This window comes from Halorubrum sp. Atlit-26R (genome assembly GCF_003666015.1).
Classification (GTDB): Archaea; Halobacteriota; Halobacteria; order Halobacteriales; family Haloferacaceae; genus Halorubrum.
Window position 1 is genome coordinate 1 of record NZ_QPLT01000007.1, and the last position, 54399, is coordinate 54399.

Below are 54399 nucleotides of genomic sequence, written 5' to 3' on the forward strand. Positions count from 1 at the left end.
GGCCCCGCTGTCCACCCTCGCGCGTGGTACCGCGAGTTCCGCGAACTCGTGGTGACCGCCGCAGTCTACAACCTCGAACAGGCTCTCAAACAGTGATCCCCACGCCGTCATCGGATTCAACAAAGCACTCTGAAAGGAGTAAATTCGATTCAGTACAGAGGGATGGAGTATCCGGAAAGCTACCTCGTTTCTGGAGTGGGAGCGACGATCTTCGGATTATTTGTGGCGCTGGTCATGCGGGGAGCATCAGGTGTTGAGCCGATACCAGAGGGTGCCGTTTGGGGCGTAGCAGCACTTTCTATCGCTGCTAGAATACTCACACTAGTCTGGGGCCTGTTCATTAGAAGAGCTAGTTTGAAGGTACACACTCCGAACAAGACGTATCGCTTCTTCTCGACAGATAGCAGCTTGAAGGAGATCGGCCACGCGGTGCGCGGCCACGAGATGAAAAATTGAGAGGAGTTGCTGACTGGACCAAGTGACCAGCCTAACCAGAGTTTCGAACGCAGCCTACCAGCAGCAACGTCACTCGGCTGGACCACGATCGCGGAGTTCCTCCAACAGCTCGGGCCAGTCGAGGTCGAGCGCGAATAAGTCGGGTTCGAGGTCCCATCTCCACGGCGCCGCGTCGTCCGGATCCGGTTCCGCGGTCGCGGGTTCGAGGTTTTCGACGGTCCCGCTGAACAGCTGGTTCGTCGGCTTGTCGGCATCAGCGGGCCAGTCGGCGAAGAAACCGACCTCCTTCTTCGAGTGTTTGAAGTACGCAGTCGTGAACAGCCGTTTCAGTTCCGGGTGGCAGTCCTTCCCCGTGTGGAATACGGTTCCGAAGACGTCGACGTTGATCTTCGCCATCCGCTTGGCGAGCGGAGAGAACTGCGCGGCGACCTCGTAGGAGTTCGTCCGCGCGTCGAAGTGCGTCGATCCTTCGTCGATGAACACGAACTTCGGCCGGTCGCGATACTCGATGCACGTCACGGCGAGGTCATGCGCGCTCGTGACCACGACATCTGTTCGAGGCCAGGTGCGCGAGTTCGAGATTACGAGGAGATCGTCGACGGTCGCCGAGCGGAGTTCCGCCAGCAGCGCCATCAGGTTCGTTTTCCCCGTGTTCGGGTTTCCGGCGCCGCCGATGAACGCGGTCGCGTCGTTGTTCGTCATCACGTCGTCGAGCCGGAGCGGGAGCCGAAGCGCGGAGCCGTCGAGGTCCTGCTCGGTCACGCCGACGAGGTGCGAGAGCATCAGGGAGTTGCCCGAGCGAATCGCTTCGGACGCCTTCCGCGACTGCTGGGCCCGGTCGACGAGGTCGAGCAGCTGGGAGTCCTGGACAAGCTCCGGGTCGAGGTTGTTGAGGAACACCGACGCCGACACGTCGTCCGGGTCGATCGCTCCCGCTCGGGGGTCGAGATCCCGATGCGTGTCGATGCGCCCGGAGAGCTGCTCCGCGAGCTTCGCCGCGGTCAGCATCCCTTCGTCGGAGTTACCCATCGGCACGCACCTCGGCGGTTTCCGCGTGTCCGTTTCGTTCGGCGTCCGGGTCCTCCGGCGTCGAGAAGTCGAACCCCGACTTGTGGTCCATCTCGTCGATCGCGTCGTCGTCGACGAGGTCGGAGAGGTCTGAGTTCGAGGCGTCGTCAAGCCCGAAGTCTTTCAGCTCCTGGTCGACGGCGCGCTCGATCCCTTCGCCGGAGTCGGGCAGGGACCCGTCCTCGAACAGCTCGACGATACGCTCGACCGTGTTCCGGGTCGCGCGCCGGACCACGATGAACGCGGAGCTTTCGAGGATGAAGCCTCGCTGCGCGTCGTCTTGGAGCTGGCCGCGGCACTCGTGTACGGCGCGGAGCGCGCGGGTCAACTCCCGATCGTCGAGCGTGCCGCGCCAGGTACCGACGACGGTCATGTCTTCGAGGTCGACCTGTTTCCCGACGTAGAGGTTCGGCGACAGTTGCGTGAGGTCGTACGTCGAGTTCACGAACTCATCATCATCGAGGATTTCGAGTTCGCGGAAGTCTTCGAGCGGGAGCCGGTAGATTCCGCCGTCGAGTACGCGAGCGTCGAGGTCGATCAGGTAGACCCACGCCGGGTTGTAGAGCCACGAGACGACCTTGTTACCGACGAGGAACCCGAGCGGCGAAAGGCCGACCGCGGCGACTCCGAACACGTACCAGAAGCGCGGTACTTCGAGGTCGAATCCGACGATCGCGAACAGGCCGATGAGCGCGATCACACCGACGACCAGCTCAGGCGCGTGTCCGTGGAGCCAGTCGAGTACCTTCACGTGACGAGGCGGGTCGGGTCGGGGTTCTGGTGCGTCTCTCATGCTAACCTCTCGGGTTCCTCGCTGCGTCCGTAGACGACCTTTGCCACGAGGAAGATGGTCACAACGGCGACACCGGCGCCCCCGCCGAGGCCGGCCGCCTGCGCGTCGCTGGCGGTGAACGGGCCGGTGACGATGGTCGAGGCCGTTTCGAGCGGGACGCCGTAGAGCGTGGAGCCGTCGTCGATCGTCACTCCGGCACGGCCGTTCGAGGGTTGAACGGGCATCCGAATCTCGGTCTTCCCGTCGACGATGAACGAGTCCCGGCGCAACTCGCGCGACTCAGTTAGCGCGACGGCCTCGGTGACCGTCACCCGGTCGCGGGTGTCGGAGTCGAGCAGTAGGACGGCTTCGCCGTCGACGTACTCGGCAGAGCAGAGCCGGAGCGTCGGTGTTATCTCCTCGGCGCAGGTGTTGACCTGTTCGCCAGCAGTCGTGTTTTCAGCGGTCGCGTTCGGGGAATCCTGTGCGGCGACGGCGCCGGTCAGCGAGGCCACTAACACGACCGTAATAAGGAAAAATCGGGGGAGCATGGTGGTGGTCAGTTGCTCAGGACGCCGAGCGCGACGAGCGCAGCGGCGACGACAGCGACGATCTCTCCGGGGATGCCGAACATGTCGAACTGCCCGAGGTCGATACCACCACCGGACTGCGAGTTCTCGTACTTCTCGATCAGCTCTTGGTTCTGCTGTTCGAGGTCGTCCCACTCCTCCTGCGTGATGTAGTTCGAGTCGTTCTGTGGATCGGAGCTGGTGAAACTCGTCGTCGTCACCTCTTCGCCGGACTGCTTGTTCACGAGCTTTTCGACAGTGAACGAGCCGTCCAGTTGAAGCGTCTCGTACTGCGTCTCCGTCGCAGTGGAGACGAAGCGCGCAGAGTCGACAGAGGTGATGGTGGTTTCGAGGTCGCCCGATGCGTCGTACGTCCACGTGCCATCGCCGTTATCCGTCCAGTCAGCGGCCGGGACAGAGACGGTTTCAGAGTCGACAGTCGTGACCTCGATCGCAGTGCCCTCGTAGGGCTCCGAGGTGATGGTGATGTTCCCGCCGTCGACACTGGTGCTTATCGCGGACCAGTCACCTTCGACGAGACTCATGTCGGCAGTGAAGTACACGTCGCCGGTGAACGTCGAGGGGTCGTACGTCGTGCCAGCTTCAAGTGGGCCGTCCGACGAGTCGGTAAGCGCGAACGTGCCGGGCAGGGTTGCGCCGGTATCGCTGATGGTGATCGTCGCCTCGCGTTCGGCGTCGACGGGAACGTTCAGCGCGATGAGGTCGGCAATCGCCTGCGATGTGCCTTCCCCATCAGCCATCATGGCAGCGCGTTCGCGAGGCGTCACGAGATCGTCGATCTCGATGTCGCCGCTTTGAACGTCGCCGTAGACGTTCGTTACCCACGTCGAGATGCCGTCACGGACGTTTTGGAACGTGGTATCCATTTGAGACCAGATACCATTCCAGTCGGTGTAGCGCATGTAGTCGGTGTCCGTACCGGTATTGGTGATCCAGAAGTCCGAAGGCGCCGGATCGAAGTTACTGTCCCAGCGGGTGGGATTCCAGTAGCGAGGGTAGCTGCCGTCAGTACCACCGACATCGATGATAGTGAAGGACTGGCCGTCAGGGAGAGTGTAGCCGGTGTAGTCCTGCGTGCCGGGACTGTACTCAGTATTTCCGGATTGCTCGCTTTGGTTAGGAAGGAGGTAGTTGGAGTTAACGTCAGCGTGGGATTCAAGGGTGGAAACCATCTTCTCGAACTCCCGAGCAGCCTCATTCCACGTCTTGAGCAGGTTTTTGCGGACAGTAGTCTCGTAGGCGTCGATCGCGGCAGTAGAGGCGTCGAGAACAGCGGACTCAGTAGAGCCAGCATTCAATTCCTCGATCGCTGCGATCTTCGCTTCGGTGTACGCGGTATGTTCAACGCCATCGAGGATGTTGCCATTGTCGACAATGGTACTCGCGTTCGTGGACTTACGGGACCGAACAGTCTCGTCAATGTCCTGCCTAAGAGCGTCAGCAGTCAGGCCCTCAGCAGGACCGTCGGAGCCGATGACCTCGAACTCGCGGAGCGCCCAGCCGACGCCGACAGCGCCAGCAGCGAGGCCGACACCGACGAGCGGTGCGATAGCTTGAGCGTCCTGTGCGAACCCGTCGTCGACGGAGAGGCCGACCGTGGCGGCGCCAGCAGCTCCGAGACCTTTCACGAAGGTGCGGCGGCCCAGACGAGCAGGGCGGTCGGTATCAGAACCGTCAGCGCCCACAGCAGGCCCATCAGGAGGGCGATTCGAAGCGGTACAGCTAGCCGGGTCGTCATGGTTGGAACTCATAAGTTGAGATCGAGGGTGGTTACCGAACAGCGACGCCCCAGGCGACGACCGTCGCGAAGAACGCGAGGATCGGACCGAGGTTGCTGCTCGTGTTGATGATGTCAGCGATCTGTGGAACGTACTGGTAGCCGATGATGACGAGCGGCCCAGCTGCGATCGCTATCTGTTCCCAGCGTTCGTAGCTCTCGAACTGCTTCGTTTCGCTGCTCGCGAAGGCGATCGCGTACGCACCGAGCGCGATGAACGTCGCGTGTTCAGAGGTCAGCGTGTAGTCGAGCCACGTCAGCATGACCTCGGAGATCCCGCCGAACTGGTAGAGCCCAGCGAGTACGAACACGACCGACAGCAGCGCGGGAAGCGTCCGCAGGTGGGTGTAGTCCGAGAGCGTGTCGGACATCGTCCGCGAGTACGACGACGCCATCAGGAACCACCCGGGAACGCGCAGTTAGTCGGATGGTAGTCGTGCGTCGAGCCGTCGTCGCGTTCCAGCGTCACCTCGTCGGTGGCCATCGCGACCCAGATCTGTTCGCCCACCTCGATGTGGTCCTGCGCAGCTGCGCGCTTGACCTCGTCCTTCGCGAAGTAGCGAACGACTCCGTGATTCTCGTCCTTGATCTTGAGCCGGTACCAGGGGCCGTACTCTCCTTCTCCTTCGGTCAGATCGAGTACGAGCCCTTCCAGCACGTCACCCGGACCGAGTTCCACCGTGGGAACATCGGACTCGGGCGACTCTCCTTCGAACCGTTCGTAACCGTCAGGCGGCGTCGGGTTTTCAGTCGACATCTCCAACTGTTAGTGGTCATAGAAATCATGTATAGTATCAGGCAAGGCTCGGTGAAAGTAGTCGGACAGCAGCCGCTTTACTGAATCCCCCTACTGATAGATGTCAAAACCTTCCTGAATACAGAACGTAGATTTAGAAAAGTGATGTTCAGAGTACCTTTAAGATGAGTTCTATCTAGTTTTGACTAACATCTTTACATACCCAATGAAAATAGTCAGATCGGACTGCGAATATCAAGCAATACCTAATAGAACTTCCATACGAGCTTCTATCTCGGCCATTTTACTAGCGGAGAGTTCACCCATTTTCCAAACACTAGGATCCTCGCTTTCATCCATAATCCTTCCGGGAACTGAAACCGCACTAAGTAATCCAAGTTTTGCTATAGAGTCGTCATCAACTCCCTCACTGGATGAAGAAATTTCCACATCAGCAAATTCCTCCGATGATTCTTGACTTGTGCTTAACGGGGCTACAATTGTCGTATCGTACTTATGGTTTCGAGAATCATTTTGAACGACAACAGCAGGATGTGGATTCTCAAATTCCTCTTCAGGGACGTCTTCGGGGTCTGGAAAAGTAACCCAAACTACGTCCCCTCTAGATATTGTTGGCATGAATCCTATCTATCAGCTTCATCAGCTCTCGCTGCTAGTTTTTTCGTGATTGACGCAGCAGATGCTTTTGTCCAAGGTTCTACGTCTTGATCATGGGTGCCTGAGTTTTCTCCTGTTGGACCATCATCTTGATTCTCCATCGAGTACTCTGTATAGAGATTTCTCCTTACAGCTTGTTCTCTTAGACTATTGATTTCGTCGTCAATGTCCCCCCTGAGAGTTTGAAGATCACCATCTATTGCGTTCAGCAGCTTATCATCATTCTCACCTGGGGAGAGATGAACTGTGTTCTTTGAAATCAGCAGGGCCGCGTATTTCCAGACATCAGTGTAGAAAAAGCTGGCAATTTTTTGAATAAATTGCTCTTGAGACGCCGATAGGTCTTCTTTGTCAGAAGCTTCAGCGATAATTCGTTTAAGAAGCTTCGAGTAATCACTGTACGAGTTGAACACCTCAGCTAATGCATCAACTTTGAGAAGTTCCCGATGTAGTTTAGTCAGTTCTCGACTCAAAGATTTAGAGTAGTCTTCAGCCTCAGTGTGCCACTCATCATCACTCTTGATATTGTCAAGAATAACCTGTACCTGGACACTCTGTTTATACAAACTTCCATAGGAAGGAGGCGCATGATCTTCATAGAACTCAATCAGATATTCTTTGGTAGGGGTCTGAAGTATTCTATCGAAGTGAGTACAGTCCCTAGTGAAATAATATGCGTACTCCTCAGGGCTGTAAAACTCATCACCTGGATCAGGGAGACGAGATTCTTCAGATGCTTTAACCTCCGTTTCTGGGGTAGGTTCAATCCGCGCAGTACTGGTATCAAATACAGGGGCCGGTCCGTATTTGTACCAACCATAGGTAACAGGGACGTCTAAATCCTGAATCGCAAAATGGGCCAACTTGTTGACCTTGATCGGGTCAATAGAATCGGAAGAGTATCCCTCCCAATCCATGGCAATTTGAATTCCCTCCTCTATATCTTCGAGAAGGTCATTCTCATCCCCTGGAGTGAGCATAGTTACTGCCAAATAATCTGTTCCCTTGATATAAAATCTTTCCGTGCTATGTGGAAGGCAGTTTCCTGTCTATCAGGCATCTCGTTTATCATCAACGGGCTCCTGACGGTATCTGAGGGCCTCAACAGAGCCTCAGCAGCCGGCTCATCGTTCACTCGGATAGATCATACAAGGTCGTCGTTCATTTCGATCCATTACCGGATTAGAAACGTGGTAGTCCTCAACGATCAAGAGCCGTTCGACGACTTTAGGATCAGAAATCCCATCATCAACAAACCCGTTCGCAATGGTCCTCGGATTGTGACTCGCGACCTCGGTACGAGCGTCGCGGAACACCTCACCTTGAGCGAGATCGTGCCGGAGCCGAGTATTCTGGATAACATTTTTTATCGGCAATTCTAGGGATACCATGTCAACTCCGCCACCACCCGGTTCATGTTCATTCCCGTCGCGGTCGACAATCGCTTTCAGCTCGTAGCCAAACGCAGGTTCTGTCGAGCGGCGATCGAACGCCTCGGAGTCGGGTTCCATCTCGCCATCTAGTATCTGACCAACGAACTCCCTGTACGACGGGTTGATGTTCAGATGTGCCAGTATCGAGGGAAGAGATACGTCCCTACCGTGAACGTTGAGATAGTCGTGAACGCGCTCGCGTATCAGGGTCTTTCGCGGGGATTCTCCGTAGGACCACGCGCTGTCGGCGCTGGGCCACCGCTCAGCGAGAGAGCGGTCCTGTTCCGATTCCGGCGCCGGAGCAGCTGCGTCAGCAGCCCAACGAAGATCGTCGTTGAGCGCGGATTCTGTCTCAGGCGGTCCGTCAAGCTGGTCCTGGTCGACAGTCCACGGTGAACCACAACAAGAGCAGACGACATCGGCGCCGCGGCCGTCGTCCCACCGGATGCGCTCGCCGTGCGCGTCAACCTGTCCGGACTCCTCGTTTTCCGCGCGCTGTTCGCACCGATCGGCGCGGATGGCCTGATTGACGGTCTGCGAGCGGGTGGTCCGCTGGCGGGCGGCCGACCAGTAGACCGCGCCCCACGCGATGTACTCGATTGGCTTGTCTAGCAGGTCCTCGGTGTAGCCGCCCATGTACGCGGCGAGGTAGGAACCGAGGTTACCGACGTCTGCGTTCATCGAGATACAGCCGTCATCTTCCTGAAGGTAGTCGTCGATCGCGTCGTAGTCGTGAGCTGACCAGCCGGCGGGCTCGCAGACCTCTAGATGCTTGTCGATCACCCGTTCGAACTCGGAAGCGACCGGGCGGAGATCTCCGAACCCGGCTCCGTCGAAGTAGACGCCGACGTGAATATGAGTGTAGCAGGCATTGAGGCCGGCGTCTTTGTCGGGGTCCGCAGCGGTGCCCATTCCGTGCGGTTCCGCTTGGAGCCAGTAGCCCCACTGTTCCGAATCGAGATCGAGGTGATACTCCATCACGTTGCGGAGCGTATCGCGAACGCCGCCATAGCTGAACGCGTCGTGTATCGCGTCCATCTGTTCGACGGGCGGGAGGCGGTCGCCGTCGGGTACCGACGAGGCGGTCAGCGTGAGCATCACGGTCACCGGGGCGTCCCAAGCGGGAGCGGCTTCGCCGCCGGAAGGACGCTTTCCGCCAGACATCTGTCGCTGGAGCGCGCGAGCCCGAGCGTACTGCTTTTTGCTGTACTCTTTCCCCCACGCGTCGGCAAGCGGTACGTCGAACTCATCGCCCGATTCCCGATCTTCGAACCGGGCCATCATGCCGCTGTACTCGTGGTGAGCGCGCAGGAAGGCGTGAATCGCGTCGAGCCACGTTCCGGCGGAGCGGGAGCGGAGCGAATCGACGGCGAAGGAATCTTCGAGCGGGTGATCGGGGTCGACGAACTCCTTTTCCCAGTCGGCTTCCGTGACGATGCGGCGAAGCTTCCGCCCGTGCGCCTCCGAGAGAGGGAGGTCGGCGAGTTGCGGATACTCGGTCGCGAACTCACTCACCCGTTCGACGATCGGATCGGCGTCATCCTCTAATCCGGTGAGAGAAGCCGTTACAGAGTTAGTCTCCTTGGAAGGCCAAGACGCGGCCGGTTCGTCGGGCGCGCTCATCGCTCACCTCCAGATACGCGCGCGACCGCGACGGCACCGCCACTCGTTTGGCGACCTTCGGTCGCCTGTGCGCGGTCGGCGGCGCTCGGACCGGGTCCGCCGGTCCTCGCGCACCACAAGGTCGCCGACCGCTTGGAGAGACTGACAGGGCTCGCCCCGAGGGAGCGAGCGAGATCGTGCCGGAGCCGTGGGGAGGTGGACCGGCGCGCAGCTGGCCGGCTCACTTCTCGTCGGGATTCGAGAGCTCGCTGGGACGCGCGGGACAGTCCAGGGCGTGGCCGTACTCGACGCCGCTCGACGAGTTACGAGTACACCGCTGGTTACAGAGCCCGCACCAGAACTCGCCCGGACCGTCAGCAGAGAGGGTAGTCCCGGTTGAGCCGTCGGAAAGGCTCACAGAGACCACCCCGTAGAGACGCTAAGACCTGTCAGTAGAGGCTGGAAAAAGTATAAGTGGGTAGTGGGCCGGCACGAATTTGAATCGTGGTTACGGCCACCCGAAGGCCGAAGGATACCAAGCTACCCCACCGGCCCGCAATCGATTGAAGGCCGCTCGTTCTTTTAATCCTTCCGAAAGGGGGGCGATCGGAGAAGTACAGTCAGCATGCAGATCGATGATGTCCGGGAGGATGGACGGCAGCGACGGGTACCGCCGGAGGTCTCTCGTTCATTTAAAAGTGGCAGGGAAGCAGATCGACGGTGGATACCGACAAAGCCCCTGCCGCTTGCTTATAAATGGTTGATCTCGGATCCCCGGTGGACACCGCCAAAGCCCCAGCCGCTCGCTTATAAATGGTTGATCTCGGATCCTCGGTGGACACCACCAAAGCCAGCTGCTCGGTTATAAATAGTTGATCTCAGATCCTCGGCGGACACCACCAAAGCCCCAGCCGCGAGGCCGACGTACGCTCGCTGCGTTCCTCAGTCGGTCGCTAGCGCTCCCTCCTTGCGGTACTTGTGTCGCCTACGTCGGCCTCGCGGCTGCCCCTTTGAGTGCTACCCGACCGTAGGAAGACGGTCCTGCTCGCTCACTGCGTTCGCTGCGCGGGCTGCGACTTCCGCGCTCCCGCTCGCTTCGCTCACGGGAACGCGACCGCACGCAGCCTCACGCCTCCCCAGCCTCGCGGCTCCCTCCGCTTCGCTCCGGTCGCCGCGTCCCTCGCGCGTGCGACTCGCGCCCTGTCGGGCGCTCGTCGGCACGCGCCACCGCACCGCGTCGTTATTTATAAATTGTCGCCGTCGTCTCCGTCGTCCGAACCCTCAACCTCGAAGTAGCGGTCGCGGTGCTTTCGGCAGCCGGGGTTGAACGCGGCGCCGCACGCGGGGCAGGTGTCGTCACTGTCGAGGTACGTCCGCGCGGTGAGCGTCGTCCGGCAGGCGCCGCACAGCACCGCCGGCTCGTCGAACCGGTCGCGGGGCCACGGGACCGCCTCGTGGTCCGCGGCCGCGTCGTGGCAGGCGTCGCACGGGTAGTAGGTCTCACAGCAGCCGAACCGAAGCGCGACCACGTCGACCGGGTCGTCCCAGTGGGCGCACCGCGTCTCGGAGTCGACGTCGATTCCGCGCAGGGAGACCTCGAATCGGGGGTCCGTGTCGGGCGCGGTCGTGGTTTCGCGCTCAGTAGCTGGCGTAGCCATCGGTATCGAGCCAGTTGTGGACCACGGTGACGGTGTGGTCGGCGTGGAGGAGCTCGGGACCGACCCGCAGCCGGCGCTCGGCGCGCTCGGCGACCGATTCCGCCTCCGCGGGCGCGAAGTCGTGGTGGTCCGAGAGGACGAACACGGGATCCTCGGGGGGCTCCGCGTCGACGAGCGGGTCGCCCTCCTCGTGGAGCTGGACCAGCGTCCCGTCCGGCCCGCGGCCGTCCTCGCCGACGAGGCGGTCGAGCGTCGCGTCGAGTCCCATCCGGCGGAGTTCGACGCCCGGGGATACGTCCGCGGGCATGTGTCCGATCGCGTCGTCCCGCGCGGCGAGCGCGTCGCGGATCCGCGCGGCGACGTTGCGCTCGTCGGGGTGGAGGTGTCGAAGCGTGTCCGCGTCGAAGGTGACGGTGAACTCGTCGGCGACGACGAGGTGGACCCGGACCGACTCCCGGATCCCGTGCGAGAGGAAGACGCCGGCGCTCACGCACCGACAGAGCAGGTCGAGCCGCCCGGCCCCGGGGATGTCCGACAGCGAGATGGCGTCGGGGTCGGTCGGGACGTCGCGACCGATGACGACGAACTGGCGCATACCGGAGGGTCGCCCGCGACCCTGATAAGCCGTCCGACCCAACGAGGGGTATGAGCCTCACCGGCCTGTGTCAGATCTGTGAGGCGGCCACGGCGAGCCACACCTGCGACCGCTGCGGGCGCGCCGTCTGCGACGACCACTGGGACGAAGCGGCGCACGCCTGTACGGCCTGCGTCGCCGGGCGCGGATAGCGCGGTCGGCTCCGACGCTCGCCGAACCGCCTCGCAGTCCGGGACTATCGGTGCCGGTTCAGCCGCTTCTTAAGACGCTTCGCCGCGTCGCCCGCCGCGCCGAAGTACGTCGCCTCGTCGCCGGGGCGGCTCGACTCCTCGCCGGCGAAGATGATCCCGCGCGAGGAGTTGACGAGCCCCACGTCGACCGGGAGGTCGGGTCGCTCGGCGAGCCCGTGTTCGACCGCGGCCTCGGCGTCGCCGCCCTGCGCGCCGACGCCGGGGACGAGGAACGGGATCTCGGGGACGATCTCGCGGACCGCCTCCAGCTCCTCGGGCGCTGTCGCCCCGACGACCAGACCGACGTTGTCGTTCGCGTTCCACACGTCGGCGAGCGCGGCGACGCGCTCGTAGAGGGGCTCGCCGGAGGCGAGTTCGAGGTCCTGGAGGTCGGCGCCGCCCGGGTTCGACGTGCGACAGAGCGCGAACACGCCCTTGTCCGCGCGGTCGAGGAACGGCTGGAGCGAGTCGCGCCCGAGGTACGGGTTCACCGTGATCGCGTCGACGTGGTCGAGCACGTCGGCGTACCGCCGCGCCGTGTTGCCGATGTCGGCGCGCTTCGCGTCGAGGAGGACGGGGACGCCCTTGCCCTCCGCGTACGCCGCGGTCTCGCGCAGCGCGCGCCAGCCGTCCGGGTCCTCGTAGAAGGCCGCGTTCGGCTTGTAGCAGGCGGCGTGCTCGTGGGTCGCGTCGATGATCCGTCGGTTGAACGCCCACCGGGGGAGGTCGGCGTCGGCCACGTGCTCGGGGAGCCGGCTCGGGTCGGGGTCGAGCCCGACCGACACGACGCTGTCGACCGCGTCGATCCGGTCCGCAAGCGTCTCGAAGAAGCCCATGGGCGCCCTGTGTCGGCGGGCGCACTAACCGTTGCGCTCCGCGACCGCGCTCCCGGATCGCGACGGTCGTGCGGGCCGGCGACGCGGGCGTACCGGCAATATGATCCGGCGTATGTGCCGACCCCGGGGTCGCGTAATAACAGCTTACACCAACCGGCCTCCCGTTCGGTACCACACGCATGGCAGCCAGCACCGGCGACGGTCTCGGAGCGGGTCTCTCCGGGAACATCCTGAAATACTACGTCTACAAGGCGACGAAATCGGTCGAGTTCTATCGGCCGATCATGTACCTCTTCTTTCTGGCGCAGGGGCTCTCCTTCACGCAGATCGCCGTCTTAGAGGCGCTGTACAACCTGACGACCGTGTTCGGCGAGATACCGACCGGCTACGTCGGCGACCGCGTCGGGCGGCGCAACAGCCTCCTCATCGGGACCGCGCTCATCTCCGTGACGCTCCTCGGTATCGGGCTGTCGGGCTCGTTCCTCCCGCTGGCCGGCCTCTACGTCTGCTGGTCGCTGGGCTACAACTTCCGCTCCGGGAGCGAGGACGCGTGGCTCTACGACACCCTCACCGACGACCTCTCCGAGGACGAGTTCGCTCGCGTTCGGGGACGCGGGGAGTCGGCGGCGCTCGCGGTCGGCGCCGTCGCGGCGGTCCTCGGTGGGTACCTCGGCAGCGTCGACCTCTCGTATCCGTGGTTCGTCGCGGCGGGCGTGACGAGTCTCGGGGTCCCGGTGCTGCTCACGCTCGACGAGTCCGAGACGTACAAGGAGACCGACACGGAGGACCTGACCCTCCGCCGAACCGCCGGTATCGTGAAAGCGGTCATCTCGCGCCGTCGGATGCGCTCGTTCCTGTTGTACTACTACGTCCTGTACGCCGCCGTCACCTACCTCGTGTTCGTCTTCCTCCAGCCGATATTCGAGACCGTCGTTCTCGACCTCGGGATCTCGCAATCGCAGGTCGAACCCCTCCTCGGGTGGTTCTACGCGGCGTACAGCCTCGTCGGCGCGGTGCTCACCTACTACACGGGAGCGATACGGGAGCGGATCGGGCTGCGGACGTGGTTCCTCGTCCTCCCGTTCGCCGTCGGCGGCGCGCTGATCGGGATGTACTTCGTCCCGGTGCTCGCGCTCCCGACGTTCCTCCTGATTCGTGGGGTGTCGGACGTCACGCGGTCGTTCGCCGGGCAGTACGTCAACGACCGCGTGGAGACGCTCGGTCGTGCCACCGTCCTGAGCGCGATGGCGATGGTGAGCGGGCTCGCCGTCGTCCCGTTCCAACTCGGGAGCGGCGTCGTGTCCGACGCCGTCTCCCCGCTGTTCGCGCTCGGCGTCGGCGGCGTCGTCCTCGTCGTCGGGGCGGCGGCGATCCTGCTCTGGCGGGTTCCGATCGGCGACGAAGCGACCGAAGACTCCCGTGACGAACGGCCGGACGGCTGAAACGCTCCTGCGGAGCGGCCGCGCTCGCTAACAGGAGCAGTAGTACTCGCGGTCGACGAACTCCGTCTCGAACAGTTTCGCGGCCGGTCCCGGGTCTGAAGGGCGGTACACGCCGGTCGTCAGGTCGCCCTCGCGCTCGAAGGCGCCGGAAACGAGGCGCCGCCAGTCGGCGGCCGACAGCTGGTCCCAGAACGCGTCGTCGCCGGCGAGCAGCGAGAGGTAGTCGCGGAGGTACACCCACCGCGTCGGCTCGATCCCGCCGGACTCGTAGGTCGCGTCCGTCGCCGCGGCGTACGCCGCCATCGGAAGGTTCGCGCCCGCGGCGACGGGCATCGAGATCCACTTCCACGGCCGGGTGTTGACGTCGAGCAGCAGGAACTCCTCGCGGTCGGCGTCGTAGACGAACTCTGACTCGCTGATCCCGTGGTACCCGGCGTCGTCGAGGACGGCGAGCGCGCGCTCCTCGATGGCCGGCTCGTCCGCCGTCTCGACGAGGCAGGAGGTGCCGAAGTTCCGGGGGTACCGCACCGCGGCGTTGCCGACGACCGCGAGCGCGTCGTCGGTCCCGGACGGCGGGACGTAGGAGGCGAGCGAGTGGTCTTTCCCGGTCGCGATGTCGACGCGCTTCTGGGCCATCACCGCGATCCCCTCCTCGCTCGCGGCCGCGACGACGTCCGCGAGCTCCTCGCGGTCCGCGACCTCGATCACGTTGGTGCCGAACGCCTCCTCGAAGTCGCGCTTGAGCTCGGGCTTCACCACCAGCGGGAAGCCGAGCGCGTCGGCCGCCTCATCGACCGACGCGTCGGGCTCGCGCGTCGCCGCCGCCGCGGTCTCCGCTAACCGGTACGTCTCCGGGTAGGGGACGCCGAGCCGCTCGCAGGTCGCGTACAGCTCCGACTTGTTCAACACGTCGTCGAGCGTGTCGCTGCCGGCGAACGGGAGCTGGACGCCGTCGGGGTCGGCCTCGGCGTACGACAGCGCCCACTCGTCCATACAGCCGAACGCGACCGCCTCGGTGCCCGCGGCGTCGACGATCGCCTCCACGTCCTCGCGGAACCCGTCGAGGTCGTCGAGCGGGTACGTCACCGCCCCGGCGAAGTCGACCGCGTCCGAGGGCGGGGCGACCCCGTCGTGGGTGACCGTCTCGGCGCCGCCGTCGCCGGGCGTCGGTGACGAACCGTCGCCACCGGCCCGATCGAGCGCGATCACGGGCACGCCGTGGGCGTCGAGCGCGCGGGCGACGCCGAGCCCGGTGATGTGCGCGTTGCTGACGAGCGCCGGCGGGCGGTCGAACTCGGCGTCCGCGAGCGCGTCGATCAGTCCCTCCGTGGACCGAAAGGTGTCTGCCATATCCCGTCTCGTCGGTCGACGCACAAAAGCGTCCCACGTACCGGCCCGGCGTGCCCGTATCGGGGACGAGGGCGAGCGGTCGGGACCCTGCGTGCCGCGACCGTCGGCACCCTCCACGCCGCGACCGCCGGCGGCGACGCGAGCGGCTTTTCAGGCCGCGTCGCCTCCGGATCGGTATGACCGGAACAGAGGACGACGACGCCGAGAACGCCGACGGTGAGGCCGACGGGCCGGAGCCGACCGACGAACTCCCCCGCCGGGTCCGGCGCGCGTTCGCGGACCACGGCTCCTTCGAGCGCGAGGGTGACGGCTGGGTCTCCGAGACGACAGCGTTCGACGGGCGCGTTCGCGTCGAGCAGGCGGAAGAGGGGCGAATCGGGTTCGCGGTCGTCGTCCGCGTGCCGACGCTCTCGGCGGTCACCGCCGACGAGGTAGCCGACGTGGTCGAGGACGGCTGGGCCGACACGTTCGAGCGCCGCGCGGTCGACGTCGGCGGCGTCACCCGGAAGGACCGGGAGTTCGACCCCGCCGTCGAGCGCGGGGGCGACGAGATCACGGTCACGTACGAACTCACGGACGTCAACGAGCGCCGCGCGGTCGACGACGCGGGCGCGCTGATCGACTTCGTCGAGGGGACGTACGTCCAGGGGGTCATCCCCGGCTACGAGTACACGGAACCCGTCTCGAACCTGCTCTCGGCCGCGCGCCAGCAGGGCGGCGGCGGGCCGGTCTGAGGCCGATAGGGGGAAGTGTCGGCGGCCCGTACGGCGACCATGCTCGCGCTGTTCGGGTTCGGTAGCCTCCTCGCCTTGATGGCGTTCCACACGTTCCTCGCCGGGGTCGCGACCCGGTTCTTCCGGATTCAGCTCTCGACGTCGTGGGGGTCGGTCGTGTACACCCTCGTGTTGACTCCCCTGCTGTTGCTCGTCTCGACGATCGTCTTCACGGGCGCGCTCGGCGTGGGAACCGGGATCGACGTCGGGAGCTCGACCATCCTGCTGGCGCTGCTCGTCGCGCTCCCGCTGGTGCTCGGCGTCGCGATCGACTACCTCTACGTCCCGTCGCCCGATGAGTACGAGCTGCCGGACACGCGCTGAGAACTCCGGATACCCGCTGAAACCCTCGAACGAGACGGCGTCAGCGGTCGACCAAGTCGGCGACTATCTCCTCGACCCGGGCGACCACGTCCTCCGGCGCGCGCGTGGCGTCGACGCGGTGGAATCGGCCCGGGTCGGCGTCGATCAGGCGCTCGTAGTTGTCGCGCACGGCGGCGAGGTAGCCGTCGCGCTCGAACTTGTCGGTCCGGCCGGCGCGCTCGGCCGCGGTCTTCGGGTCTAAATCGAGGTAGATCGTCGCGTCCGGCGGCCGCGAGAAGGCGGCGTGGATCCCGCGGACGTACTCCAGCGGGCGCTCGATCCCGGCGTCGGCGCGCGCGAGCGTCGCCCCCTGGTAGGCGAACCGCGAGTCCGAGTAGCGGTCGGAGATCACCAGGTCGCCGTCCGCGAGCGCCGGCCGCACCGTCTCCGAGAGGTGGTTCGCGTGGTCGGCGGTGTACAAGAACAGCTCCGCGAGCGGGTCGGCGTCCGGGTCGCCCATCGAGCGTCCCACCGCCTCCCCGTACCAGCTGTCGGTGGGTTCGCGGGTGAACGTCGCGTCGGGGTACACGTCCTGGAGCGCCTCCCAGACCGTCGTCTTGCCGCTGCCGTCGAGCCCCTCCAGCGTGATCAGCATGGTGGCGTTCCGCCGCGGCGAGGAATAAACGGCGCGGGTCCGGTCCGGGCGTCCGGGCCTCCCTCGGTCCGAGCGCGGGCCCGCCCGACGGCCCTTTTTAGTGACCCCTCCTCGAACGGGGGTCATGGCCGATAATCCGCCAGCCGCTCGCGGGCCCGGAGGGAACGGATGGTAGCGGTCGCCGTCTCGCTCTCGCGGGTGGCGGCCGCCCTCGCGTTGGTGGCCCTGAACGGCTTCTTCGTCGCCTCGGAGTTCGCGTTCGTCAGGATCCGGGCTACCTCGGTCGATCAGCTGGTCGAGGAGGGGAAGGCGGGCGCGGAGACGCTCCAGGAGGTGATGACCAACCTCGACGACTACCTCGCGGCGACGCAGCTCGGGATCACGCTCGCGTCGCTCGGGCTGGGGTGGATCGGCGAGCCCGCGGTCGCGGCGCTCATCGAGCCCGTCCTCGGCCCGCTCCTGCCCGAGGGGCTGGTCCACCTCGTCGCGTTCGCGATCGGGTTCTCCTTCATCACCTTCCTCCACGTCGTCTTCGGCGAGCTCGCGCCGAAGACGATCGCCATCGCGCAGGCCGAGCGGATCTCGCTTCTGCTCGCGCCGCCGATGAAGCTCTCGTACCTGATCTTCTCGCCCGGAATCGCGGTGTTCAACGGCACCGCGAACGCCTTCACGAGCCTGATCGGCGTGCCGCCCGCCTCGGAGAGCGACGAGACGCTCGAAGAGCGGGAGATCCGTCGCGTGCTGGCCCGCGCGGGCGAGGCCGGTCACGTCGACGAGTCGGAGGTGGCGATGATAGAGGGCGTCTTCGAGCTCGACGACACCGCGGCCCGCGAGCTGATGGTCCCCCGCCCGGACGTCGTCTCGCTGCCCGCGGACGCGTCGCTCTCGGCGATCCGCGAGACGGTCCTCGACGCGGGCCACACTCGCTACCCGGTCGTCGACCGCGACGACGCCGACCGCGTCGTCGGCTTCGTCGACGTGAAGGACGTGTTGCGCGCGACCGAGGCGGCCGACGGCGACGCCGGCGACGCAGACGGCCCGACCGCGGCGGACCTCGCCCGGGAGATCCTCGTCGTCCCGGAGACGACGAGCGCGAGCGACCTCCTCGTCCAGTTCCGCGACGAGCGCCGGCAGATGGCGGCGGTGATCGACGAGTGGGGCGCCTTCGAGGGGATCGCCACGATCGAGGACGTCGCGGAGGCGCTCGTCGGCGACCTCCGCGACGAGTTCGACGTGGCCGACGGCCGGCACACGATCCGGCGGACCGGCGACCGGACGCACGAGGCCGACGGCTCGGTCGCGCTCGTCGACGTCAACGACGCGCTCGGCACCGACCTCAGCGGCGACGGCTACGAGACGCTTGGCGGGTTCGTCCTCGACCGCATCGGGCGCTCGCCCGAGGTCGGAGACGTCGCGGAGACCGAGGCGTACGCCTTCGAGGTCACCGCGGTCGACGGCGCGCGCATCTCGACGGTGCGCGTCACGCGGCGCGACGGCCCGGACGAGTCGGGCGACGCCGCCGGCGGCGAGGGGTCGTCAGCCGGCGACGCTGCGTGACGGCGACGACGCGAGCGTTTTTCACCCCTGCGCGAGACCGGTCGCGTATGTTCGACCGGATCTGCGTTCCCACCGACGGCAGCGACGCGGCCGCGGCGGCCTTCGAGCACACCTTGGCGATCGCCGCCGACCACGGTGCGACGGTCCACCTCCTCCACGTCGCGGACACGACCCGCGACAGCGTGACCCGGATCGGCGGCGACGTGGTCGACGTGCTGGAACAGGAGGGCGAGTCGATCGTCGAGGAGGCGGCGGCCCGGGCCGCGGACCGCGGCGTCGACGCGGAGACGGCAGTCCGACAGGGCGGCGTCCCCGAGACGGTCGCCGCGTACGCCGAGGAGGTCGACGCCGACCTCGTCGCGATGTCGACGCGGGGCCGACAGGGGGTCGAACACCTCGTCGGCAGCACGACCGAGCGCGTCGTCCGGCAGTCGCCGGTGCCGGTGTTGGCGCTCCGTCCGGGCGACGAGACCGTCCCGTATCCGTACGAGGACGTCCTGGTGCCGACCGACGGGAGCCCGGCCGCGACCGCCGCGCTCGATCGGGCGCTCCCGATCGCGGAGCGGGCGGGCGCGACGGTCCACGTCCTCTCCGTCGTCGACACCGGCGGGATCGGTATCGGGGACCACGTCGAGGTCGACGCCCTCTCGGAGTACGCCGACGACGCGGTCGCAGAGGGCGTCGAGCGCGTCGAGGACGCCGGGTTGGAGGCGGTCGGCGCCGTCGAGGTCGCCTCTTCGGCCGCGCGCGGGATCCGGGCGTACGTCGACGACCCCGGCGTCGACCTCGTGGCGATGGGGACGCACGGCCGGACCGGCGTGGGGCGGTACCTGCTGGGGAGCGTCGCCGAGCGCACCCTCCGGACGGCCCCCGTCCCGGTGCTGACGGTCCCGGTTCCCGAGGAGGAGTAGTCCGGCCGTTCCCGTCGACGTCGGCCGCCGATACGTCGAATTTCCAGAGCGTCTGACGCCGCGGTAGGTTTACGGGGCTTCCACGCGATATGGCTCGCATGAAAGTGTTGGTAGCCGGCGGGACCGGGTTCATCGGGTCGTACCTCTGCCGCGCGCTCGCGGACGACGGCCACGCGGTGACCGCGCTCTCCCGCTCGCCCGAGGAGACGCCGGACGGCGTGACGGGCGTCACCGGCGACGTGACCGACTACGACTCCATCGCGTCGGCCGTCGACGGCCACGACGCGGTCGTGAACTTGGTCGCGCTCTCGCCGCTGTTCGAACCGGACGGCGGTAACCGGATGCACGACCGGATCCACCGCGGCGGGACCGAGAACCTCGTCCGGGCGGCCGAGGACGGCGGGGTCGACGGCTTCGTCCAGCTGAGCGCGCTCGGCGCGGACCCGAACGGCGACACCGCCTACATCCGCGCGAAGGGCGAGGCCGAGGAGATCGTCCGCGAGAGCGGCCTCGACTGGACGATCTTCCGCCCCTCGGTCGTCTTCGGCGAGGGCGGGGAGTTCGTCTCGTTCACCAAGCGGCTGAAAGGGATGTTCGCGCCGGGCGTCCCGCTGTACCCGCTTCCGGGCGGCGGAAAGACGCGGTTCCAGCCGATCCACGTCGAGGACCTCGTGCCGATGATCGCCGCCGCGGTGACCGACGGCGAGCACGTCGGCGAGACGTACGAGGTCGGCGGCCCGGAGGTGCTCACGCTCCGGCAGGTGACGGACCTCGTCTACGAGGCGGAGAAGAAGGGCGTCACCATCGTCCCGCTGCCGATGCCGCTCGCGAAGATCGGCCTCTCGGTCCTCGGCGCGGTGCCCGGGTTCCCGATGGGCGCGGACCAGTACCGCTCGCTGAAGTTCGACAACACGACCGCCGACAACGACGTCGGCGCGTTCGGCGTCGACCCGGCCGAACTGACCACGCTCGGCGAGCACCTCGGGGTCCGATGACTGACACACCGGTCACCGGCGACTCGAACGTGTCAACTGCCCTAATCTCAACGCTGGTAACCGCAACCGAAGGCTTATATACGAGATCACGTTCTGTTCAGTTCAAACGCGGAGGGAGCACACGATGAAACTCGCAATGATCGGATTCGGACAGGCGGGGGGCAAAGTCGTCGACAAGTTCTTGGAGTACGACAAGCGGACGGGCTCCGAGATCGTTCGGGCCGCGGCGGCCGTCAACACGGCGAAGGCGGACCTCATGGGGCTCGAACACATCGCCGAGGACCAGCGCGTCCTCATCGGCCAGTCGCGCGTGAAGGGCCACGGCGTCGGCGCTGACAACGAGCTGGGCGCGGAGATCGCCGAGGAGGACATCGACGAGGTCCAGGGGGCGATCGACTCGATCCCGGTCCACGAGGTCGACGCCTTCCTCGTCGTCGCCGGGCTCGGCGGCGGGACCGGCTCCGGCGGTGCGCCGGTGCTCGCGAAACACCTCAAGCGGATATACACCGAGCCCGTCTACGGGCTCGGGATCCTGCCGGGCAGCGACGAGGGCGGAATCTACACCCTCAACGCGGCCCGCTCGTTCCAGACGTTCGTCCGCGAGGTGGACAACCTGATGGTGTTCGACAACGACGCCTGGCGGAAGACGGGCGAGTCCGTCCAGGGCGGCTACGAGGAGATCAACGAGGAGATCGTCCGCCGGTTCGGTATCCTCTTCGGCGCCGGCGAGATCCAGCAGGGCCAGGAGGTCGCCGAGAGCGTCGTCGACTCCTCGGAGATCATCAACACGCTCTCCGGCGGCGGCGTCTCCACGGTCGGCTACGCGGAGGAGGAGGTCGAGGAGCGCTCCTCGGGCGGCCTGCTCTCGCGGCTCCGAGACGACGGCGACGACGACGAGCTCGACAGCGCGCACACCACGAACCGGATCACCAGCCTCGTCCGGAAGGCGGCGCTCGGCCGGCTCACGCTCCCCTGTGAGATCGAAGGCGCGGAGCGCGCGCTGCTCGTGCTCGCGGGCCCGCCGGAGTACCTCAACCGGAAGGGCATCGAGCGCGGGCGGAAGTGGCTCGAAGAGCAGACCGGCTCGATGGAGGTCCGGGGCGGGGACTACCCGTACCGCGGCGCCGGCTTCGTCGCGACCGTCATCCTGCTCGCGGGCGTCACGAACGTCCCGCGGATCAAGGAGCTCCAGCAGGTCGCCATCGAGGCGCAGGACAACCTCGACGAGATCCGCGAGGAGAGCGACGACAACCTCGACGAGCTCGTCAGCGACGACAGCGACGAGCTGGAATCCCTGTTCTAGGCCCCCGTCCCCCGCGATGGAGGTCATCGTCCCCTTTTCGACCGACCGCCCGAAGTCACGGCTCTCCGCCGCCCTCTCGCCGGACGAGCGCTCGGCGTTCGCGCGCTCGATGCTCGACGACGTGCTCGATGCGGTCGAGGGGGCCGGCGGTGAACCGACGGTGTTGGCGACGGGCGCCGTCGACGTCGACCCGCCGGTCACGGTCGACGACCGGCCGCTGACGGCGGCCGTGAACGCGGCGCTGGACGCGCGGCTGGGCGGAGACGGCGAGGATGACGCCGGGGCCGACGGCTCCCCCGAGCCGGTCGCCGTCGTGATGGCCGACCTCGCGCTTGCGACCCCAGCGGCGCTCGATCGGCTCTTCGAGGCCGGCCGGGACGCCGACGTCGCTATCGCGCCGGGCCGCGGCGGCGGCACGAACGCGTTCGTCGCCTCGCACCCCGAGTTCCGGGTGGACTACCACGGCGCGTCGTACCTCGATCACCGCGGGATCGCGGCCGAGGTCGGCGCTGACTTCGTCGCGGTCGACTCCCACCGGCTCGGCACCGACGTCGACGAGCCCGACGACCTCGCGGAGGTGCTGATCCACGGCGAGGGGCGGGCGGCGGCGTGGCTCCGCGAAGCCGGCTTCGCGCTCGACGCGTCGGAGGGGCGCGTGGCGGTCGTTCGGGAGTGATCGACAGCCCGCTCGTCAACCGCCGTTCCGCGCCGATATTGACAAGTGAATGAGATTCTTACCGTACGCTAGAACGAATGTCGACACGAGGCGAAGAATCGGTCGCGGACACGCTCGGCGTCCCCCGAGACGATCTCTCGGTGTTCGTTACGCATCTCTGTCTCGTCGTCGGTGTCGTCTTCTTCCGATGGAGCATCGACGAGCTGATTCTCGTCTACCTGATCGAGATCGGGGTCACCATTCTCCTGTTCGCGACCGCCGCCCTGTTCGCGGCGCAACCGATCGACGACGGTGAGGCCGACAAGTGGGGAGAAGCGCCGAATCCGATCGAACTCCCTCTTCTCCCGCCGCTGTACAGGCGGAACGTCCGACTGGTCGCCAGGCAACTGCTCAACGGCGCCGGCTTCTTCTGTTTCTTCGCTTTGATCGCTGTGTCGGTGTTCGAGTTGGGCCTCTCCTCGCTGTCCTCGCTGTCGGTCGTCCTGACGATAGCCGCCGTCTGCGGGTCGCAGGCGGCGCAGGTCTGGCGTCAGTTCCTCGGCGACGGATCGTACCGAGACCGGTCGCCGGCGGACGCGCTCAAGCTCGCCCTCCGTCCCATCGGCCGACTGCTCGTTATCGCGCTGTACGTGATCGCACCGATAACCGTCGCGATCGGGTTCACGACGATCCTCGTACTCGACGTGGAGTCGGTCTCGGCCGTCCCGTACGGGGACACCCTCATCCTGCTGGCGTACGTCGTCCCCATCGGCGCCGCGAGCGTCTGGCTCCGAAACGACCGGTTCGAGATGGGCCTGTCATACTGAAAGCCGACCGACTCCGGCGAAACGAGAGCGGGCCGGCGAAACGAGAGCGATCGGCCTCACCCGCTACCCGCGACGTAACCGAATCCGGTATCTTCGAGGGGATCCGCAACCGCGATTCTTTTTAAACGCCGACCGCGAGTAGCGCCCGTGTTCGCCGGGGCCGACGAGTACGACGTCGACGTCGCGGTCGACGAGCGGGCGGTCGAGCGGCTGCTCTCGGTCCGCCCGGACGACGTCGAGGCCGCCGACCGGCTCACCTTCGCGCGGAACGTCTTCATTCCGCTCACCACGGCGTGCCGGTACACCTGTACGTACTGCACCTACTACGACGTGCCGGGCGAGGCGTCGCTCCTGTCGCCCGAGGAGGTGCGCGAGCAGTGCCGCGTCGGCGCCGACGCGGGCTGTACGGAGGCGCTGTTCACCTTCGGCGACGAGCCCGACGAGCGGTACACCGAGGTCCACGAGACGCTCGCGGAGTGGGGGTTCGACTCGATACACGAGTACCTCTACCGGGCCTGCGAGATCGCCTTGGAGGAGGGGTTACTCCCGCACTCGAATCCCGGTGACCTGACCGAGGCGCAGTTCGCCGACCTCCGCGAGGTGAACGCCTCGATGGGCGTCATGCTGGAGACGACCGCGGACGTCGACGCGCACTCGGGGGGGCGACGGAAGACGCCCGGCCAGCGGCTCAACACGATCCGGGCCGCGGGGCGGCAGGGCGTTCCGTTCACGACCGGCATCCTCGTCGGCATCGGGGAGGACTGGCGCGACCGCGCCGAGAGCCTTCTCGCGATCCGCGAGCTCCACGAGCGGTTCGGTCACGTCCAGGAGGTGATCGTGCAGAACGTCGTTCCCAACGAGCGATCGGACTTCCCGAAGCCGGACCTCGCGACGATGCGCCGGGTCGTCGCAATGGCCCGCGCGGCGCTTCCCCCGGAGGTGTCGGTCCAGGTGCCGCCGAACCTCTCGCCGGCGGCCGAGCTCGTCGACTGCGGGATCGACGACCTCGGGGGCGTCTCGCCCGTGACGGACGACTACATCAACCCCGCCTACGAGTGGCCGGACCTCCGCGAACTCGAGGCGGTGGCGGACGCGGGGGGCGTCCCGCTGCGCGAACGCCTCCCGACGTACGCGCGGTTCCTCCCGGACGACGTCCGGCCCGCGGGCGTCGAGCCCGCCCCCGAACCCGACGGTCGCGAGGCGTGGATCCCCCCGGCAGTCCGGGAACGGATCGCAGCGGACGACGTCCACGGCCGGCGGCTGCGCGCGGTCGCGCGCGGCGACGGGCCGCTCGCGGTTCGGAGCGACTGAGTCCTCGCGGTCCATCGCGTCGTAGCCGCCCGTCACACCGGACGTAAACAACCGCGCTGCCAGTAGCTTCTTTATATAGTCGCGTCAATGAGTGGACGATGTACCCATTACAGCTCGACGCGATCACGAACGCGGTCGACGTGGCGGCGATCGCGACGACGGCGCTCCGGTTCGTCGCCGGCTTCGTCGCCGTGTTGCTCCTCGGAAAGCTCGCCTTGGTTCCGGGTTTCAGACGGGTCGCCAGATCGCGCGGGTTCGACGAGGCGGTGGTGAGCCTCGGGACGAACGTCCTCAACGCCGTCGTCTGGGTGGCCGCGATCGCGATCGGCTTCGCCGTGGCCGGCTACGGGAGCTTCCTCTCGGCGTTCGCGGTGTTCGGCGGCGCCATCGCGCTCGCGGTCGGCTTCGCGGCCCAGGACCTCCTCGGCAACTTCGTCGCCGGCGTGTTCATCCTCAAGGACAAGCCGTTCCAGGTCGGCGACTGGATCGAGTGGGGCGGTAACGCCGGCCGCGTCGAGGATATCGACCTGCGCGTCTCGCGCGTCCGGACGTTCGACAACGAGCTGGTGACGGTGCCGAACGGCGACCTCGCGAACAGCGCGGTGACGAACCCCGTCGCCTACGACACGCTCCGACAGAAGTTCGTCTTCGGGATCGGCTACGACGACGACATCGAGGAGGCGACCGACATCATCGTCGAGAAGGCGGAGGCGCACGAGGAGATCCTCGACGACCCGGGCGTCTCCGTCCGAGTCACCGAGCTCGGCGACTCCGCGGTCGGACTCCAGTCGCGCTGGTGGATCGCCGACCCCGACCGCGGCGACTTCGTCCGCGTGCGCTCCGAGTACGTCACCGCGGTGAAGGAGGCGTTCGACGACGCCGGCATCGACATGCCGTACGTCCACCGGCAGCTCACCGGGAGCGTCGAGGTCCTCGAATCGGTCGCGGACGGCGAGTAGCGCGCGAGGCTCCGACGGCCCGACGACGACCGGAACCCGCGAGGCTCCGACCCCTCGCGGGACCCGACGTGTCGGTCCGAGTCACCCGACCTCTTCTTCCGCGTCGCCCGCGTCGGGCCGGTACTGCCGGCTGACGGCCTGCCAGCGGTTCGACCGGAACCGGTAGCCGTTCAGCCCGGCGGGCACGAGCTTTTCGGCCACCAGCGCCCCGTACAGGCCGCCGACGCCGAGCGGCGTGACGAGACCGACGAGCGCGACCGGGAGCGCGAACGCGTACAGCCCGATCATCGACGCGACGAAGGGCCAGCGCGTGTCGCCCGCGCCGCGCAGCGACCCCGTGACCGAGCCGTCGATCCCGAGCGGCACGGCCGAGACCGCGGCCGCGATGACGAACGCGGCGGTGGCGCTCACCGCGGCCGGGTCGTCGACGAAGACGCCCGCGATCGGCGTGGCGGCGGCGATCACCGCGGCAGACGCGAGGACGTAGACGACGGCTGACAGGGCGATCACGTCGCGGCCGTAGGCGGTCGCGAGCGACTCCTCGCCCGCGCCGAGCCGCTGGCCGACGAGCGTGCTCGCGGCGATCGAGAAGCCCCAGCTGAAGCTGCCGAGCAGGGCCCGCACCCGGCGACCGACCTCCAAGGCGGCGACCGTCGCGTCGCCGAACGACGACGCGACCCAGAGAAGGGGGAAGACGACGACACCCTCGGCCACTCGCCGCGCGATCAGCGGCGCGGAGACTCGGAGCAGCTGCCGGGTCAGCCCGGCGTCGAACCACGGGCCGGAACGCCCGACCGGGACCGGGGAGGCGCCGCGGCCGAAGTAGGACCGACCGGTCATCCCCCACGCGAGGACGAGCCCGACGGCGGCGATGGAGACCGCGGTGCCGAGCCCCGCCCCGAACACGCCCAGTCCGGCCCCGAGGACGAGCCAGACTGTGAGGACGACGTTCAGCAGGGCGCCGCCGGCGCGCGCGACCATCGGGGTGCGGGTGTCGCCGACGCCGGCGTACGTCCGGCTGGCGATCATGTTGAAGAACTCGAAGGCGAGCGCGGGCGCCGTGACGGCGAGGTAGGTGGTCCCCGCGGACAGCGCCGCCCCGTCGCCGCCCACGAGTCCGATCAGCCGCTCCGCGCCGAGAACGTAGCCCGCGACGATCGGCGCGACGAGCAGGGCGGCCACGATCAGCGACTGCTTCACGACGAGCCCCGCCCGCCCGCGCTCGTCGCCGCCGTAGTTCTGCGAGACCAGCGAGACGGTGCCGCCCGCGAGCCCAATGGAGACGAACTTCGCGAGCTGCCAGAACGCGAAGGCGTACCCGAGCCCGGCGACCGCCGAGACGCCGACCGCGTAGCCGATCACCGCGAGGTCGACGGTGTTCTTCGACATGATCGCGAAGCCCGTCACGATCCGGGGCCACGCGAGCCCCATCGTCTCGTCGAGCCGCGACCGGTCGATGACGCCGGCCCGGTCGAGCGCGCCGGCGACCGCCTCGCCGACGCGCGCGGCGCCGTTCCGGAGCCGGGATAGCATTGGACCGGCGTAGTGGGCGAGCCGGCTTGTGTCTGTCTGTCCGCGTCACGAGGGGAGCCGTCGGTCGGCGTCAGCCCCCTTCGAGCAGGGACCGAGCCCGCCGGACGTAGCTGTTCGCGTCCCAACTGCGAGCGTCGCCGACCGCGTCGAGGACCGTCCTCGCGTCAGCAGGCGAGAGCGCGTCTGTTCGGACGAACGCGGAGAGGAGGGTCGGCGTCGTGACGAGCCGCGTGTCGGCGAGCGACGCGTGGATCAGGCCGAGCTGGTTGAACTCGTCACAGAGCAGCAGCGCGGCGTCGAGGTCGTTCGAGAGGGCGACGGCGGCGTTCTCGCCGTCGTCGAGCGGAAACTCAGTGTCGAGTTCGACCGACCGGGCCGAGATCGCTTCGGTTCGGTCGAGGACGGAGGCCGCGGCGCGACCGTGCGCGTCGTCGTACGAGGCAGTCTCCCGGAGCTCTTCAACGACCACCGACGGAACGACGACCTCGTACCGCCCCACGCAGATCGAGAGGGGATCGGGATCGTCGCCGGCGGCGATCCCAAGGCTCACGAGACCGGACGTGTCCGCGACGAGCCGGGACATCTACGCGTCGGCGACCTCGTCGACGAACCCCTCGTCCAACTGCCGCTTCAGTACCCGAAGGTTCGCGGCCTCCTCGGCGCCGACGAGCGCCTTGAGCTGCTCGAAGGAGATCTCGTCGTCGTAGTACGCCGCCGCGATCTCCTGGGTGAGTGCGTCGTCGTGAGCGGCCTCCTGAAGGTACTCCCGCAGCGCCGTCACGAGGATGTCCGTCCGGTCTTCCCCGAGCACGTCCGCGAGCGCGTCGGTCCGGTCGATGAGACGGTGCGGCGCCCGAAACTGGACCCGTTTCTTGTCGCTGCTCATCGTGTGTACATCGTGAGCCAACCCACTTAGCGCTTGGCGTGTGTACACTGTGAGCCTCGGGGTCGGTTCGAGGGAGTCGTCTCGGTGACCCGGCTTCGGAGCGCAACCGTTTTCACCGAACCACCGACGCGTACCACATATGAATATCAACGAGTGGCGGACGTACCTCGTCACGGCGGCGAGCCGCTCCAAGGGGAGGAAGACCCCGGAGGTCGTCGCGGCCGCGCTCGACGGCGGCGTCGACGTCGTCCAGCTCCGCGACAAGGCGACGAGCGCGCGGGAGCGCTACGAGACGGGGCTCCGGCTCCGCGAGCTGACCGCCGAGGCCGGCGTGCCCCTGGTCGTCAACGACCGGATCGACCTCGCAAGCGCGGTCGACGCCGACGGCGTCCACCTCGGCCAGTCGGACCTCCCGGTCGCGGTCGCTCGGGAGCAGCTCGGCGAGGACGCCGTCGTCGGCGTCTCGGCCTCGACGATCGAGGGGGCCGAGGCGGCCGAGGCGGCCGGCGCGGACTACCTCGGCGTCGGCGCCGTCTACGGCACCGAATCGAAGGACGTGTCCGGCGACCGCGACGGGATCGGCGTCGAGCGGATCGCCGCGGTCGCCGAGGCGGTGGAGATCCCGGTCATCGGGATCGGCGGGATCGACGCCGACAACGCGGCGCCCGTCGTCGAGGCGGGCGCGACCGGCGTGGCGGTCCTGTCGGCGATCACGGCCGCCGAGGACCCGGAAGCGGCGACCGCGGCGATCCGGGAGGCGGTGACGAGGTGACCCGGCCCCGTCGGCGGGGCGCCGACCGAACCGGCGCGCCCGGCCCGCTCACCAGTCGCGTTCGAACTCGGGGTCGAACAGCCGCGCCGACATCGGTGCCGGGTCGCCCTCGGTGAGGTTGTACTCGGAGAAGTCGGTGACGCCAGCCTCGCGGAGCAGGGCCTCGTCGTAGAAGCTCTCGCCCGTACACTCGGCGGGGTCGCGCGCGAGGATCTCGAGGACGGCGTCGGAGACGATCTCGGGAGTGCGCCAGTCGTCCTCGGTCCCGAGGCCGAAGTAGCGCGTCGCGCGGGTGTCGATCGTCGTCACCGGCCAGAAGGTGTTACAGCCCACGTCGTCGCTCGCCAGCTCCTCGGCGAGCGAGAGCGTGACGAACGACATCCCGAGCTTCGACCAGGCGTACGGCGCCTTGCCCGGCGAGCGGTCGGTCGTGACCGGCGGGGCGTTCGTCAGCAGCCACGCCTCGTCGAGCCCCGCGAGGTGGTCGGCGAACGCGTGCGCGACGAGGTGGGTCCCGCGGACGTTCACGTCCGTCAGGAGGTCGAACCGGTCCGCCGGCAGGTCGGCGACGTTCGCCAGCTGGATCGCGCTGGCGTTGTTGATCACGATGTCGACCTCGCCGAAGCGATCGATGGACTCCTCGACGACCGCCTCGACGCGCTCTTCGTCGCGGAGGTCGAGTTCGAGCGCGAGCGCCTCCGGGCCGCGCTCGCGCACCTCGCGGGCGGTCTGCTCGATCGACCCCGCCAGTTCGGAGTCGTCGTCGTCCGTCGTCTTGCCCGTCGAGACGATATTACACCCGTGGTCGGCGAGCGCGAGCGCGATCTGCTTGCCGATGCCGCGAGTCGTTCCGGTGATGAACGCCGTCGAGCCCGAGAGGTCGGGGTCCGCGAGTGGCATACCCCCCCTTCGACCGACCGCGGGATAATTCTCGGTGGTCGCGTCGCGAGACCGACGGGGCTGTATTTAAAAGCCGATTAGTGGCGGCGACGATCATTTATAAATGAACGACGCGGTGGCGCGTGCCGACGAGCGGCCGAAGGCCGCGAGTCGCCCGCGCGAGGGAGTCGCTGGCGGCGCCAGCCGCCAGCGACGAGGCTGGGGAGGTGTGAGGTGCTGTTGCGGTGCTGGGCGGGACTCAAAGGGGCAGCTGCGAGGACGCCGCAGACGACGTAAGCACCGCAGCGAGCAACGCGAGCGAGGAGCGCAACGAGTGTGCGGCGTCCTCGCAGCTGGGGCTTTGGCGGTGTTCACCGCCGATCTGCGAACAGATATTTATAAGCGAGCGGCTGGGCTTTGGCGGTATCTTCAGTTGCTCCGTCAGCAATCACTTATAAATGAACGGCTAGGGCTTCGGAGGTATTCACCGGCCCGGACTCGATCCACTCTTATCGCGTCGCGGACTTCCACTCCCGAAGCCCCAACCGCTCGCCGTTCAGGTCCTCGGCGGGCGCCTCGGTGGCGGCCCAGACGAACAGCGGCGCGACGCTCTCGGGGTCGCGGGCGCGCTCCTTCCCGGTGAGGTCGGTGGCGACGAGGCCGGGGTCGACGACCCCGACGGTCGCGTCGAGGTCCGCGGCGAAGCCGCGCGCGACCGCCTCGGCGGCCGCCTTCGACACCGCGTACGCGCCCATCCCGGGCTTCGACTCGGCCGCGACCGCGCCCGACGGGACGACGACGCGCGCGTCGTCGGCGAGGTGGGGGACAGCCTCGGTGATCGTCGCGAACACGCCGCGCGCGTTCGTGCGCATCGTGTCGTCGTAGTCGGCGTACGAGAGCTCGTCCGTCGGGCTCTCGCCCGGCGCGCCGTGGAACACGCCGGCGTTCGCGAAGACGACGTCGACCGGGCCGGCCTCGCGGGCGACGCGCTCGAAGAAGCGTTCGAGGTCGAACTCGTCGCGCACGTCGACGCGGTCGCCCCACGCGGTGCCGCGCTCGGCGTCCGCGTCGCCCCCCGGGTCGCCGTGGCCCCCGTCTCCGTCCTCACCCTCGCCGCCAGCGCCGTCGTCTCCGCCGCCCGACTCGCCGCCCTCGCCGTTCAGCGCCGCGACGGTCCGATCGACGGCCGCGCCGTCGCGGCCGGAGACGGCGACGAACGCCCCCTCGTCGACGAACGCCTCGGCGACGGCTCTCCCGATCCCGCTCGTTGCGCCGGTGATCGCGACCGTCAGGTCCATGTGGAAACCGGTACGCGCGTCGGCGACTTAGTGGTATCCACTCGCCGCATCTGGCCGGTATTTATACCGATTCCGTCCGTACGTTCTCACATGGACGTGGTCCCGGACATCGACGGCGTCGCCGGCGAGTCCGTCGTCGTTATCGGCGGCGGATTCGGCGGCCTCTCGACGGCCTGTTACCTCGCGGACGCCGGCGCGGACGTCACCCTACTGGAGAAGAACGAGCAGCTCGGCGGCCGCGCCAGCCGGCTCGAAGTCGACGGCTTCCGGTTCGACATGGGGCCGTCGTGGTACCTGATGCCGGACGTCTTCGAGCGCTTCTTCGGCCACTTCGGCCGGTCGCCCGACGAGTTCTACGAGCTTGAGCGGCTCGACCCGCACTATCGGGTGTTCTGGAAGGACGGGGACATGGTCGACGTGCTGCCGGACCGCGAGAAGAACAGGGAGATATTCGAGTCGTACGAGCCGGGCGCGGGCGACGCGTTCGACGCGTACCTCGAGGAGTCCCAGCGGACCTACGAGATCGGGATGGAGCACTTCGTGTACGAGGACCGCCCGCGGCTGCGCGACTACGTGGACAAGGACGTGCTCCGCTACTCGTGGGGGCTCTCGCTGCTCGGCAAGATGCAGGGGCACGTCGAGGACTACTTCGACCACCCGAAGCTCCAGCAGCTGATGCAGTACACGCTCGTGTTCCTCGGCGGCTCGCCGACGAACACGCCGGCGCTGTACAACCTGATGAGCCACGTCGACTACAACATGGGCGTCTACTACCCGGACGGCGGGATCGGCGCCGTCGTCGACGGCATCGTCGAGCTCGCCGAGGAGCTCGGCGTCGAGTTCGTCACCGACGCCGAGGTGACGGGCATCGAGGGGCGCTACGGCGCGTTCGCGGTCGACACCGAGAACGGCGAGCGCTACCTCGCCGACCGCGTCGTCTCCGACGCCGACTACGCGCACACCGAGCAGGAGCTGCTGCCCGAGCACAAGCGGCAGTACACGGAGGAGTACTGGGAGTCGCGGACGTACGCGCCCTCCGCGTTCCTGCTGTACCTCGGCGTCGAGGGCGACGTGCCGAACCTCGAACACCACACGCTCGTCCTCCCGACGGACTGGGACGAGCACTTCGAGCAGATATTCGACGATCCCGAGTGGCCCGACGACCCCGCGTACTACCTCTGCGTCCCCTCGAAGACCGACGACACGGTCGCACCGGAGGGGCACAGCAACCTCTTCGCCTTGGTGCCGATCGCGCCCGGGCTGGCCGACACCCCGGAGATCCGGAACCGCTACCGCGACCTCGTCATCGACGACATCGCGGCGAACACCGACACCGACCTGCGCGGCCGGGTCGTCGTCGAGGAGACGTTCTCGGTCGACGACTTCGCGGACCGGTACAACAGCTACGCGGGCAGCGCGCTCGGGTTAGCGCACACGCTCACGCAGACCTCGCTTTTGCGCCCGCCCCACACCTCCGACGCGGTCGACGGGCTCTACTTCACGGGCTCGACGACGACGCCCGGCATCGGCGTCCCGATGTGTCTCATCAGCGGGGGGCTGACCGCGGAAGCGATGGCCGACGACGACGTGTGATCAGCGCCGTGAGCGACCAGAACCGATCCGCGACCGACGGCGACCGAGCCGCCCCGGAGGAACGGGACCGCTCCGCCAGCACCGGCCGCGAGGGGCTCCGGTACCTACTGGTGCTGTCGCGGCCGCGCTTCTGGCTCTACCTCGCCGGGCCGGTCGCGGTCGGCGTCACCTACGGCATCGACGCCGTGAGCGGGCTGTTCACCCCCGTCACCGTCGCGCTCGCGCTCTACTTCCTCGTTCCGGCCAACGTGTTCCTCTACGGCGTCAACGACGTGTTCGACGCCGACATCGACGAGCTGAACCCCAAGAAGGAGGGCCGAGAGGCGCGCTGGCGGGGGAGCCGGTTCGTGATCGCCGCAGTCGTCGCGTCCGGCGCGCTCGGACTCGCGACGCTCGCGATCACGCCCCGGGTCGCGTGGCCGTACCTGCTCGGCTTCCTCGTCCTGGCGGTCGGCTACAGCGCGCCGCCCGCCCGCTTCAAGACGACGCCGTTCCTCGACTCGCTGTCGAACGGGCTGTACGCGCTCCCGGGCGCGGCGGCGTACGCGACCGTCGCGGGGACGCACCCGCCGCTCGCGGCGCTCGCCGGCGCGTGGCTCTGGACGATGGGGATGCACACGTTCTCGGCGATTCCGGACATCGAGCCCGACCGGGCGGCGGGGATCGACACGACCGCGACGTTCCTCGGCGAGGGGCGCACGTACGCGTACTGCTTCGCGGCGTGGACCGCCGCGGCGGCCGCGTTCTGGCTCGTCGACTTCCGCCTCGGCGCGCTGCTCGGGGTGTACCCCGTCTTCGTCGCGTGGGTCGCGCGCTCGTCCGTCTCGGTCGACCGCGCGTACTGGTGGTTCCCCGCGCTGAACACCGTCGTCGGCACGCTGCTGTCGATGGGCGGCCTCTGGCGGGTGTACCCGCTCTGGGAGGCGCTGCCGTGACCGACGGCGACGGCGGGTCGACTGAGGTAGCGTCCGCCGCCGCGACGAGTTCCGGACTCGACGCGCTCCGCGAGCGCGCGCCGGACACGCGCCGCGAGGCGGAGGCGCTGCTGGACCGGATCGTCCGCGAGAACCGCTTCACCATCGCGGTCGTCTTCCCGCTCGTGGGGGCGATCGCGCTCGTCGGCAGCGCCGAGGGATGGGTGCCCGAGCCGTTCGCGTTCCACCCGTGGTTCGTGCTGTTCGGCGTTATCGTGATGCGCTCGCCGCTCGTCGTCGGCGTGCTGCCGACGATAGACCGCCGGGCGCTCGGCTGGATCGGCGCCTTGACCGCGTACACGTACCTCATCGAGGGGGTCGGGGTCGCGACCGGGTGGCCGTACGGCGAGTTCGCGTACACCGTCGACCTCGGGCCGATGCTCGGGGGCGTGCCGGTCGCGCTCCCCGTCTTCTTCATCCCGCTCGTCACCAACGCCTACCTGCTCTGCCTGCTGCTGCTCGGCCCGCGGGCCGACAGCGTGTGGGTCCGGCTGGCGACGGTGATCCCGGTCGTCGTCGCGATGGACGTCGTCTTAGACCCCGGCGCCGTCTCGCTCGGCTTCTGGGACTTCGGCGGCGGCGCGTTCTACGGCGTCCCGCTGTCGAACTACGCCGGCTGGGTGCTGTCCGCGATCGTCGCGGTGGTCACGCTCGACCGCGCGTTCGCGGCGGCCGGGATCCGCGAGCGGCTCCGCGACTGCGAGTTCATGCTCGACGACATGGTGAGCTTCGTGATCCTCTGGGGCGGAATCAACGTCTGGTTCGGGAACCTCCTGCCCGCGGCGGTCGCGGCCGCGTTCGGCGCCGGCCTCGTCCGCGCCGACCGGTTCGACACGAGCCTGTTCACCGAGTGGCGCCGGTCGTGAGGGTCGGAGTCCCGGCGAGTCCGGCTCGCGAGTCGCCGCGGACCGACTCGGTTGCGCTTAAATACCGGTGTCTCGTTTCCCCGACCGTGACCGACGGCTGCGACCGCGGCGGACGACGGAACAGGGAGGACGGACGGCGATGAGCGACCTCGCCATCGACTACGGCGACCACGACCGGGTGCGCGAGGTCGTCGACCGGCTGACCTACTGCGCCGAGGGCGTCAGCGTCTCCTTCGACGGGTGGGAGGAGCCGCACGTGAAGGGGCCGGGGCTCTACTTCGCCGTCATCGGCGACAGCGACTACGGCGCGTACGCGGACCCGATGGGCGACAACCGCTGGCCGCGGGACACCTGTCCGTCCGTCTTCGACGGGGACGCGCTCTCGGCTGCCGCCGAGTCGGTGAGCGTCGCGCAGGACGGCGGCGTCGTCGTCGCCGTCGACGGCGAGGTCGAGAGCCAGATGGTCCGGTTCCGCGACCTCGGCACCCGCGACGAGGAGGCAGAGCTCGTCGACGACGTGAGCTACGAGCCGTGGATGGGGTCGCGCCACATGAGCGCGATCGAGACCTCCGTCCGCCCGGAGGTCGTCGCGACGGTGACGCTGAGCGAGGAGACCGGGCGCGTCAGCGTCTTCCGCGACGGCGAGGCGAACAGCATGCGGCGCGAGGAGATCGGCGGCCGCTGGCGCGGCGAGTAGCGCTCCCCGCCTCCGGCGCCGACTCCGCGCGCGGCGGGAAGCGCTCCCGGACGCCGACACCGAGGCCCCACCGTTAAGCCCCGGCCGCGCGAACGTCGAGACATGTACGACGAGATCCTGGTGCCGACCGACGGGAGCGAGGCCGTCGACCGCGCGCTCGACCACGCGATCCGGCTCGGGACGGACCACGACGCGACGCTCCACGCGCTGTACGTCGTCGACCAGCGGGTCACGACCGCGAACTCGGGGGACCTCCACGAGGAGGTCGTCGCGGACCTCGAATCGCAGGGGGAAAGCGCGGTCGACGCGGTCGCCGACGCGGCGAGCGAGGCCGGCCTCGACGTCGAGACCCACGTCGCGCACGGCACGCCGGACACGGAGATCGTCGAGTACGCGGACGAGTCCGGCATCGACGTGATCGTGATGAGCCCGGAGGGGAAGTCGCCGCGCGAGCGGATCCGGTCGCTCGGCAGCGTCTCCGACCGCGTCGCCGACGACGCGTCGGTGCCGGTGTTCCTCATCAAGTGACGGCCGTCCGCGACTGAAGCCGCGGGGTTCAGGTGGATCCGGACGCGACCCGTCCGCATGGAACTCACCGTGCTCGGGTCCGGCAGCGCGATGCCGGTCCCCGACCGCGCGCAGGCCGGCTACCTCCTCGACGACGGCGACCGCTCGCTGCTCGTCGACTGCGGCAGCGGCGTCCTCCAGCGGCTCGCCGGCACGGAAACCGGCTACGAGGGCGTCTCGACGGTCCTCCTCACGCACCACCACCTCGACCACGTCGCGGCGCTCCTCCCGCTCCTGAAGGCGCGCTGGCTCGCCGGCGAGGAGCACCTCGAAGTCGTCGGCCCCGCGGGCACGAAGTCGCTCGTCGACGGCCTGCTCGACGTCCACGACTATCTCGACGGCCGGATCGACCTCGCGATCCGGGAGGTGTCGGCGTCGCGCCCGTTCGCCGCGGGGGGGTTCGACGTGACCGCGCGCGAGACGCGCCACTCGGTGGAGGGGTTCGCCTACCGCTTCTCGCCGCCGAGTTCGGACGCCGAGGCCAGCGACGGGCCGCTCGCGCTCTCGGGCGACACCGAGGCGTTCGCGGGGATGGGACGGTTCGCGGACGGCGTCGACTGCCTCGTCCACGACTGCTCGTTCCCGGACGACGTCGACGTGTCGAACCACCCGACGCCGACGAGCCTCGGCGAGTCGCTCGCGGGCGCCGATATCGGGACGCTCCTCCTCTCGCACCTCTACCCGCACACCGGCGGCCGCGAGCGCGAGATGGAAGAGAGCGTCCGCGACGCGGGGTTCGACGGCGAGGTGCGCGTCGCGACCGACGGGCTCCGCGTGTCGCTGTGAGGGGGCGGCGAGTCCGGAATCGTAACCGACCGCCGACCGCGTCGCGGCCGCGACGTAACCGCTGAGTGTTACGCACTCACACGTTCGACCCGGATATTTAAGCGCGCGTAGTCGCTTCTCTCCGCCATGGCCGGCCCACTCGCGGACGACTTCGGACGGGAGGTGACCGGGGTGCGGATCTCGCTCACCGACCGGTGTAACTTCGACTGCGTCTACTGTCACAACGAGGGGTTAGGCGACACGCGCGGGCCGATGGAGCCGAGCGACGAAGAGATGAGCGCCGACGACGTGGTCCGCTTCTTGGAGGTCGTCGAGGGGTACGGCGTCGACGCCGTGAAGTTCACGGGCGGCGAGCCGATGCTCCGGCAGGACCTCGAAGCGATCATCGAGCGCACGCCCGACTCGATGGAGGTGTCGATGACGACGAACGGCACGTTCCTCCCCGGGCGCGCCGAGGACCTGAAGGCCGCCGGGCTCGACCGCGTCAACGTCTCGCAGGACGCGCTCGACCCGGACGACTTCGCGGAGGTGACCAAGTCGGGCGCCTACGAGAAGGTCCTCGAAGGCGTGAAGGCCGCCGTCGACGCCGGGCTCGACCCCGTGAAGCTCAACATGGTCGTGTTCACGCACACCGCGGGCTACGTCGAGGAGATGGTCGAGCACGTCGCGGACAACGAGGGGCTCCAGCTCCAGCTCATCCAGTACATGCCGGAGCTGACCGGCAAGCCCGAGTGGAACGTCGACATCGGGCGCGTCCACGACTGGCTCGCCGAGAAGGCCGACCGCGTCGAGCACCGCGAGATGCACGACCGGAAGCGCTACTTCGTCGGCGAGGCGAGCGACGACGAGACGGGCGGCATGGTCGAGATCGTCGACCCCGTCGAGAACGAGGAGTTCTGCGCCAACTGCGGCCGCGTCCGCGTCACCCACGAGGGGTACCTGAAGGGCTGTCTCAACCGCAACGACGACCTCCGCTCGATGGGCGAGATGACGCGCGAGGAGATAGCGGAGACGTTCGAGGACGTGGTGGCGAACCGCGTGCCCTACTACGGCGAGTACCTGATCGAGGGCGAGGACGGCGAGTACGAACTGAACGAGAAGTACCTCGGGACGCCGAGCGCGGCGGATTGAGGGTCGGATTTTACGATTGGTGAGTCGCTGTCGAAATCTAGCTTCCGAACTGTTCGGAAATGCCGATGGTGTCGGCTTTTCAATAGACCTCTCTAACTGTTGCTTGTGTGGGTTAAGATAGAATCATGTATTTAAATATATTAGAATTAAATTAATATACGCGAACATATTATTCCTCAGATACATTTATAAACTACAATTAAATATACTGGAATATGTTCGACCGTAGAGAATTTGAGGGATATTGGTGGACCCCAGAGTCAGAAGATCGAAAAGTTCCGGGGACGCTTGAGTATGACCCGGACACAGGGATAACGCTGCGACTACTTAGTACACTAAAAAAAGAAGGAAACATACCCAAGTCAGATTCCACTGCTACCCGTTACGATCGGATATTGGGAAAGACAACAGAAGAAGAAAATATTACATTAATTGACTGTCCTCTCTCAAAGACATCGGGAATTGGTGGGGCAAAGACAGAACAGTATATCGCTAACGAGCTACTAATCGGTCACTGCTTCACAGATTCCATAGAATTTTCTCGCATACAGATAAAATCCGATCTCATTGATGCTTGGGCAGAGCGGCCAGCTACGTCATTTGACAGTTCAGTTTTAGAGAGAGCTGATGGTAAGGGACCAGTAAAAGGACAAGTAGGGGATACATTCGAAATTAAAGGGGAAACGCTTGAAACACTTGACGCAGAAGTTGAGATAGGGACTGTCAAACTAAAAAATAACATTACTACTAATCTTCGTCGGCGTGGTGGCGGTGAAATAACCGATAAGTGTTTTTTTGAGATCGTCTTTCAATCGGGCGCTGAACCCTATGAGGTCTCATTAGACTATGTGAAGAAAATTGAAGACTTTGTCACATTAGCATTAGGAGAAGAATGTTGGGCCGAGCAATTGATTGGTATTGGGACTGATGGCGATACAGAAATTGAGATTCTTTACCCACCGCAAGAAACTCCAAAAGAGGCCTCAAAAATCCATCCATACAAAACCAATTTTATACTTCCTGATATTTCTGATAATTACGAATCAGTCATACAGAACTGGTTTGATATTTCGAACAGATATTCCCAGTCTCTGAATCTATACTTTTCCACCCGATATAATAATAGGATGTATGTTAATAACGAGTTCTTTTCTCTTGTACAGTCCATCGAGGTATATCACAGACGGAACGAGAACTTTGATGGGATATATGTAGACCCAGAGGAGTTCGAGGATTATTATGACGAATTATGTGAGACAGTCCGATCTGATTTCGATAATAGTTTCAGCCAGCATCTAAAGAAGGGAAGCTTCAAATATGCTAATGAGTACTCGCTGGCGAAACGTATGGACGAACTTGTTCAAAGAGTTACTGAAGACTTTGAGGAACTCCCTCTGGAATTTGAATCAAATATTCGACCAATCGTAAACGCGCGGAATAATCTAACACATGAAGGTGATGCTGGTGTATCTACTGCCAAATTATTTGATTTTTCACAGGTACTCAAGGCATTACTTGAGTCTCTAATATTAATAGATATTGGAATAAATAAAGATCAAATTCAAGATCGTCTTAGTCAAAGGTATGAGAATCTAATTTGAGGTACAGAATTCGGCACGGGCACGGTGGGATTCGAACCCACGACCATCGGATTAGAAGTCCGACGCTCTATCCGGGCTGAGCTACGTGCCCTCATCAACTCCTGATCCCCCCAGTCTAAAAAACGCCCGCGGTTCGCGCCGCCCGCGGGCCAACAGCAGACCTAAGTCCGCGAGCGGAGTATCCGCCGGTAATGAACGTTATCGGAACCGTCGGCCTCCCCGGCAGCGGGAAGGGGGAGGCGGCGAACGTGGCCGAAGCGGCCGGCATCCCCGTCGTCGTCATGGGCGACGTGGTCCGCGCCGAGTGTCGCCGCCGCGGCCTCGATCCGGCGAAACACCACGGTCGGATGGCCGGCACGCTCCGCGAGGAGGAGGGCGACGACGCCATCGCCGCGCGGACGCTCCCCCGGATTCGGGAGGCCGCCGCCGAGAGCGAGCGCGACGAGACCGTCCTCGTGGACGGCCTCCGCTCGACCGTCGAGCTCGAACGCTTCCGCGAGGCGTTCGGCGACGACTTCACCCTCGTCGCGATCCGCGCGCCGTTCGAGCTGCGCGCCGAGCGGCTGGGCGAGCGCGGCCGCGACGACTCCGACGCCGACATGGCCGCGCTCCGCGAGCGCGACGAACGCGAGGTCGAGCTCGGCCTCGGCGAGACCTTAGAGCTGGCCGACGTCGAGATCGACAACACCGACAGCCTCGCGGCGTTCCGCGAGCGCGTCCGCGCGGTGCTGGGCGTCGGGGACGCGGAGTCGGACCCCTCCGACGGCGAGGCCGGCGGGCACCCCGACGACGCCGACCCCGAGGCGTCCGAGGCCGGAGGTGACGGCGCGTGATCTACAGCGTCGACGTCCGGATCGAGACGCCGGTCAACGACACGGAGGTGACCGACCGGGTCGCGGACGCGGTCGAGAACGTCTTCCCCGACGCCGAGCCGGTCCACGAGGACGGGCGGCTCGTCTCCGAGACGCACAGCCTCGACGCCTTCTCCGACGTGCTTCACGAACAGGAGATCCTCGACACCGCGCGGCGCGTGTTCCGGCAGAACAGGACGGAGGAGGGGTTCGCGTTCTCCCTAAAGAAGCAGGCGGCGTTCGAGGGCGTCGTCAACTTCGCGGTCGGCGAGCCGGACGAGCTCGGCGAGATCGACGTCGACGTGCGCGTCCGCGAGCCCGACGTCGAGTCGTTCATCGACTACGTCGCGCCCGAGACCGACGAGGGGCAGCCGGTCGACCCCGTCCGCGAGTACGGCGACCGCTTCGACCCCGAGGACGAGGCGTACTGAGGCGTCAGACGGCGCGAGCGGGTTCTTCGCTTCAGTTACTCAACGCCGACGAGCCCGCCCCGCCGATCGCCCCGAAGACGGCCGGGTAGACGGCGCCGGCGAGCAGGACGGCGGTGACGATGTCCGGAGCCACGCTCCCGTTGCCGACCGCGTACCGGAAGAGGAAGGCGCCGACGACCGCGAGGGGGAGGTAGCCGGCCGCGACGAGCGCCCCCGAGCGGGCGCCGGCGAGGGGACTGTCCGCGCCGGCGACTCGACCGGCGACGAGGCCGGCGACGAGCAGGAGGACCGGCGGAACGAGGAGCAGGTACCCCGCGCCCTCGGCCTGCATGAGGAGGTTCCGCGACGACGTGCCGCCGAACACCGCGGGGGACACGGTCTCGACGAAGTGCGCGTTGTAGAACAGCCAGCCCGACACCTGCCACGTCGAGATGGGGTCGCCGCCGAACAGCTCGGCGAGGAAGTTGAGCCCCGACAGCCCCTCCTCGATCCGGCCGCTCTGCGTGAGGTAGACGGACAGGTAGCCGACGAGGTACGCGGCGGCGCCGGCGACCGCGCCGCCGACCGCCTCTCTGGCGATGCTCGGATCCGAACCGGTCGTCGCGGTCGTTCCGCCGGACGGTGACGAGGACATGCGCTCGGTGTCGTTTCGGGCGCGGTAAGTGTTTGTTGGGTCGGGACCACAGCCGTAATTCATCCGGAAAGAGCCTCGAAAATGGCGTTATCGACCGAATCGGCCGCTCCGATCAGGCGGTCGCCTCCCGCCACTCGGCCTGCGAGATCGAGTAGCGGACCTCGTCGTGGACGCTCCCGTCCGGGAAGGCGAGCGCGTTGCGGAGGCGGCCCTCTCGCCGCCCGCCGAGGCGGTCGACGTACTTCTCGATCGCGCGCCGCGACTGCTCGTTGTCCGGGTGGTGGCTCACGGCGACGACGTCTAAGTCGAGGTCGCCGAACGCCACCTCGACGAGCGCGGCGGCGCGCTCGCCGGAGTAGCCGCGCCCCCAGAACCGCTTGCGGAGCCACGTGCCGAGGACCGCCGTGCGCTTCTCCCAGTCGACCTCGAAGCCGCCGAAGCCGGCGAGCTCGCCGGCGCCGTCTTCGCCCTCGCGGGGACGGATCACGTACGACGCCGCCTCGCCCTCCTCGAAGCGCTCGCGGCCGCGTTCGAGGAACTCCAGCGTCTCCTTTTTCGTCTCGTGGGGGTCCCACGCGAGGTGCTCGGTCACCTCGTCGATGCCGGAGTCCGACGAGCAGATACGGTAACACTCGTCGAGGTCGACGTGCTTCGGGCGTCTGGCTTCCAGCCGGAGTCGATCCGTCTCGATCGTCTCGGGGAACATACCGACGCCGACGGCGGCGAACGGATAAACTCCACCGGCGGCCTGCGACTCTTTATCATGGCTTTGTTGAGACCCCATTCTTCAGACACATTCTCGCCTGAAACGGCTGGTCGCTGAAGTGTGCTTCTCGATCGGTTGCGGGAGCGAGTATCGCAGATCGGCGGCGGTAATTCGGTATTTAAATGATCGTGAGCGACGCCGACGATGATTTATAAATGGCAGGCGGTGGCGCGTGCCTGCGAGGCCGCTTTGCGGCCGAGCAGCACCGCGCGAGGGACGCGGTGAGCGCTCGGAGAGCGCGAACCGCGAGGCTGGGGAGGTGTGAGGCGCTGTGCTGGGCGGTGCGGGGTGGGACTCAAAGGGGCAGTCGTCGAGGCAGGCGGAGGCGAAGTAAGCACCGCAGGAACGAGCAACGCGAGTGACGAGGAGCACAGCGAGCGTCCGCCCGCCTCGACGGCTGGGGCTTTGGAGGTCGTCATCCCAGCCTCAACCAATTATAAACAGCCGACGCCAACACCGAGATTCAGCTTATAAAATCCTCACTCACGACGTACTACACGTACTCCCGAAATCGCTCACCGCCACCTCCGTATTGAACGAATCAAGCCAAAATATTCTGAGTATTTCGACAGGGCACTATCACGGGCCGATCGTCGTCATACGTGGAGGGCGCCGGGAGCCCGGCGGCGCCGAACCGCTCACCCGATCACGCCGACCGTCTGTAGCTCCTCGCGGATCGCGTCGCGTTTCACTAAGGCGAAGCCGACGCAGATGATCAGGAAGCCGGCGACCGTCGTCGCGGTGATCCCCTCGTCGAGGAGGAGCCACCCGACGGCGGCGGCGAACACCGGCGCGACGTAGGAGACGAGGTTGATCTCGATCGGGCCGAGCCGGTCGAGCAGGTCGAAGTAGACCAGGAAGCCGATCCCGCTCGCGACGACCGAGAGGTAGCCTAAGGCGAGCAGCGACTCCGCCGTCCACACTGCCCCGGCGATCGACTCGCCGAGCGCGAGCGAGACCAGGTGGGTGAGCCCGGCGCCGAGCAGCATCGACCACGCCTCCATCGTTTCGATGGCGATGTCGGCCTCGGAGGCCCGCGAGAGGACGGAGCCGAGCGCGAACGAGGCGGCCGCGAGCAGCACGAGCAGCTTCGCGCCCGCGCCGCCGCCGGTCAGGTTCGCGGGGTCGGGGTTCGCGAGGACGACCGCGCCGACGAGCCCGATCGCCAGCCCGAGCGCCCCGACCGCGGTCAGCCGCTCCGCGGGCAGGAAGGCGCGCGCGAACACCGTCGTCAGGAGCGGCGAGAGGCTGACGATGACGGCGGCGACGGCGCTCGTCACCGCCGGGTCGGTCTCGCCGACGAACAGGAACGAGTGGTACGCGGCGATGATGAACACGGCGCCGGAGAGGACTTCCAACCACGCGTCGCGGCCGCGGGGGATCGGGTCGTCGACCGCGTACGCGGCGTACGCGAGCATGACGACCCCGGCCACGTCGAACCGGAAGGCCGCGAACAGCACCGGCGGGAAGTACGCTAACCCCGCCTTGATCGCGACGAACGCCGAGCCCCAGACGGCGGCGAGGACCAGGAACAGCGAGAGGTTTCTGAGACGACTCACGTCCGCCCTCTCCCCGCGGCGCGCCAAAAGGTTCCGGAAACGGTCGCGTTCGCTGGATTCGCCCGGGAGGGAGAGGCGGGCGGGGACCGCTACCGGACTCGGTACCCGTCGGCGTCGCGGGCGACGACGCCCACGTCGGAGAGCCGGCCGAGCGCGCTCTCGACCGTCGACTCCCGGGCGCCGACCTCGTCGGCGACCGCCGCGGGGGTGCCGTCGGTCTCGACCACCGCGGCGATGACGGCCGCGAAGAAGCGGCTGTCGGCCTGCCCGCCCAGCCGCTCGTCGATCTCGGCGAGCGCGTCCTCGACACGGCCCTGGACCCACCGCTGGGCGAGCGAGAGCTCGCGGTCGAGGTCCTGGAGGCGCGCGAACTCTTGGGCGAGCTCCGCGAGGTCACCCGTCGCGCCCGAGCCGTCGGGGGCCTCGATCGAGAGGTGGGGACAGCGTCCCGACATGTCGAGGCTGTTCTTCGCCGGGTAGGCGCTCTTCGCGCCGAAGCCGTACGGCGAGACGCTCACCTCCAAGCGGAGGCTGCGCGCGATCCGAAAGTACTTCCGCCGCTGGTCGTCCGTCGTCGACTCGACGAGACCGGCCTCCTCGAGCTTCCGCAGGTGGTCGATCACCGCCTTCGGGCTCACGTCCAGGTACTCCGAGATCTCCGTGACGTAACAGGGTTTGGTGGCGAGAAGCCGGAGGATTCGCCGCCGGTTCTCGTTGCCGAGGAGATCGAGCAGTACCGCGGAGTCCATTAACGTGTGGTTAGCGTTCAGCGGATAAAAGGTTGGCTTCCGGCGACGGACGCGTCGAGCGGAGATCGAAGGACGGGACGGCGGGCGGAGCGGTTCGTTCGTGCTCGCTTTCGCCCGCCGCTGAGGCGGTCGCCCCCGAGCAGGTGCGGCTCGCTCGCTCGACCGACTCACGCTGCGACGTATCTCGATACCGCCGCGGCGGCCCAAATACTGATTACCGTGACGGCGCACCCTTACGGAGGGAATGCCCGAGAAACAGCCGCGTCCCGAATGGAACCTCTCCGAGCGGGACACGATCATCTTACAGGAACTCGCGCGCGACCCGCAGCTCACCTCCCGCAGGCTCCGGGACCTCCTCGACGAGGAGCACGACATCGACGTCTCTCACGTCACCGTCAACGAGTCGATCCGGCGGATGCGCGAGGACGGGGTGTTCCGGGAGGCGCTCGTCCCCAACGAGGAACACCTCTTCTTCTCGCTTTTCGAGTTCCAGTTCAACCCCGAGGGGTTCGAAGAGAACTGGCGAGACGCGCTCGAACACGTCCGGTCGAGCCGCCACACGTTCATGTACTTCCTCTCCGACGGCGACTACCAGTGGAAGACCATCATGATGTTCAAGGACCGCGAACAGGAGTCGAAGTGGATCCACGAGTTCTACAAGGAGTACGGCGAGCTCATCACCAACCTCCGTAACTCCGTCGTGACGAACGTCCTCAAGTTCGGGACCGACCCCGAACTGTTCGAGGTCTTTCAGGAAGAGGACGGCGACGAGGAGTGACCGCCAGCGTCGGTCACCGACTCAGTCGAACTCGCCGAACCGCGTGACGGCCTCTAACTCCTCCGTCGGCGGGTCCTCGAACGCGTCTCTCGCGATCGACCGCCGGTGGACCTCGTCGGCGCCGTCGACGATCCGGAACTGCCGGACGTTCTCGTGGAAGCGCGCGATCGGCAGGTCGTAGGCGATCCCGTTGCCGCCGCAGAACTGGAGGGCGTCGTCGATCGCCTCCTGCGTCACGTTCGCCGCGAACGTCTTCGCCATCGCCACCTCGATCCGCGCCTCGTGGCCGTCGGCGATCCGGCCGGCCGCGTGCCGCACCATCGTGCGGGCGGCGTGGAGCTCGGTCCGGCGGTCGGCGATCCGGAACCGCGGGCCCTGCTTCTCCGAGAGCGGCTCGCCGAACCCCTCCCGCTCGGAGAGGTAGGCGGTCGCGATGTCGAGCGCGCGGTCGGCCATCCCGGCGTACCGCATACAGTGGGTGAGCCGGGCCGGCCCGAGCCGCCGCTGAACGAGAGTGAACCCCTCGTTCTCCTCGCCCAGCGTGTTCTCCACGGGCACCCGGACGTTGTCGAACCGGATCTCGGCGTGCGTCGTCCCCACCAGCCCCTCGCCGAGGTGCGGGATGTTCCGGACGATCTCGACGCCGTCGGCGTCGGCGGGCACGAGGATGACCGAACAGCCCGCGTACGGGTGCGCCTCCTGGTCGGTGCGCGCGAACGTCAGGAACACGTCGGCGTCGAGGCCGCCCGTCGTCCACCACTTGTGGCCGTCGATGACCCACTCGTCGCCGTCCTTCTCGGCGGTCGTCCCCAGCATCTTCGGGTCCGACCCTCCGCCCCCCATCGGCTCGGTCATCGCGAACCCGGAGTCGATCTCGCCGGCCGCCAGCGGGCGGAGCCAGCGCTCCTTCTGCTCTTCGGTGGCCGCGATCTCGAGGGTGTGCATGTTCCCCTCGTCCGGCGCCGCACACCGGAGCGCGGTCGGGCCGAGCAGGCTCCGTCCCGCCTCCTCGAACACGGGCAGCATCTCGCGGAAGCCGAGCCCGAGCCCGCCGTACTCCTCGTCGACCTGCGGGGCGTAGATGCCCTCGTCGCGCGCGGCGTCGCGCAGCGCCTCGATCTCCGCCGGCGGGAGCGGCCCCCGACCGAGCCACTCGCGCTCGACCGGGAGCACCGTCTCCTCGACGAACTCCCTGACGGCCTCGGCGACCTCCGGTCCGCGTCCGATGTCGTCGTACTCCATACCGGCCCTTATTTAGCAATGTAAATAGTGGTTCCGGCTATTCTCCCAAAATTCTATATTACGCGAAACTGATCCCCCATGTACCGAAAAATAGATTTACAATGTTAGTCGAATATGCGACAATCGATAAAAGCCGTTCGGGCACAGATCGTCCGGCTGCCGTCGCCTCCGGCCCGCATCGAACGGGGGGAGACCGGCCGTGACCGACGCCGATTACCTCGACAGGCTGGTCGACGACGACGCGCTCGGGGCGTACCTCACGGCGGAGTTCGGGCCGGCCGACACGTTCGCCGTCGAGCGACACGCGGAGGGGCACTCGAACGAGACGCTGTTCGTCACGTGGGGCGACCGCGAGCTGGTCATCCGGCGGCCGCCGCCCGGCGAGACGGCCGACACGGCCCACGACGTGCTCCGCGAGTACCGCGTCGTCGACGCGCTCTCCGACACCGGCGTCCCGGTTCCGTCGACGCTGCGCGCCTGTGACGACGCCGCGGTGCTCGGGAGCGACTTCTACGTCATGGAGCGCGCCGACGGCGACGTGCTGCGCGACGCCGAGCCGACGCGGTTCGCCGACCCGGCCGCGCGCGAACGCGTCGGGGCCGAACTCGTCGACACGCTCGCGGCGATCCACGCGGTGGACTACGAGGCGGTCGGGCTCGGCGAGTTCGGTCGCCCGGAGGGGTACACGGCCCGGCAGGTCGAGCGCTGGACGAACCAGCTCGACTGGGCCTTCGGGACGACGGAGTCGGTCAGGGAGGTGCCGGACCTGGTCGCCGTCGGCGAGTGGCTCGCCGACAACGTCCCCGACGACCACCCGGAGACGCTCGTCCACGGCGACTTCAAGCTCGACAACGTGATGTACGGCCCCGGGACGCCGCCGGCGGTCGTGGCCGTCTTCGACTGGGAGCTGTCGACGCTCGGCGACCCCCTCGCCGACCTCGGCTGGCTGCTGCTGTTCTGGTACGACGAGGGCGACCCCGACCCGGCGATGCCCGACCTGATGTCGACGTTCACCGCCCGCGAGGGGTACCCGACCCGCGCGGAACTGATCGACCGATACGAGTCGGCGACGGGCCGCGAGTTCGCCCACGAGCGGTTCTACCGCGCGCTCGCGGCGTACAAGATGGCCGCGCTCGGCGAGATGTTCCTCGCGCGGCACCTGAACGACGACAGCGACGACCCGCTGTACCCGAAGATGGAGACGCAGGTCCCCGAGCTCGCGGCGCGGACGCTCGCGTACGTCGAGGGCGAGACCGAGCGGCTGTAGGCCCGCCGTCGGGCCGCGGGGATCGACTTACCGCGCCGTCCAGCCGCCGTCCGCGGCGAGCGTCTCGCCGGTGACGAAGCTCGCCGCGTCGCTCGCGAGGAAGACGACCGGGCCGGCTATCTCCGTCGGCTCGGCGAAGCGGTCGAGCGGCGTCCGGTCCAGGATCGATTCTCGGAGCCGCTCGTTCTCTTGGAGCGTCTCCGTGAGTTCGGTCGCGACGTACCCGGGCGCGACCGCGTTCACCCGCACGTCCGGCGCCCAGTCCATCGCCGCGCTCTTCGTCAGCCCGACGAGCCCGTGCTTCGACGCGACGTACGGGTGCTGTTTCGGGAGGCCGACCTCGCCCGCCACGCTGGCGACGTTGACGACGCTGCCCTCCGCCTCCCGCAGGTGCGGGCCGGCGGCCCGGAGGGTGCGGAACGAGCCTCGTAGGTTCACGTCGAGCACGCCGTCGACCGCGTCCGACTCGATCTCGGTCGGGTCGCCGAGCGCGTCCCCCGGGTTGAACCCGGCGTTGTTGACGAGGACGTCGAGCGAGCCGAACGCCTCGACGGTCTCCTCGACCAGCGCCGCCACGTCGGCGTCGTCGGTCACGTCGGCGGTAATCGCCCGCGCCTCGACGCCCATGTCGCGGGCCTCGTCGGCGACGGCCTCGACCTCCGCGGCCGTCCGCGCCGAGGGGACGACCGTCGCCCCCGCCGCGGCCAGCCCGAGGGTCACGGCGCGGCCGATCCCGCGCCCGCCCCCGGTGACGACGGCGACCTTCCCCGAGAGGTCCGGGAGGGCGTCGGCCGGCGTCAGCTCGGCGGCGTCCGCCCCGTTTCCGCCGCTCGACGGCGCGTCGTCGTCGCTCATTCGCCACCTCCGTCGCCCGGCGCGTACGGGAGCGCCGGCTCCTCGACGGTCTCCCGGAGCGTCTTCTTGTCGAACTTCCCGGTCGCGGTCTTCGGGATCTCCTCGCGGAACCGGACGTCGTCCGGGAGCCACCAGCGCGGGAACTCTTCTTCGAGGAACGCCCGGATCCCCTCCACGTCGAGCTCGCGGCCCGCCTTCGGCACGACGAACGCCAGCGGCCGCTCCTGCCAGCGCTCGTGCGGCGCCGCGATCACGACCGCCTCGGCGACGTCGTCGTGCGCCATCAGGGCGTTCTCCAACTCGATGCTGGAGATCCACTCGCCGCCGGACTTGATCACGTCCTTGGCGCGGTCGACGACCTCGACGTACCCGTCCTCGTCGACGGTGGCGATGTCGCCGGTGCGGAGCCACCGAGCGCCGCCGTCCTCGGCCGCGACGAAGTCCGTCTCGTTGGCCTCCGGGCGGTTGTAGTACTCCCCGACGACCGTGGGCCCCCGGACGAGCAGTTCGCCGAACGCCTCCCCGTCCCAGGCGATCGGCTCGCCGTCGTCACCGACGACCCGCATCTCCAGCCCGGGCGAGAGCAGCCCCTGTTTCGCCCGCTTGTCGAGTTCCGCCTCGCGGTCGCCGTCCGCGGTCCCCGAGGTCGGCCGCGAGACCGACCCGATGCTCATCGTCTCGGTCATCCCCCACGCGTGTTCGATCGTCACGTCGTGTTCGTCCTCGTACCGGCGCATCACCTCCCGCGGCGCGGCGCTCCCGCCGACGACGATGCGTTCGAGCGAGGAGAGGTCGCCGCCGTGCTCGTCCAAGTGGTCGAGCACGTCGATCCAGACCGTCGGGACGCCCGCGGTGAGCGTGACGCCCTCCTCCTCGATCAGCTCGACGAGGTCCGCGGGGTCCGGGGACGGCCCCGGGTACACCTGCTTCGCGCCCGCCATCGTCACGGCGTACGGGAACTCCCACGAGTTCACGTGGAACATGGGGACGACCGGCATCACCACGTCGTCCTCGGCGATGTCGAGCGCGGCGGGCGTCATCACCATCATCGCGTGGGCGTAGATCATCTTGTGGGTGTACTCGACCCCCTTCGGCTTCCCCGTCGTCCCGGAGGTGTAACACATCCCGGCGGGGTCGTCCTCGGAGAGCGAGGGCCACGATTCCATCGGGTCGGCGTCCGCGATCAGCTCCTCGAACGACGACAGCGGCAGGTCCGCCTCCGTCTCGGGGACCGCGTCGTCCATGACGACGACCTCGCGGACGCCGTCGATCCGGTCCCACAGGCGGTCGAGGGTCGCCACGGCGTCGCGGTCGGCGATCAGCACGTCGTCCGCGGCGTCGTTAATGATGTACTCGACGTTGTCGTCCTGTAACAGGAGATTCACCGTGTGGAGCTGCGCGCCGGAGAGGGGTACGGCGTAGTACGCCTCCAAGTGTCGGTGCGTGTTCCACCCGAGCGTCCCGACGCGGTCGCCGGGCTCGACGCCGAGGTCGGCGAGCGCGGCCGCGAGCCGCCGGACGCGGTCGCCGAAGTCGGCGTAGGTGTAGCGGTCGACCCCGTCGTGGGTGCGGGAGACGACCTCCGTCTCCGGGAACAGCCGCGTCGCCCGCCAGCAGAACGGGCGGAGGGTGAGCTCCTCAGGCATCGGCGGTCCCCACGGAGAGGTACGTCTCGAGGAGGTCCTCGCGGTCCCGGATCTCCGCGACGGTACCGTCGAAGACGATCTCGCCGGTGTCCATGATGTACCCCCGCTCGGCGAGGTCGAACGCGAACTCGACGTTCTGTTCGGTCAGCAGGACGGTGACGTTCTGGTCGACGACCGTCTGGACGATCTCTCGCAGGTCGTCGACGATCACCGGCGCGAGCCCCTCGGTCGGCTCGTCGAGGAGCAGCACGTCTGGCGCCTGGACGAGCGCGCGGGCGACCGACACCATCTGCTGTTCGCCGCCGCTGAGGTTCCGCCCGTTGCTGCCGCGGAGGTCGTCGAGCGCCGGGAACAGCTCGTACATCTCCTCGACCGGCCGCGGGTCGCTCGCCAAGTTGTGCGCGAGCCGGAGGTTCTCCTGGACGGTCAGGGTGGGGAACACCCGGCGGTCCTCCGGCACGAGCGAGATCCCGAGCGCGTTGATCGCGTCGGACGACAGCCCCGCTATCTCCTCGCCGCGGTACGTGATCGACCCCGAGCGCGGCGGCGACGCGCCGACGATCGAGCGCATCGTCGTCGTCTTCCCGGCGCCGTTGCGCCCGAGCAGCGTCACCACTTCGCCCTCGTCGATCTCCAGTGAGACCCCGTGGAGCACGTGGCTGTTCCCGTAGTACGTGTCGATGTCGTCGACCGTGAGTATCGTCATACGCTATCACTCCCCAGGTACGCCTCGGTCACCCGTTCGTCCGTGAGCACGTCCTCCGGCGCCCCGTCCGCGAGGATCGACCCCTCGGCGAGCACGACGATCCGGTCGGAGATATCGGTGACGACGTCCATGTTGTGTTCCGTCACGACGAACGTGGCGTCTAAGTCCTCGTCGAGGTCGCGGATCAGCGAGACGATCTCCGTGACCTCCGTCGGGTTCATCCCAGCGGTCGGTTCGTCCATCAGGAACACGTTCGGCTCGATGGCGAGCGCTAAGGCGATCTCGACGGTCCGCTTCTCGCCGTGGCTCAGCGTGTCGCAGGGCGTGTCCGCGATGTCGGTGAGCCCGGTGAGCTCCAACAGCTCCTCGACGTCGGCCTCGACCGACTCGTCGCCCGTCGCCCGCGACCGGAAGTCGAGCCGGGAGCCATCGTGGCTGATCCGGGCGACCCGCACGTTCTCGCGGACGGTGAGCCCCTCGAAGATATTCGTTATCTGGTACGACCGCGAGAGCCCAGCCTGCGCCACCTCGTGCGGCTCCGCGTCGGTGACGTCGGCGAGCTCGCCTCCCTCTCCGCTCCGGAGCCAGATCGACCCCGACGTGGGTTCGAGCACGCCGGTCAGTAGGTTGTAGAACGTCGTTTTTCCGGCCCCGTTCGGGCCGATGATGCTGGTGATCTTGTCGTCGTCGATCTCGATGGAGACGTCGTCGACGGCGGTCAGTTGGCCGAACTGTTTGCGGAGATCTTCGGTCTTGAGGACGGTCGTCACGAGTTATCACCTCTGTCAGCGCGCACGTTGTCGTCGCCCGATTCGGCTCCGTCGTCCGCCGCAGTCGACGCCTGCCCGTCGTCGAGGGCACCGCCGCCCCCGCCGCCGCCGTCCCCGAACAGTCGGTCGCGGAGAAGCAGGAGGCCGCCGACGGCGCCCTGCTTGAAGAACAGCACGACGGCGATGAGCAGCGCGCCGAAGAACAGCTCCCAGTACGCTTCGAGCGCCGGGAAGCGGCTGATCGCCCACCGGATGTACAGGAAGATGAACGCGCCGACGATCGGGCCGTAGAAGTAAGTCGCGCCGCCGATCACGGTCGCGATGACGGCGATCGCGCTCGTCGACCAGTGCGTGAGCCCGGGCGACGCGACGCTCGCGAGCCCCGCGCGCAACACGCCGGCGATTCCGACGACCGCCGCCGAGACGATGAACGTCATCCAGCGGTGGTGGCCGACGTCGATCCCGAGCGCGGCCGCGCGGTCGGGGCTCTCGCGGATCGCCTTACAGACGGTCCCGAACGGCGAGTTGACGACGCGCCACACCCCGTACACCGCCGCGACCACGGTGACGGCCGAGATGGCGTAGTAGATCCGACGGCCGCCGATCCGGAGGCTGAAGCCGCCGAGGTCGACCGTCCCGAGCAGGACGATCACCCCGTCGGTCCCGTTCGTCAGCCCCGCCGGGTCCTGGATGATGAGCGAGTAGCCCAACATCCCGAACGCGAGCGTGATCAGCGCGAAGTAGATCTCCTCTAACCGGACGCTGAGCCACCCGACGGGCACGGCCACGAGAACGACGAGCACGAGGCCGACGACGCCGCCGAGGACGAACGTGACGAGCGGCGAGATCCCGGCGCCGACGACGTCGGCGATCACCGGGCCGAGGTCCCGCAACACGATCGCGATCCCGTACGCGCCGCCCGCGTAGAACAGGCCGTGACCGAACGAGAGCAGGCCCGTGTAGCCGTACAGCAGGTTGAAGCCGAGCGCGAACAGCGCGACGACGAGGAAGTCGGTGAACAGGTACACCTGGAACGGCGGCGCGAAGGCGACGAGGACCAGCGCGACGGCCCCGAGGAGGCCGAACCGCTCGCGGGTCCACCCCTCGGCGACCGCCGAGCCGAACCGGCTGACCCGGCCGCCCGTGTCGGTCGCGCTCATTCGCCGATCCCCCCGAACAGGCCCTCGGGACGGATCAGCAACACGATCACCATCGCGAGGAAGGGGATCGCGATGCTGCCGGCGCTGATGAACTGCGGGCCGAGGCTCTGCATCATGCCGATGAGCATCGCGCCGACGAAGGCCCCGCTCATGGAGCCGAGTCCGCCGATGACCACGACGATGAACGCGTCGATGATCACCTGGTCGCCGAGCGCCGGACTGGTCGACTGGAGCGGCGCCGAGAGCGCGCCGCCGAGCCCGGCCAACACGCTCCCGAGGAAGAAGACCCCGGTGTAGAGCCGCGGCACGTCGACGCCGAGCATGGCCGCCATCTCGCGGTCAGAGGAGGTCCCCCGGACCAGCGAGCCGAAGTACGTCCGCGTGATGAACAGCCACAGCGCGACCAGCACGCCGACGGCCAGGCCGATGACGACCAGCCGGTACGCGTTGAACGTGCTCCCGCCGAGCGCCACGGAGAAGTTGAACACGTCCGGCGGGTCGATCGAGTACGACCCCGACCCCCAGACGAACCGGACCGTCTCGTGGATCACGAGCACGAACCCGAACGTGACGATGAGCTGGTCGAGGTCCGAGTCGACCCGGTCGTACAGCCGGCGGATCGCCGAGAACTCGATCGCGGCGCCGACGACCCCGACGGCGAGCGCGCCGACCACGACGGCGATCCAGAAGTTGTCGACGACGTTCGAGACGACGGCGAGGGTGAAGTACGCGCCGAGCATGTAGAACCCGCCGTGCGCGAAGTTGAGCACGCCGAGCACGCCGAATATGAGGCTCAGACCGACGGCGATCAGGAAGAGCCGACTCCCGAGGCTCAGCCCGATGACGACGTCGGCGATACCGATCAGTGGAACGAGTGATGTGAGACTCATGGAGGCGGCGGCGGGTTAGATACCCGCCGGGAGGTCAGAGTCGCCGAGCGCCTCCGACAGCACGTCGGGACCCGCCTCGTACCGATTCACGGGGTCGAGCACGTTGCTCTCCCACTCCTCGTCGTACGTGACGGTGCCCCAGATGGACGCGACCGTCGCCTGGTTCGTCTCGCTGAACTGGTAGTCGCCGACGGGGCCCGAGTGCTCCATGCCGGTGAACTCGTCGACGAGCGCGTCGGGCTCCGTGCTCCCGGCCGACTCGATCGCTTCCTTGTACAGGTAGAGGGCCCGATACGCGCCCTCTGCGTTGTACGTCGGGAGCGACTCGTACTCCTCGTAGTACGCCTCGCGGAACGAGTTGTTCGCCTCGGTGTCGGGGACGAACGGATCGTACCGCGTGGAGGCGTACTCCCCCTCCGGGAGCGGGCTGCCGTCGCTCGGGTAGTCCGTTCCCATCCCGACGCTGAACAGCGTGTGGTCGATCTGGTCGAACCAGCCCGCGCTCTCTGCCTGCCCGATGAACGTCGTGAGGTCGGCCCCCCACAGCGGGGTGAGCACCGCGTCCGGGTCGGCGTCGAGGATGGAGCTGATGAACGGGGTGTAGTCGCTCGTCTCCAGCGCCGGGAACTGTTCGGCCGTGAACTCGGCCTCGACGCCGAGCCCGTCGCAGTACGCCTGGAAGTAGTCCCACGTCTCGTACCCGAACGCGTAGTCCGGGCCGATGGTGGCCCACTCGGTCGCGTCGAGGTTCTCGGCGACCCGCGCGGCCCCGTAGATGTCCTGTGCGAGGCTGTTGGAGTCGCGGAACACGTACTCGTTCCCGACGGAGTCCTCGTGTTCGCCCTGCGGCGAGGTGACGAACGGGGTCGCCGCGTGCGTGATCATGAACGGCATCTGGAGCTGCGAGATCTGCGGCGCGACGGCCTGCGCGACGCCGCTGGAGTCGAGCCCGAACAGCCCGTCGACGTTGTCCTCCTGAACGAGGCTGCGGATCTGCTGGATCGCCGTGTCGCCGCTCGCCTCGGTGTCGCGGACGATCA

General features: G+C 67.2%; 58 protein-coding genes, 2 tRNA genes and 1 pseudogene (1 of these 61 only partly in view). 27 read left to right on the plus strand and 34 right to left on the minus strand.

Annotated elements, in window-relative coordinates; genetic code table 11:
- Positions 1 to 96 (plus strand): annotated as a pseudogene (locus tag DVK07_RS23600) (IS5/IS1182 family transposase); the annotation flags it as partial.
- A 66-nt stretch (positions 97 to 162) separates the two neighbouring features.
- Entirely contained in the window at positions 163 to 456 is a 294-nt protein-coding gene (locus DVK07_RS22060; RefSeq protein ID WP_147441087.1) for a hypothetical protein, read from the plus strand.
- 69 nt (positions 457 to 525) lie between these two features.
- On the opposite strand, the gene DVK07_RS09035 is transcribed toward DVK07_RS22060, so the two are convergent.
- From DVK07_RS09035 to trmY, 13 genes are all read right to left on the minus strand, one after another.
- Complete coding sequence (locus DVK07_RS09035; protein WP_121596745.1) at positions 526 to 1485, minus strand: hypothetical protein; 960 nt, start codon at positions 1483 to 1485, stop codon at positions 526 to 528.
- Entirely contained in the window at positions 1478 to 2317 is an 840-nt protein-coding gene (locus DVK07_RS09040) for a hypothetical protein (protein ID WP_233565395.1), read from the minus strand. Before DVK07_RS09040 ends, DVK07_RS09035 begins: the two co-directional genes overlap by 8 nt.
- Positions 2314 to 2811, minus strand: a complete 498-nt coding sequence (locus DVK07_RS09045; protein ID WP_233565396.1) for a hypothetical protein — start codon at positions 2809 to 2811, stop codon at positions 2314 to 2316. The genes DVK07_RS09040 and DVK07_RS09045 overlap by 4 nt, the downstream gene beginning before the upstream one ends.
- Positions 2812 to 2855: 44 nt before the next feature.
- Complete coding sequence (locus DVK07_RS09050; protein ID WP_233565397.1) at positions 2856 to 4571, minus strand: hypothetical protein; 1716 nt, start codon at positions 4569 to 4571, stop codon at positions 2856 to 2858.
- A gap of 85 nt (positions 4572 to 4656) precedes the next feature.
- Positions 4657 to 5058 (minus strand): hypothetical protein, encoded by a 402-nt coding sequence (locus DVK07_RS09055; protein WP_121596748.1) that lies wholly within the window; start codon positions 5056 to 5058, stop codon positions 4657 to 4659.
- Positions 5058 to 5420, minus strand: coding sequence for a hypothetical protein (locus DVK07_RS09060; RefSeq protein ID WP_121596749.1), 363 nt, complete (start codon positions 5418 to 5420; stop codon positions 5058 to 5060). The genes DVK07_RS09055 and DVK07_RS09060 overlap by 1 nt, the downstream gene beginning before the upstream one ends.
- 234 nt (positions 5421 to 5654) lie before the next feature.
- Positions 5655 to 6038: a type II toxin-antitoxin system PemK/MazF family toxin gene (locus tag DVK07_RS09065; RefSeq protein ID WP_121596750.1), complete on the minus strand. Its 384-nt coding sequence runs from the start codon at positions 6036 to 6038 to the stop codon at positions 5655 to 5657.
- Positions 6039 to 6043: 5 nt separating this feature from the next.
- On the minus strand, positions 6044 to 7057 hold the full coding sequence (locus tag DVK07_RS22065; protein WP_147441088.1) for a hypothetical protein: 1014 nt from the start codon (positions 7055 to 7057) through the stop codon (positions 6044 to 6046).
- A 144-nt stretch (positions 7058 to 7201) separates the two neighbouring features.
- On the minus strand, positions 7202 to 9025 hold the full coding sequence (locus DVK07_RS09070) for a hypothetical protein (RefSeq protein WP_121596751.1): 1824 nt from the start codon (positions 9023 to 9025) through the stop codon (positions 7202 to 7204).
- A gap of 328 nt (positions 9026 to 9353) precedes the next feature.
- The gene (locus DVK07_RS22620; protein WP_158603132.1) at positions 9354 to 9530 is read right to left on the minus strand and encodes a hypothetical protein; all 177 of its coding nucleotides are present in this window, start codon (positions 9528 to 9530) and stop codon (positions 9354 to 9356) included.
- A gap of 64 nt (positions 9531 to 9594) precedes the next feature.
- Positions 9595 to 9667: transfer RNA gene (locus DVK07_RS09075), tRNA-Pro, on the minus strand.
- A 689-nt stretch (positions 9668 to 10356) separates the two neighbouring features.
- Complete coding sequence (locus DVK07_RS09085; protein WP_199719450.1) at positions 10357 to 10770, minus strand: CHY zinc finger protein; 414 nt, start codon at positions 10768 to 10770, stop codon at positions 10357 to 10359.
- Positions 10751 to 11365 (minus strand): tRNA (pseudouridine(54)-N(1))-methyltransferase TrmY, encoded by a 615-nt coding sequence (gene trmY, locus DVK07_RS09090; RefSeq protein ID WP_121596753.1) that lies wholly within the window; start codon positions 11363 to 11365, stop codon positions 10751 to 10753. Before trmY ends, DVK07_RS09085 begins: the two co-directional genes overlap by 20 nt.
- A gap of 50 nt (positions 11366 to 11415) precedes the next feature.
- Here trmY and DVK07_RS23275 point away from each other — a divergent pair, with 50 nt between their 5' ends.
- A complete protein-coding gene (locus DVK07_RS23275) occupies positions 11416 to 11556 on the plus strand; it encodes a hypothetical protein (RefSeq protein ID WP_199719453.1) in 141 nt (46 codons plus the stop codon).
- Positions 11557 to 11600: 44 nt separating this feature from the next.
- Here DVK07_RS23275 and pyrF read toward each other — a convergent pair whose 3' ends face one another.
- The gene (gene pyrF, locus DVK07_RS09095) at positions 11601 to 12431 is read right to left on the minus strand and encodes an orotidine-5'-phosphate decarboxylase (RefSeq protein WP_121596754.1); all 831 of its coding nucleotides are present in this window, start codon (positions 12429 to 12431) and stop codon (positions 11601 to 11603) included.
- A 179-nt stretch (positions 12432 to 12610) separates the two neighbouring features.
- Between pyrF and DVK07_RS09100 the strand changes: the two genes are divergently transcribed.
- Entirely contained in the window at positions 12611 to 13873 is a 1263-nt protein-coding gene (locus DVK07_RS09100) for an MFS transporter (RefSeq protein ID WP_121596755.1), read from the plus strand.
- A 27-nt stretch (positions 13874 to 13900) separates the two neighbouring features.
- Here the strand turns inward: DVK07_RS09100 and DVK07_RS09105 are convergent, their stop codons facing one another.
- Positions 13901 to 15223, minus strand: a complete 1323-nt coding sequence (locus DVK07_RS09105) for a carboxylate--amine ligase (RefSeq protein ID WP_121596756.1) — start codon at positions 15221 to 15223, stop codon at positions 13901 to 13903.
- Between the two features lie 176 nt (positions 15224 to 15399).
- Here DVK07_RS09105 and DVK07_RS09110 point away from each other — a divergent pair, with 176 nt between their 5' ends.
- Positions 15400 to 15957 (plus strand): DUF5813 family protein, encoded by a 558-nt coding sequence (locus DVK07_RS09110; RefSeq protein ID WP_121596757.1) that lies wholly within the window; start codon positions 15400 to 15402, stop codon positions 15955 to 15957.
- 39 nt (positions 15958 to 15996) lie between these two features.
- Entirely contained in the window at positions 15997 to 16320 is a 324-nt protein-coding gene (locus DVK07_RS09115) for a hypothetical protein (protein ID WP_121596758.1), read from the plus strand.
- A gap of 40 nt (positions 16321 to 16360) precedes the next feature.
- Here the strand turns inward: DVK07_RS09115 and tmk are convergent, their stop codons facing one another.
- Positions 16361 to 16954, minus strand: a complete 594-nt coding sequence (gene tmk / locus DVK07_RS09120) for a dTMP kinase (RefSeq protein WP_121596759.1) — start codon at positions 16952 to 16954, stop codon at positions 16361 to 16363.
- A gap of 168 nt (positions 16955 to 17122) precedes the next feature.
- Here tmk and DVK07_RS09125 point away from each other — a divergent pair, with 168 nt between their 5' ends.
- From DVK07_RS09125 to DVK07_RS09160, 8 genes are all read left to right on the plus strand, one after another.
- Positions 17123 to 18511, plus strand: a complete 1389-nt coding sequence (locus tag DVK07_RS09125) for a hemolysin family protein (protein ID WP_121596760.1) — start codon at positions 17123 to 17125, stop codon at positions 18509 to 18511.
- A 47-nt stretch (positions 18512 to 18558) separates the two neighbouring features.
- Positions 18559 to 19422: a universal stress protein gene (locus DVK07_RS09130; RefSeq protein ID WP_121596761.1), complete on the plus strand. Its 864-nt coding sequence runs from the start codon at positions 18559 to 18561 to the stop codon at positions 19420 to 19422.
- A gap of 98 nt (positions 19423 to 19520) precedes the next feature.
- Positions 19521 to 20417 carry a complex I NDUFA9 subunit family protein gene (locus DVK07_RS09135; protein WP_121596762.1) on the plus strand — a complete coding sequence of 299 codons (897 nt, stop codon included), beginning with the start codon at positions 19521 to 19523 and terminating at the stop codon, positions 20415 to 20417.
- 124 nt (positions 20418 to 20541) lie between these two features.
- Positions 20542 to 21720 carry a tubulin/FtsZ family protein gene (locus tag DVK07_RS09140; protein WP_199719455.1) on the plus strand — a complete coding sequence of 393 codons (1179 nt, stop codon included), beginning with the start codon at positions 20542 to 20544 and terminating at the stop codon, positions 21718 to 21720.
- A gap of 16 nt (positions 21721 to 21736) precedes the next feature.
- Complete coding sequence (cofC, locus tag DVK07_RS09145) at positions 21737 to 22396, plus strand: 2-phospho-L-lactate guanylyltransferase (protein ID WP_121596764.1); 660 nt, start codon at positions 21737 to 21739, stop codon at positions 22394 to 22396.
- A gap of 77 nt (positions 22397 to 22473) precedes the next feature.
- A complete protein-coding gene (locus DVK07_RS09150; RefSeq protein ID WP_121596765.1) occupies positions 22474 to 23202 on the plus strand; it encodes a DUF6498-containing protein in 729 nt (242 codons plus the stop codon).
- Positions 23203 to 23349: 147 nt separating this feature from the next.
- On the plus strand, positions 23350 to 24513 hold the full coding sequence (gene cofG, locus DVK07_RS09155; RefSeq protein WP_121596766.1) for a 7,8-didemethyl-8-hydroxy-5-deazariboflavin synthase subunit CofG: 1164 nt from the start codon (positions 23350 to 23352) through the stop codon (positions 24511 to 24513).
- Between the two features lie 98 nt (positions 24514 to 24611).
- Complete coding sequence (locus DVK07_RS09160; RefSeq protein ID WP_121596767.1) at positions 24612 to 25472, plus strand: mechanosensitive ion channel family protein; 861 nt, start codon at positions 24612 to 24614, stop codon at positions 25470 to 25472.
- Positions 25473 to 25553: 81 nt separating this feature from the next.
- On the opposite strand, the gene DVK07_RS09165 is transcribed toward DVK07_RS09160, so the two are convergent.
- The 3 genes from DVK07_RS09165 to DVK07_RS09175 form a co-directional block, all read right to left on the minus strand.
- Complete coding sequence (locus DVK07_RS09165) at positions 25554 to 27005, minus strand: MATE family efflux transporter (RefSeq protein ID WP_121596768.1); 1452 nt, start codon at positions 27003 to 27005, stop codon at positions 25554 to 25556.
- A gap of 70 nt (positions 27006 to 27075) precedes the next feature.
- Entirely contained in the window at positions 27076 to 27588 is a 513-nt protein-coding gene (locus tag DVK07_RS09170) for a hypothetical protein (RefSeq protein ID WP_121596769.1), read from the minus strand.
- Positions 27589 to 27891, minus strand: a complete 303-nt coding sequence (locus DVK07_RS09175) for a hypothetical protein (RefSeq protein WP_121596770.1) — start codon at positions 27889 to 27891, stop codon at positions 27589 to 27591.
- 139 nt (positions 27892 to 28030) lie between these two features.
- On the opposite strand from DVK07_RS09175, the gene thiE reads away from it, so the two are divergent.
- On the plus strand, positions 28031 to 28663 hold the full coding sequence (gene thiE, locus DVK07_RS09180; RefSeq protein WP_121596771.1) for a thiamine phosphate synthase: 633 nt from the start codon (positions 28031 to 28033) through the stop codon (positions 28661 to 28663).
- Between the two features lie 48 nt (positions 28664 to 28711).
- On the opposite strand, the gene DVK07_RS09185 is transcribed toward thiE, so the two are convergent.
- Complete coding sequence (locus DVK07_RS09185; protein WP_121596772.1) at positions 28712 to 29563, minus strand: SDR family oxidoreductase; 852 nt, start codon at positions 29561 to 29563, stop codon at positions 28712 to 28714.
- 488 nt (positions 29564 to 30051) lie between these two features.
- Complete coding sequence (locus tag DVK07_RS09190) at positions 30052 to 30840, minus strand: SDR family oxidoreductase (RefSeq protein ID WP_121596773.1); 789 nt, start codon at positions 30838 to 30840, stop codon at positions 30052 to 30054.
- Between the two features lie 90 nt (positions 30841 to 30930).
- Here DVK07_RS09190 and DVK07_RS09195 point away from each other — a divergent pair, with 90 nt between their 5' ends.
- The 8 genes from DVK07_RS09195 to DVK07_RS22070 all read left to right on the plus strand — a co-directional run bounded on the left by DVK07_RS09195 (position 30931) and on the right by DVK07_RS22070 (position 39055).
- Positions 30931 to 32433 carry an NAD(P)/FAD-dependent oxidoreductase gene (locus DVK07_RS09195; protein WP_121596774.1) on the plus strand — a complete coding sequence of 501 codons (1503 nt, stop codon included), beginning with the start codon at positions 30931 to 30933 and terminating at the stop codon, positions 32431 to 32433.
- A complete protein-coding gene (locus DVK07_RS09200; RefSeq protein WP_121596775.1) occupies positions 32430 to 33368 on the plus strand; it encodes a prenyltransferase in 939 nt (312 codons plus the stop codon). Before DVK07_RS09195 ends, DVK07_RS09200 begins: the two co-directional genes overlap by 4 nt.
- Positions 33365 to 34273, plus strand: a complete 909-nt coding sequence (cruF, locus tag DVK07_RS09205) for a bisanhydrobacterioruberin hydratase (protein WP_121596776.1) — start codon at positions 33365 to 33367, stop codon at positions 34271 to 34273. The genes DVK07_RS09200 and cruF overlap by 4 nt, the downstream gene beginning before the upstream one ends.
- Before the next feature lie 139 nt (positions 34274 to 34412).
- The gene (locus tag DVK07_RS09210) at positions 34413 to 34970 is read left to right on the plus strand and encodes a diadenylate cyclase (protein WP_121596777.1); all 558 of its coding nucleotides are present in this window, start codon (positions 34413 to 34415) and stop codon (positions 34968 to 34970) included.
- A gap of 102 nt (positions 34971 to 35072) precedes the next feature.
- On the plus strand, positions 35073 to 35498 hold the full coding sequence (locus tag DVK07_RS09215) for a universal stress protein (RefSeq protein ID WP_121596778.1): 426 nt from the start codon (positions 35073 to 35075) through the stop codon (positions 35496 to 35498).
- 57 nt (positions 35499 to 35555) lie between these two features.
- The gene (locus DVK07_RS09220) at positions 35556 to 36323 is read left to right on the plus strand and encodes an MBL fold metallo-hydrolase (RefSeq protein WP_121596779.1); all 768 of its coding nucleotides are present in this window, start codon (positions 35556 to 35558) and stop codon (positions 36321 to 36323) included.
- A gap of 126 nt (positions 36324 to 36449) precedes the next feature.
- Positions 36450 to 37454, plus strand: a complete 1005-nt coding sequence (gene moaA, locus DVK07_RS09225) for a GTP 3',8-cyclase MoaA (RefSeq protein ID WP_121596780.1) — start codon at positions 36450 to 36452, stop codon at positions 37452 to 37454.
- Between the two features lie 215 nt (positions 37455 to 37669).
- Positions 37670 to 39055 carry a HEPN domain-containing protein gene (locus tag DVK07_RS22070; protein WP_147441089.1) on the plus strand — a complete coding sequence of 462 codons (1386 nt, stop codon included), beginning with the start codon at positions 37670 to 37672 and terminating at the stop codon, positions 39053 to 39055.
- 16 nt (positions 39056 to 39071) lie between these two features.
- Here DVK07_RS22070 and DVK07_RS09230 read toward each other — a convergent pair.
- Positions 39072 to 39146 (minus strand) — tRNA-Arg (locus DVK07_RS09230).
- A 100-nt stretch (positions 39147 to 39246) separates the two neighbouring features.
- Here DVK07_RS09230 and DVK07_RS09235 point away from each other — a divergent pair.
- Together DVK07_RS09235 and DVK07_RS09240 are read left to right on the plus strand one after the other, a co-directional pair.
- On the plus strand, positions 39247 to 39888 hold the full coding sequence (locus DVK07_RS09235; RefSeq protein WP_121596781.1) for an AAA family ATPase: 642 nt from the start codon (positions 39247 to 39249) through the stop codon (positions 39886 to 39888).
- Positions 39885 to 40337 (plus strand): RNA-binding domain-containing protein, encoded by a 453-nt coding sequence (locus tag DVK07_RS09240; protein WP_121596782.1) that lies wholly within the window; start codon positions 39885 to 39887, stop codon positions 40335 to 40337. Before DVK07_RS09235 ends, DVK07_RS09240 begins: the two co-directional genes overlap by 4 nt.
- A gap of 31 nt (positions 40338 to 40368) precedes the next feature.
- On the opposite strand, the gene DVK07_RS09245 is transcribed toward DVK07_RS09240, so the two are convergent.
- From DVK07_RS09245 to DVK07_RS09260, 4 genes are all read right to left on the minus strand, one after another.
- Positions 40369 to 40971, minus strand: coding sequence for a transporter (locus tag DVK07_RS09245; protein ID WP_121596783.1), 603 nt, complete (start codon positions 40969 to 40971; stop codon positions 40369 to 40371).
- A gap of 112 nt (positions 40972 to 41083) precedes the next feature.
- Positions 41084 to 41677 carry a GNAT family N-acetyltransferase gene (locus DVK07_RS09250; RefSeq protein WP_121596784.1) on the minus strand — a complete coding sequence of 198 codons (594 nt, stop codon included), beginning with the start codon at positions 41675 to 41677 and terminating at the stop codon, positions 41084 to 41086.
- A 698-nt stretch (positions 41678 to 42375) separates the two neighbouring features.
- Positions 42376 to 43296: a DMT family transporter gene (locus DVK07_RS09255; protein WP_121596785.1), complete on the minus strand. Its 921-nt coding sequence runs from the start codon at positions 43294 to 43296 to the stop codon at positions 42376 to 42378.
- 89 nt (positions 43297 to 43385) lie between these two features.
- Positions 43386 to 44045: an ArsR family transcriptional regulator gene (locus DVK07_RS09260; protein ID WP_121596786.1), complete on the minus strand. Its 660-nt coding sequence runs from the start codon at positions 44043 to 44045 to the stop codon at positions 43386 to 43388.
- Between the two features lie 244 nt (positions 44046 to 44289).
- Between DVK07_RS09260 and DVK07_RS09265 the strand changes: the two genes are divergently transcribed.
- On the plus strand, positions 44290 to 44823 hold the full coding sequence (locus DVK07_RS09265; protein WP_121596787.1) for a winged helix-turn-helix domain-containing protein: 534 nt from the start codon (positions 44290 to 44292) through the stop codon (positions 44821 to 44823).
- A gap of 21 nt (positions 44824 to 44844) precedes the next feature.
- Here the strand turns inward: DVK07_RS09265 and DVK07_RS09270 are convergent, their stop codons facing one another.
- Entirely contained in the window at positions 44845 to 46065 is a 1221-nt protein-coding gene (locus DVK07_RS09270) for an acyl-CoA dehydrogenase family protein (protein ID WP_121596788.1), read from the minus strand.
- A 199-nt stretch (positions 46066 to 46264) separates the two neighbouring features.
- Between DVK07_RS09270 and DVK07_RS09275 the strand changes: the two genes are divergently transcribed.
- Entirely contained in the window at positions 46265 to 47332 is a 1068-nt protein-coding gene (locus tag DVK07_RS09275) for a phosphotransferase family protein (protein ID WP_121596789.1), read from the plus strand.
- 27 nt (positions 47333 to 47359) lie between these two features.
- Here the strand turns inward: DVK07_RS09275 and DVK07_RS09280 are convergent, their stop codons facing one another.
- The 7 genes in view from DVK07_RS09280 to DVK07_RS09310 are tightly spaced (at most 15 nt apart) and all read right to left on the minus strand, a layout consistent with a single transcriptional unit that may run on beyond the window.
- The gene (locus DVK07_RS09280; RefSeq protein ID WP_121596790.1) at positions 47360 to 48187 is read right to left on the minus strand and encodes an SDR family NAD(P)-dependent oxidoreductase; all 828 of its coding nucleotides are present in this window, start codon (positions 48185 to 48187) and stop codon (positions 47360 to 47362) included.
- On the minus strand, positions 48184 to 49833 hold the full coding sequence (locus DVK07_RS09285; protein ID WP_121596791.1) for a long-chain fatty acid--CoA ligase: 1650 nt from the start codon (positions 49831 to 49833) through the stop codon (positions 48184 to 48186). Before DVK07_RS09285 ends, DVK07_RS09280 begins: the two co-directional genes overlap by 4 nt.
- Complete coding sequence (locus tag DVK07_RS09290) at positions 49826 to 50539, minus strand: ABC transporter ATP-binding protein (protein ID WP_121596792.1); 714 nt, start codon at positions 50537 to 50539, stop codon at positions 49826 to 49828. Before DVK07_RS09290 ends, DVK07_RS09285 begins: the two co-directional genes overlap by 8 nt.
- Positions 50536 to 51309 carry an ABC transporter ATP-binding protein gene (locus tag DVK07_RS09295; protein ID WP_121596793.1) on the minus strand — a complete coding sequence of 258 codons (774 nt, stop codon included), beginning with the start codon at positions 51307 to 51309 and terminating at the stop codon, positions 50536 to 50538. Before DVK07_RS09295 ends, DVK07_RS09290 begins: the two co-directional genes overlap by 4 nt.
- On the minus strand, positions 51306 to 52469 hold the full coding sequence (locus DVK07_RS09300; RefSeq protein WP_121596794.1) for a branched-chain amino acid ABC transporter permease: 1164 nt from the start codon (positions 52467 to 52469) through the stop codon (positions 51306 to 51308). The genes DVK07_RS09295 and DVK07_RS09300 overlap by 4 nt, the downstream gene beginning before the upstream one ends.
- Positions 52466 to 53359, minus strand: a complete 894-nt coding sequence (locus DVK07_RS09305; protein WP_121596795.1) for a branched-chain amino acid ABC transporter permease — start codon at positions 53357 to 53359, stop codon at positions 52466 to 52468. Before DVK07_RS09305 ends, DVK07_RS09300 begins: the two co-directional genes overlap by 4 nt.
- A 15-nt stretch (positions 53360 to 53374) precedes the next feature.
- A protein-coding gene (locus tag DVK07_RS09310; RefSeq protein WP_121596796.1) for an ABC transporter substrate-binding protein crosses the window boundary here: on the minus strand, positions 53375 to 54399 show its 3' portion. 304 nt of this gene lie beyond the right edge of the window; 1025 of the gene's 1329 nt are visible here — the last part of the coding sequence; its start codon lies beyond the right edge, outside the window; the stop codon is at positions 53375 to 53377.

What these genes read in the sequence shown, in the direction of transcription:
- DVK07_RS09235 (WP_121596781.1), top strand. Translation starts at nt 39,247, where the DNA reads ATGAACGTTATCGGAACCGTCGGCCTCCCCGGCAGCGGGAAGGGGGAG.
- DVK07_RS09110 (WP_121596757.1), top strand. Translation starts at nt 15,400, where the DNA reads ATGACCGGAACAGAGGACGACGACGCCGAGAACGCCGACGGTGAGGCC.
- DVK07_RS09055 (WP_121596748.1), bottom strand. Translation starts at nt 5,058, where the DNA reads ATGGCGTCGTCGTACTCGCGGACGATGTCCGACACGCTCTCGGACTAC.
- DVK07_RS09125 (WP_121596760.1), top strand. Translation starts at nt 17,123, where the DNA reads ATGGTAGCGGTCGCCGTCTCGCTCTCGCGGGTGGCGGCCGCCCTCGCG.
- DVK07_RS09085 (WP_199719450.1), bottom strand. Translation starts at nt 10,770, where the DNA reads ATGGCTACGCCAGCTACTGAGCGCGAAACCACGACCGCGCCCGACACG.
- cofC (WP_121596764.1), top strand. Translation starts at nt 21,737, where the DNA reads ATGGAGGTCATCGTCCCCTTTTCGACCGACCGCCCGAAGTCACGGCTC.
- DVK07_RS09190 (WP_121596773.1), bottom strand. Translation starts at nt 30,840, where the DNA reads ATGGACCTGACGGTCGCGATCACCGGCGCAACGAGCGGGATCGGGAGA.
- DVK07_RS09100 (WP_121596755.1), top strand. Translation starts at nt 12,611, where the DNA reads ATGGCAGCCAGCACCGGCGACGGTCTCGGAGCGGGTCTCTCCGGGAAC.
- DVK07_RS09135 (WP_121596762.1), top strand. Translation starts at nt 19,521, where the DNA reads ATGAAAGTGTTGGTAGCCGGCGGGACCGGGTTCATCGGGTCGTACCTC.
- DVK07_RS09150 (WP_121596765.1), top strand. Translation starts at nt 22,474, where the DNA reads ATGTCGACACGAGGCGAAGAATCGGTCGCGGACACGCTCGGCGTCCCC.
- DVK07_RS09040 (WP_233565395.1), bottom strand. Translation starts at nt 2,317, where the DNA reads ATGAGAGACGCACCAGAACCCCGACCCGACCCGCCTCGTCACGTGAAG.
- DVK07_RS09185 (WP_121596772.1), bottom strand. Translation starts at nt 29,563, where the DNA reads ATGCCACTCGCGGACCCCGACCTCTCGGGCTCGACGGCGTTCATCACC.
- DVK07_RS09170 (WP_121596769.1), bottom strand. Translation starts at nt 27,588, where the DNA reads ATGTCCCGGCTCGTCGCGGACACGTCCGGTCTCGTGAGCCTTGGGATC.
- DVK07_RS09160 (WP_121596767.1), top strand. Translation starts at nt 24,612, where the DNA reads ATGTACCCATTACAGCTCGACGCGATCACGAACGCGGTCGACGTGGCG.
- thiE (WP_121596771.1), top strand. Translation starts at nt 28,031, where the DNA reads ATGAATATCAACGAGTGGCGGACGTACCTCGTCACGGCGGCGAGCCGC.
- DVK07_RS09130 (WP_121596761.1), top strand. Translation starts at nt 18,559, where the DNA reads ATGTTCGACCGGATCTGCGTTCCCACCGACGGCAGCGACGCGGCCGCG.
- DVK07_RS09105 (WP_121596756.1), bottom strand. Translation starts at nt 15,223, where the DNA reads ATGGCAGACACCTTTCGGTCCACGGAGGGACTGATCGACGCGCTCGCG.
- DVK07_RS09115 (WP_121596758.1), top strand. Translation starts at nt 15,997, where the DNA reads ATGCTCGCGCTGTTCGGGTTCGGTAGCCTCCTCGCCTTGATGGCGTTC.
- trmY (WP_121596753.1), bottom strand. Translation starts at nt 11,365, where the DNA reads ATGCGCCAGTTCGTCGTCATCGGTCGCGACGTCCCGACCGACCCCGAC.
- DVK07_RS09195 (WP_121596774.1), top strand. Translation starts at nt 30,931, where the DNA reads ATGGACGTGGTCCCGGACATCGACGGCGTCGCCGGCGAGTCCGTCGTC.
- DVK07_RS09060 (WP_121596749.1), bottom strand. Translation starts at nt 5,420, where the DNA reads ATGTCGACTGAAAACCCGACGCCGCCTGACGGTTACGAACGGTTCGAA.
- DVK07_RS22060 (WP_147441087.1), top strand. Translation starts at nt 163, where the DNA reads ATGGAGTATCCGGAAAGCTACCTCGTTTCTGGAGTGGGAGCGACGATC.
- DVK07_RS09265 (WP_121596787.1), top strand. Translation starts at nt 44,290, where the DNA reads ATGCCCGAGAAACAGCCGCGTCCCGAATGGAACCTCTCCGAGCGGGAC.
- DVK07_RS09065 (WP_121596750.1), bottom strand. Translation starts at nt 6,038, where the DNA reads ATGCCAACAATATCTAGAGGGGACGTAGTTTGGGTTACTTTTCCAGAC.
- DVK07_RS09285 (WP_121596791.1), bottom strand. Translation starts at nt 49,833, where the DNA reads ATGCCTGAGGAGCTCACCCTCCGCCCGTTCTGCTGGCGGGCGACGCGG.
- DVK07_RS22070 (WP_147441089.1), top strand. Translation starts at nt 37,670, where the DNA reads ATGTTCGACCGTAGAGAATTTGAGGGATATTGGTGGACCCCAGAGTCA.
- DVK07_RS09215 (WP_121596778.1), top strand. Translation starts at nt 35,073, where the DNA reads ATGTACGACGAGATCCTGGTGCCGACCGACGGGAGCGAGGCCGTCGAC.
- DVK07_RS22065 (WP_147441088.1), bottom strand. Translation starts at nt 7,057, where the DNA reads ATGCTCACTCCAGGGGATGAGAATGACCTTCTCGAAGATATAGAGGAG.
- DVK07_RS09260 (WP_121596786.1), bottom strand. Translation starts at nt 44,045, where the DNA reads ATGGACTCCGCGGTACTGCTCGATCTCCTCGGCAACGAGAACCGGCGG.
- DVK07_RS09175 (WP_121596770.1), bottom strand. Translation starts at nt 27,891, where the DNA reads ATGAGCAGCGACAAGAAACGGGTCCAGTTTCGGGCGCCGCACCGTCTC.
- pyrF (WP_121596754.1), bottom strand. Translation starts at nt 12,431, where the DNA reads ATGGGCTTCTTCGAGACGCTTGCGGACCGGATCGACGCGGTCGACAGC.
- DVK07_RS09140 (WP_199719455.1), top strand. Translation starts at nt 20,542, where the DNA reads ATGAAACTCGCAATGATCGGATTCGGACAGGCGGGGGGCAAAGTCGTC.
- DVK07_RS23275 (WP_199719453.1), top strand. Translation starts at nt 11,416, where the DNA reads ATGAGCCTCACCGGCCTGTGTCAGATCTGTGAGGCGGCCACGGCGAGC.
- DVK07_RS09165 (WP_121596768.1), bottom strand. Translation starts at nt 27,005, where the DNA reads ATGCTATCCCGGCTCCGGAACGGCGCCGCGCGCGTCGGCGAGGCGGTC.
- DVK07_RS09220 (WP_121596779.1), top strand. Translation starts at nt 35,556, where the DNA reads ATGGAACTCACCGTGCTCGGGTCCGGCAGCGCGATGCCGGTCCCCGAC.
- DVK07_RS09305 (WP_121596795.1), bottom strand. Translation starts at nt 53,359, where the DNA reads ATGAGTCTCACATCACTCGTTCCACTGATCGGTATCGCCGACGTCGTC.
- DVK07_RS09290 (WP_121596792.1), bottom strand. Translation starts at nt 50,539, where the DNA reads ATGACGATACTCACGGTCGACGACATCGACACGTACTACGGGAACAGC.
- tmk (WP_121596759.1), bottom strand. Translation starts at nt 16,954, where the DNA reads ATGCTGATCACGCTGGAGGGGCTCGACGGCAGCGGCAAGACGACGGTC.
- DVK07_RS09245 (WP_121596783.1), bottom strand. Translation starts at nt 40,971, where the DNA reads ATGTCCTCGTCACCGTCCGGCGGAACGACCGCGACGACCGGTTCGGAT.
- DVK07_RS09270 (WP_121596788.1), bottom strand. Translation starts at nt 46,065, where the DNA reads ATGGAGTACGACGACATCGGACGCGGACCGGAGGTCGCCGAGGCCGTC.
- DVK07_RS09280 (WP_121596790.1), bottom strand. Translation starts at nt 48,187, where the DNA reads ATGAGCGACGACGACGCGCCGTCGAGCGGCGGAAACGGGGCGGACGCC.
- moaA (WP_121596780.1), top strand. Translation starts at nt 36,450, where the DNA reads ATGGCCGGCCCACTCGCGGACGACTTCGGACGGGAGGTGACCGGGGTG.
- DVK07_RS09300 (WP_121596794.1), bottom strand. Translation starts at nt 52,469, where the DNA reads ATGAGCGCGACCGACACGGGCGGCCGGGTCAGCCGGTTCGGCTCGGCG.
- DVK07_RS09250 (WP_121596784.1), bottom strand. Translation starts at nt 41,677, where the DNA reads ATGTTCCCCGAGACGATCGAGACGGATCGACTCCGGCTGGAAGCCAGA.
- DVK07_RS09210 (WP_121596777.1), top strand. Translation starts at nt 34,413, where the DNA reads ATGAGCGACCTCGCCATCGACTACGGCGACCACGACCGGGTGCGCGAG.
- DVK07_RS09035 (WP_121596745.1), bottom strand. Translation starts at nt 1,485, where the DNA reads ATGGGTAACTCCGACGAAGGGATGCTGACCGCGGCGAAGCTCGCGGAG.